The organism is Cellulomonas sp. ES6, assembly GCF_030053835.1.
In the GTDB taxonomy this organism is placed as follows: Bacteria; Actinomycetota; Actinomycetes; order Actinomycetales; family Cellulomonadaceae; genus Cellulomonas.
In genome coordinates this window covers 1934754-1991503 of record NZ_CP125655.1, presented here as the reverse complement: position 1 = coordinate 1991503, position 56750 = coordinate 1934754, and the positions used below count along the sequence as shown (strand labels likewise).

Annotated in this window: 54 protein-coding genes and 2 pseudogenes (2 of these 56 cut by a window edge); 32 read left to right on the top strand and 24 right to left on the bottom strand. The window is 75.9% G+C overall.

What is annotated here, in order from left to right; genetic code table 11:
- From P9841_RS09395 to P9841_RS09370, 7 genes are all read right to left on the bottom strand, one after another.
- Positions 1–1428, bottom strand: partial view of a dicarboxylate/amino acid:cation symporter gene (locus tag P9841_RS09395; protein ID WP_283321752.1) — the 5' portion only. It extends 6 nt beyond the left edge of the window; only the first 1428 of its 1434 coding nucleotides appear in the window; its start codon is at positions 1426–1428; its stop codon lies beyond the left edge, outside the window.
- An 84-nt stretch (positions 1429–1512) separates the two neighbouring features.
- Positions 1513–1584: a putative leader peptide gene (locus tag P9841_RS19150; RefSeq protein WP_374225953.1), complete on the bottom strand. Its 72-nt coding sequence runs from the start codon at positions 1582–1584 to the stop codon at positions 1513–1515.
- Positions 1585–1753: 169 nt separating this feature from the next.
- A complete protein-coding gene (gene acs, locus P9841_RS09390; RefSeq protein ID WP_283321908.1) occupies positions 1754–3703 on the bottom strand; it encodes an acetate--CoA ligase in 1950 nt (649 codons plus the stop codon).
- A 187-nt stretch (positions 3704–3890) separates the two neighbouring features.
- Positions 3891–5240, bottom strand: a complete 1350-nt coding sequence (locus P9841_RS09385; RefSeq protein ID WP_283321751.1) for a hypothetical protein — start codon at positions 5238–5240, stop codon at positions 3891–3893.
- Between the two features lie 146 nt (positions 5241–5386).
- Positions 5387–6271: a formate/nitrite transporter family protein gene (locus P9841_RS09380; protein ID WP_283321750.1), complete on the bottom strand. Its 885-nt coding sequence runs from the start codon at positions 6269–6271 to the stop codon at positions 5387–5389.
- 59 nt (positions 6272–6330) lie between these two features.
- Positions 6331–7452 (bottom strand): 23S rRNA (uracil(747)-C(5))-methyltransferase RlmC, encoded by a 1122-nt coding sequence (gene rlmC / locus P9841_RS09375; protein WP_283321749.1) that lies wholly within the window; start codon positions 7450–7452, stop codon positions 6331–6333.
- Positions 7453–7495: 43 nt separating this feature from the next.
- Positions 7496–8938: an NAD-dependent malic enzyme gene (locus P9841_RS09370; protein WP_283321748.1), complete on the bottom strand. Its 1443-nt coding sequence runs from the start codon at positions 8936–8938 to the stop codon at positions 7496–7498.
- A 588-nt stretch (positions 8939–9526) separates the two neighbouring features.
- On the opposite strand from P9841_RS09370, the gene P9841_RS09365 reads away from it, so the two are divergent.
- Positions 9527–10378, top strand: a complete 852-nt coding sequence (locus tag P9841_RS09365; RefSeq protein ID WP_283321747.1) for a Fic family protein — start codon at positions 9527–9529, stop codon at positions 10376–10378.
- Between the two features lie 21 nt (positions 10379–10399).
- Here the strand turns inward: P9841_RS09365 and P9841_RS09360 are convergent, their stop codons facing one another.
- Positions 10400–10783, bottom strand: a complete 384-nt coding sequence (locus P9841_RS09360; protein WP_283321746.1) for an ArsR/SmtB family transcription factor — start codon at positions 10781–10783, stop codon at positions 10400–10402.
- 106 nt (positions 10784–10889) lie between these two features.
- Between P9841_RS09360 and arsM the strand changes: the two genes are divergently transcribed.
- From arsM to P9841_RS09335, 5 genes are all read left to right on the top strand, one after another.
- Complete coding sequence (gene arsM / locus P9841_RS09355) at positions 10890–11717, top strand: arsenite methyltransferase (protein WP_283321745.1); 828 nt, start codon at positions 10890–10892, stop codon at positions 11715–11717.
- Positions 11717–11917, top strand: a complete 201-nt coding sequence (locus P9841_RS09350; RefSeq protein ID WP_283321744.1) for a hypothetical protein — start codon at positions 11717–11719, stop codon at positions 11915–11917. The genes arsM and P9841_RS09350 overlap by 1 nt, the downstream gene beginning before the upstream one ends.
- 120 nt (positions 11918–12037) lie before the next feature.
- On the top strand, positions 12038–12310 hold the full coding sequence (locus tag P9841_RS09345) for an ArsR/SmtB family transcription factor (protein WP_283321743.1): 273 nt from the start codon (positions 12038–12040) through the stop codon (positions 12308–12310).
- Positions 12307–13365 carry a permease gene (locus P9841_RS09340; RefSeq protein WP_283321742.1) on the top strand — a complete coding sequence of 353 codons (1059 nt, stop codon included), beginning with the start codon at positions 12307–12309 and terminating at the stop codon, positions 13363–13365. Before P9841_RS09345 ends, P9841_RS09340 begins: the two co-directional genes overlap by 4 nt.
- Positions 13366–13384: 19 nt before the next feature.
- On the top strand, positions 13385–13630 hold the full coding sequence (locus P9841_RS09335; protein WP_283321741.1) for a thioredoxin family protein: 246 nt from the start codon (positions 13385–13387) through the stop codon (positions 13628–13630).
- A gap of 63 nt (positions 13631–13693) precedes the next feature.
- Here P9841_RS09335 and P9841_RS09330 read toward each other — a convergent pair whose 3' ends face one another.
- Positions 13694–15115: an FAD-dependent oxidoreductase gene (locus P9841_RS09330; RefSeq protein WP_283321740.1), complete on the bottom strand. Its 1422-nt coding sequence runs from the start codon at positions 15113–15115 to the stop codon at positions 13694–13696.
- Positions 15116–15323: 208 nt separating this feature from the next.
- Between P9841_RS09330 and P9841_RS09325 the strand changes: the two genes are divergently transcribed.
- The 5 genes from P9841_RS09325 (at position 15324) to P9841_RS09305 (ending at position 19896) form a co-directional block, all read left to right on the top strand.
- Positions 15324–16301, top strand: coding sequence for a PstS family phosphate ABC transporter substrate-binding protein (locus tag P9841_RS09325; RefSeq protein WP_283321739.1), 978 nt, complete (start codon positions 15324–15326; stop codon positions 16299–16301).
- Between the two features lies 1 nt (position 16302).
- Positions 16303–17265 carry a phosphate ABC transporter permease subunit PstC gene (gene pstC / locus P9841_RS09320; protein WP_283321738.1) on the top strand — a complete coding sequence of 321 codons (963 nt, stop codon included), beginning with the start codon at positions 16303–16305 and terminating at the stop codon, positions 17263–17265.
- A complete protein-coding gene (gene pstA / locus P9841_RS09315; RefSeq protein ID WP_283321737.1) occupies positions 17265–18164 on the top strand; it encodes a phosphate ABC transporter permease PstA in 900 nt (299 codons plus the stop codon). The genes pstC and pstA overlap by 1 nt, the downstream gene beginning before the upstream one ends.
- Before the next feature lie 110 nt (positions 18165–18274).
- The gene (pstB, locus tag P9841_RS09310) at positions 18275–19066 is read left to right on the top strand and encodes a phosphate ABC transporter ATP-binding protein PstB (RefSeq protein ID WP_283321907.1); all 792 of its coding nucleotides are present in this window, start codon (positions 18275–18277) and stop codon (positions 19064–19066) included.
- A gap of 14 nt (positions 19067–19080) precedes the next feature.
- A complete protein-coding gene (locus P9841_RS09305) occupies positions 19081–19896 on the top strand; it encodes a winged helix-turn-helix transcriptional regulator (protein WP_283321736.1) in 816 nt (271 codons plus the stop codon).
- Between the two features lie 89 nt (positions 19897–19985).
- On the opposite strand, the gene P9841_RS09300 is transcribed toward P9841_RS09305, so the two are convergent.
- The 8 genes from P9841_RS09300 to P9841_RS09265 all read right to left on the bottom strand — a co-directional run bounded on the left by P9841_RS09300 (position 19986) and on the right by P9841_RS09265 (position 28605).
- Positions 19986–20888 (bottom strand): arsenate reductase/protein-tyrosine-phosphatase family protein, encoded by a 903-nt coding sequence (locus P9841_RS09300; protein ID WP_283321735.1) that lies wholly within the window; start codon positions 20886–20888, stop codon positions 19986–19988.
- A 34-nt stretch (positions 20889–20922) separates the two neighbouring features.
- On the bottom strand, positions 20923–21270 hold the full coding sequence (locus tag P9841_RS09295; protein WP_283321734.1) for an ArsR/SmtB family transcription factor: 348 nt from the start codon (positions 21268–21270) through the stop codon (positions 20923–20925).
- Between the two features lie 40 nt (positions 21271–21310).
- Positions 21311–21730, bottom strand: a complete 420-nt coding sequence (locus P9841_RS09290; protein WP_283321733.1) for an arsenate reductase ArsC — start codon at positions 21728–21730, stop codon at positions 21311–21313.
- A gap of 19 nt (positions 21731–21749) precedes the next feature.
- Complete coding sequence (locus P9841_RS09285) at positions 21750–22775, bottom strand: metalloregulator ArsR/SmtB family transcription factor (RefSeq protein WP_283321732.1); 1026 nt, start codon at positions 22773–22775, stop codon at positions 21750–21752.
- Complete coding sequence (gene arsB / locus P9841_RS09280; protein WP_283321731.1) at positions 22772–23881, bottom strand: ACR3 family arsenite efflux transporter; 1110 nt, start codon at positions 23879–23881, stop codon at positions 22772–22774. Before arsB ends, P9841_RS09285 begins: the two co-directional genes overlap by 4 nt.
- A gap of 147 nt (positions 23882–24028) precedes the next feature.
- The gene (locus P9841_RS09275; protein WP_283321730.1) at positions 24029–25621 is read right to left on the bottom strand and encodes a class I adenylate-forming enzyme family protein; all 1593 of its coding nucleotides are present in this window, start codon (positions 25619–25621) and stop codon (positions 24029–24031) included.
- A 70-nt stretch (positions 25622–25691) separates the two neighbouring features.
- Positions 25692–26966 carry an L-lactate MFS transporter gene (locus P9841_RS09270; protein ID WP_283321729.1) on the bottom strand — a complete coding sequence of 425 codons (1275 nt, stop codon included), beginning with the start codon at positions 26964–26966 and terminating at the stop codon, positions 25692–25694.
- An 82-nt stretch (positions 26967–27048) separates the two neighbouring features.
- Positions 27049–28605 (bottom strand): acyl CoA:acetate/3-ketoacid CoA transferase, encoded by a 1557-nt coding sequence (locus P9841_RS09265; RefSeq protein ID WP_283321728.1) that lies wholly within the window; start codon positions 28603–28605, stop codon positions 27049–27051.
- Between the two features lie 243 nt (positions 28606–28848).
- On the opposite strand from P9841_RS09265, the gene P9841_RS09260 reads away from it, so the two are divergent.
- The 6 genes and pseudogenes from P9841_RS09260 to P9841_RS09240 all read left to right on the top strand — a co-directional run bounded on the left by P9841_RS09260 (position 28849) and on the right by P9841_RS09240 (position 33388).
- Positions 28849–29991 (top strand): acyl-CoA dehydrogenase family protein, encoded by a 1143-nt coding sequence (locus tag P9841_RS09260; protein WP_283321727.1) that lies wholly within the window; start codon positions 28849–28851, stop codon positions 29989–29991.
- A gap of 45 nt (positions 29992–30036) precedes the next feature.
- Positions 30037–30813 (top strand): electron transfer flavoprotein subunit beta/FixA family protein, encoded by a 777-nt coding sequence (locus tag P9841_RS09255; RefSeq protein WP_283321726.1) that lies wholly within the window; start codon positions 30037–30039, stop codon positions 30811–30813.
- A 35-nt stretch (positions 30814–30848) separates the two neighbouring features.
- Positions 30849–31649: pseudogene (locus P9841_RS19145) on the top strand (electron transfer flavoprotein subunit alpha/FixB family protein); the annotation flags it as partial.
- A gap of 145 nt (positions 31650–31794) precedes the next feature.
- Positions 31795–32283: pseudogene (locus P9841_RS19140) on the top strand (FAD-dependent oxidoreductase); the annotation flags it as partial.
- Positions 32284–32456: 173 nt separating this feature from the next.
- Positions 32457–33107: a hypothetical protein gene (locus P9841_RS19135; RefSeq protein ID WP_502848881.1), complete on the top strand. Its 651-nt coding sequence runs from the start codon at positions 32457–32459 to the stop codon at positions 33105–33107.
- Positions 33104–33388, top strand: a complete 285-nt coding sequence (locus P9841_RS09240; RefSeq protein ID WP_222171143.1) for a ferredoxin family protein — start codon at positions 33104–33106, stop codon at positions 33386–33388. The genes P9841_RS19135 and P9841_RS09240 overlap by 4 nt, the downstream gene beginning before the upstream one ends.
- A 60-nt stretch (positions 33389–33448) precedes the next feature.
- Here P9841_RS09240 and P9841_RS09235 read toward each other — a convergent pair whose 3' ends face one another.
- Together P9841_RS09235 and P9841_RS09230 are read right to left on the bottom strand one after the other, a co-directional pair.
- Positions 33449–34273: a TetR/AcrR family transcriptional regulator gene (locus tag P9841_RS09235; RefSeq protein WP_283321723.1), complete on the bottom strand. Its 825-nt coding sequence runs from the start codon at positions 34271–34273 to the stop codon at positions 33449–33451.
- 306 nt (positions 34274–34579) lie between these two features.
- A complete protein-coding gene (locus tag P9841_RS09230) occupies positions 34580–35533 on the bottom strand; it encodes an HAD family hydrolase (protein WP_283321722.1) in 954 nt (317 codons plus the stop codon).
- A gap of 141 nt (positions 35534–35674) precedes the next feature.
- Here P9841_RS09230 and P9841_RS09225 point away from each other — a divergent pair, with 141 nt between their 5' ends.
- The 8 genes from P9841_RS09225 (at position 35675) to P9841_RS09190 (ending at position 41810) form a co-directional block, all read left to right on the top strand.
- Positions 35675–36505, top strand: coding sequence for a CpaE-like family protein (locus tag P9841_RS09225; protein WP_283321721.1), 831 nt, complete (start codon positions 35675–35677; stop codon positions 36503–36505).
- Positions 36502–37845 carry a TadA family conjugal transfer-associated ATPase gene (locus P9841_RS09220; RefSeq protein ID WP_283321720.1) on the top strand — a complete coding sequence of 448 codons (1344 nt, stop codon included), beginning with the start codon at positions 36502–36504 and terminating at the stop codon, positions 37843–37845. The genes P9841_RS09225 and P9841_RS09220 overlap by 4 nt, the downstream gene beginning before the upstream one ends.
- A gap of 482 nt (positions 37846–38327) precedes the next feature.
- On the top strand, positions 38328–38741 hold the full coding sequence (locus tag P9841_RS09215) for a type II secretion protein F (protein ID WP_283321719.1): 414 nt from the start codon (positions 38328–38330) through the stop codon (positions 38739–38741).
- Positions 38738–39271 carry a type II secretion system F family protein gene (locus P9841_RS09210; protein ID WP_283321718.1) on the top strand — a complete coding sequence of 178 codons (534 nt, stop codon included), beginning with the start codon at positions 38738–38740 and terminating at the stop codon, positions 39269–39271. Before P9841_RS09215 ends, P9841_RS09210 begins: the two co-directional genes overlap by 4 nt.
- Positions 39272–39449: 178 nt before the next feature.
- On the top strand, positions 39450–39788 hold the full coding sequence (locus tag P9841_RS09205; protein WP_283321717.1) for a DUF4244 domain-containing protein: 339 nt from the start codon (positions 39450–39452) through the stop codon (positions 39786–39788).
- Positions 39785–40399: a TadE family type IV pilus minor pilin gene (locus P9841_RS09200; RefSeq protein WP_349306947.1), complete on the top strand. Its 615-nt coding sequence runs from the start codon at positions 39785–39787 to the stop codon at positions 40397–40399. The genes P9841_RS09205 and P9841_RS09200 overlap by 4 nt, the downstream gene beginning before the upstream one ends.
- On the top strand, positions 40366–40863 hold the full coding sequence (locus tag P9841_RS09195) for an Rv3654c family TadE-like protein (RefSeq protein WP_283321715.1): 498 nt from the start codon (positions 40366–40368) through the stop codon (positions 40861–40863). Before P9841_RS09200 ends, P9841_RS09195 begins: the two co-directional genes overlap by 34 nt.
- A 113-nt stretch (positions 40864–40976) precedes the next feature.
- The gene (locus tag P9841_RS09190; RefSeq protein WP_283321714.1) at positions 40977–41810 is read left to right on the top strand and encodes a MerR family transcriptional regulator; all 834 of its coding nucleotides are present in this window, start codon (positions 40977–40979) and stop codon (positions 41808–41810) included.
- A 14-nt stretch (positions 41811–41824) separates the two neighbouring features.
- Here the strand turns inward: P9841_RS09190 and P9841_RS09185 are convergent, their stop codons facing one another.
- Positions 41825–44440 carry a DEAD/DEAH box helicase gene (locus tag P9841_RS09185; RefSeq protein WP_283321713.1) on the bottom strand — a complete coding sequence of 872 codons (2616 nt, stop codon included), beginning with the start codon at positions 44438–44440 and terminating at the stop codon, positions 41825–41827.
- Positions 44441–44542: 102 nt separating this feature from the next.
- On the opposite strand from P9841_RS09185, the gene P9841_RS09180 reads away from it, so the two are divergent.
- From P9841_RS09180 to P9841_RS09170, 3 genes are all read left to right on the top strand, one after another.
- Positions 44543–45310: a LamB/YcsF family protein gene (locus tag P9841_RS09180; RefSeq protein WP_283321712.1), complete on the top strand. Its 768-nt coding sequence runs from the start codon at positions 44543–44545 to the stop codon at positions 45308–45310.
- 124 nt (positions 45311–45434) lie between these two features.
- Entirely contained in the window at positions 45435–47045 is a 1611-nt protein-coding gene (locus tag P9841_RS09175; protein ID WP_283321711.1) for a 5-oxoprolinase subunit B/C family protein, read from the top strand.
- Positions 47046–47141: 96 nt separating this feature from the next.
- A complete protein-coding gene (locus P9841_RS09170) occupies positions 47142–47480 on the top strand; it encodes an STAS domain-containing protein (RefSeq protein WP_502848798.1) in 339 nt (112 codons plus the stop codon).
- A gap of 9 nt (positions 47481–47489) precedes the next feature.
- Here P9841_RS09170 and P9841_RS09165 read toward each other — a convergent pair whose 3' ends face one another.
- From P9841_RS09165 to P9841_RS09150, 4 genes are all read right to left on the bottom strand, one after another.
- Positions 47490–48701, bottom strand: a complete 1212-nt coding sequence (locus P9841_RS09165) for a hypothetical protein (protein WP_283321709.1) — start codon at positions 48699–48701, stop codon at positions 47490–47492.
- A complete protein-coding gene (locus P9841_RS09160) occupies positions 48698–49219 on the bottom strand; it encodes a sigma-70 family RNA polymerase sigma factor (RefSeq protein ID WP_283321708.1) in 522 nt (173 codons plus the stop codon). Before P9841_RS09160 ends, P9841_RS09165 begins: the two co-directional genes overlap by 4 nt.
- A gap of 255 nt (positions 49220–49474) precedes the next feature.
- The gene (locus P9841_RS09155; RefSeq protein ID WP_283321707.1) at positions 49475–50884 is read right to left on the bottom strand and encodes a hypothetical protein; all 1410 of its coding nucleotides are present in this window, start codon (positions 50882–50884) and stop codon (positions 49475–49477) included.
- Positions 50881–51411 (bottom strand): SigE family RNA polymerase sigma factor, encoded by a 531-nt coding sequence (locus P9841_RS09150; protein ID WP_283321705.1) that lies wholly within the window; start codon positions 51409–51411, stop codon positions 50881–50883. Before P9841_RS09150 ends, P9841_RS09155 begins: the two co-directional genes overlap by 4 nt.
- Before the next feature lie 244 nt (positions 51412–51655).
- Here P9841_RS09150 and P9841_RS09145 point away from each other — a divergent pair, with 244 nt between their 5' ends.
- The 4 genes from P9841_RS09145 to P9841_RS09130 all read left to right on the top strand — a co-directional run.
- Positions 51656–53953 carry a sodium-translocating pyrophosphatase gene (locus P9841_RS09145; protein WP_283321704.1) on the top strand — a complete coding sequence of 766 codons (2298 nt, stop codon included), beginning with the start codon at positions 51656–51658 and terminating at the stop codon, positions 53951–53953.
- 61 nt (positions 53954–54014) lie between these two features.
- Positions 54015–54446 (top strand): hypothetical protein, encoded by a 432-nt coding sequence (locus tag P9841_RS09140; RefSeq protein WP_283321703.1) that lies wholly within the window; start codon positions 54015–54017, stop codon positions 54444–54446.
- Positions 54446–55099: a histidine phosphatase family protein gene (locus P9841_RS09135; RefSeq protein ID WP_283321906.1), complete on the top strand. Its 654-nt coding sequence runs from the start codon at positions 54446–54448 to the stop codon at positions 55097–55099. Before P9841_RS09140 ends, P9841_RS09135 begins: the two co-directional genes overlap by 1 nt.
- 230 nt (positions 55100–55329) lie before the next feature.
- Positions 55330–56750 carry the 5' portion of an Ig-like domain-containing protein gene (locus P9841_RS09130; protein WP_283321701.1) on the top strand. It continues 781 nt past the right edge of the window, so 1421 of the gene's 2202 nt are visible here — the first part of the coding sequence; its start codon is at positions 55330–55332; its stop codon lies beyond the right edge, outside the window.

Here is a 56750-nt window from a genome sequence, read left to right as displayed (position 1 = left end):
GGCCCCGGCAGCGCCGACCGGCTCGGCCTCGCGCGCGCCGTCCGCGCCCGGGGCGGCGTCCGCGTCCTCGGTGAAGAGGTCCTCCGCCTGGGCGGAGTCGTACTGCGCCTGGTCGAGGATGCCCTCGCGCTTCGCGACGACCGTCGGCACCAGCACCTGGCCCGCGACGTTCACGGCCGTGCGGCCCATGTCGAGGATCGGGTCGATGGCCAGCAGCAGCCCGACGCCCGCGAGCGGCAGCCCGACGGTCGACAGCGTGAGGGTCAGCATGACGATCGCGCCCGTGAGGCCCGCGGTGGCCGCCGACCCGACGACCGACACGAACGCGATGAGCACGTAGTCGAGCACCGACAGGTCGATGCCGAAGATCTGCGCGACGAAGATCGCCGAGATCGCCGGGTAGATCGAGGCGCAGCCGTCCATCTTCGTGGTCGCCGCCAGCGGCACCGCGAACGACGCGTACTCCGACGGGACGCCGAGGTTGCGCTCCGTGACGCGCTGCGTGACCGGCATGGTGCCGATCGAGGACCGGGAGACGAACGCGAGCTGGATGGCCGGCCACGCGCCGCGGAACCAGCGCAGCACGCTGAGGCCGTTCAGCCGCAGGATCACCGGGTACACGACGAGCAGCACGAGCGCGAGGCCGACGTAGACCGCGACCGCGAACCGCCCGAGGGACGCCAGGGAGTCCCAGCCGTAGGCGGCGACGGCGTGCCCGACGAGGCCGAGCGTGCCGATCGGCGCGAGCCGGATGATCCACCACAGCACCTTCTGCACGACGACGAGCGCCGACCGCACGAACGTCAGGAACGGGTCGGCCTTGGGGCCGGTGCGCAGCACCGCGACGCCGATGACGATCGCGACCACGATGATCTGCAGCGCGTTGAAGCTGACGGACGTGCTGAGCGTGCCGTCGTCCGCCGCGGACGTGCTGGCGCCCAGGCCCAGCACGTTCCCCGGGATGAGGCCCTGCAGGAAGTCGGTCCACGAGCCGGTCCGGCCCGGGTCGGACGCCCGGTCGAGCGAGATGGTCGTGTGCCTGCCGGGCTGGAGCACCAGGCCGAGCACGATGCCGATCACCACCGAGACCGCGGCGGTGATCGCGAACCACAGCAGCGTCCGCCAGGCGAGCCGGGCGCCGTTCGCGACGTTCCGCAGGTTCGCGACCGAGGCGACGATCGCGGTGAAGATCAGCGGCGGGACGATCGCCCGCAGGAGCGTGACGAACGACGAGCCGATGGTGTCGAGCGTCGAGGTGAGCCAGTTCGGCGTCTCGGCGTCGGTCCCGGCGTCGACGGGGCCGATGGCGAGCGCGACGGCGCCGAGGGCGACGCCGAGCACGAGCGCGAGGACGATCTGGGTGCCGAAGCTGCCCAGCAGGGTGCGGGCGCGCGAGCGCTCGCGGACCGCGGGTGCGGTGGAGGACATGGCAGGGCCTTTCGCCGGGCGCGCCGCAGCGGCCCGGAGGGGACGGGGGAGGTGCCCGCGTGGCGGGCCGGGACCGGGGTGCGGTCAGCGACAGAGCGCGCTGGCGACCCGGCGGAGGTCGACGGCGCGACGCGCGGTGAGGTCCCACCCGGTCATGTCGACGTGCCCCCTGGTCTCGCTGCGGTCGGCGCCGGCGCGCGCCCCGTGGAACCCGGGGCCGGCGGGCCGGCACGCCCCGCCGTGGCGGGGCAACCGCGCCATCGTACGGACCGGGCGCCCGGTGCGCGCGCCGACCTCTCACGCACCGGACGTCTGCGACGTGCCGTCAGGCCCGCGGCGCCGCCAGGCCCTGCTGGATGAGGTCCATGACCGAGGAGTCGGCGAGGGTGGTCGCGTCGCCGACCTGCCGGTGCTCGGCCACGTCGCGCAGCAGCCGGCGCATGATCTTCCCGGAGCGCGTCTTCGGCAGCTCGGGCACGACGAGGATCGTGCGGGGCTTGGCGATCGGCCCGATCTGCCGGGCGACGTGGGCGCGCAGCTCGGTGGCGACGTCCTCCGGGGAGGCTGCCGCGGCGTCGCCGCGCAGGATCACGAACGCGACGACGGCCTGCCCGGTCGTGTCGTCGGCGGCGCCGACCACGGCGGCCTCCGCGACGGACGGGTGCGACACCAGCGCCGACTCGATCTCCGTGGTGGACAGGCGGTGGCCGGACACGTTCATGACGTCGTCGACGCGCCCGAGCAGCCAGATGTCGCCGTCCTCGTCCTTCTTGGCGCCGTCGCCGGCGAAGTACAGGCCGGGGAACCGCGACCAGTACGTGTCGCGGAACCGCTGCTCGTCGCCCCAGATGCCGCGCAGCATCGACGGCCAGGGCTTCGTCAGCACGAGGTAGCCGCCGGAGCCGTTCGGCACGGGGTGCGCGTCGTCGTCGAGGACGTCGGCGGCGATGCCCGGCAGCGGGGTCTGCGCCGACCCGGGCTTCGCCGTGGTGACGCCGGGCAGCGGGCTGATCATGATCGCGCCGGTCTCGGTCTGCCACCAGGTGTCGACGACCGGCGTGCGGTCCCCTCCGATCACCCGGCGGTACCAGGTCCACGCCTCCGGGTTGATGGGCTCGCCCACCGACCCGAGCACGCGCAGGCTCGACAGGTCGAACGCGCCCGGCACGTCCTCGCCCCACTTCATGCACGTGCGGATCGCCGTCGGGGCGGTGTACAGGATCGACACCCGGTACTTCTGCACGATCTCCCACCAGCGCCCGCGGTGCGGGGTGTCGGGGGTGCCCTCGTAGATCACCTGGGTCGCGCCGTTCACCAGCGGGCCGTAGACGACGTACGAGTGGCCGGTCACCCAGCCGATGTCGGCGGTGCACCAGTAGACGTCCGTCTCCGGCTTGAGGTCGAAGACGTTGCGGTGCGTCCACGCGGTCTGCGTGAGGTAGCCGCCGGTGGTGTGGAAGATGCCCTTCGGCTTCCCGGTCGTGCCCGAGGTGTAGAGGATGAACAGCGGGTGCTCGGCCTCGACGGCCACGGGCTCGTGGTGGTCGTCGGCCGTGTCGACCGCGTCGTGCCACCAGACGTCGCGCTCGGGCGTCCACGGCACGTCCTGGCCGGTCCGCCGGACGACGAGCACGTGGCGCACCAGGTCGCCGCTGCCCTTGGCGAGCGCCTCGTCGACGGTCGGCTTCAGGGGGCTCGGGGCCCCGCGCCGGTAGCCGCCGTCGGCGGTGATGACGACGGACGCCTCGGCGTCGACGATGCGGGAGTGCAGGGCCTCCGCGGAGAAGCCGCCGAACACCACCGAGTGGGGCGCGCCGATCCGGGCGCACGCGAGCATCGCGACGACGGCCTCGGGGATCATCGGCAGGTAGATCGCGACCCGGTCGCCGGTGCGCACGCCCAGCGCGGTCAGGGCGTTCGCGGCCCGCGACACCTCGCGCTGCAGGTCGGCGTACGTGAGCGTGCGGGTGTCGCCCGGCTCGCCCTCGAAGTGCAGCGCCACCCGGTCGCCGTTCCCCGCCTCGACGTGGCGGTCCACCGCGTTGTACGCCGCGTTGAGGCGCCCGTCGGCGAACCAGCGCGCGACCGGGGCGCCCGACCAGTCGAGCACCTCCTCGAACGGCTGCGACCAGTCGAGGAGCGAGCGCGCCTGCTCGGCCCAGAACTCCAGCGGCGCGGCGTTGGCCCAGGCGTACAGCTCCGCGTGCGCGTTCGCCTGCGCGGCGAACTCCGGGTCCGGCGGGAACCGGCGGTCCTCGGTGAGCAGGTTCTCCAGGCTCTCGCGCCGGGAGCCCGCGTCCCCCTCGGGCGGCGTGGGCTGCGCGGTCTGCGGAGCGGAGTTGTCGACGGCCACGGGTGCCTCCAGCGCAACGACGTCGGTGCGGTCGGGTGGCGGACCGTGCGGCCCGCGCCCACCGCACTCTAGTAGGACTTTCGTCCCGTGCGAGGGGAGGCGGCGCAGGTCAGTCGCGCGGCAGCCACCGGCGTCGGGCGGCCGCGACGGTCAGCCCCGCGGCGAGCAGCAGCGCCCCGACGACGAACACGGTCCCGGAGGTCGCGGTGACCGTCGCCCGCGTCACCGACCCCGTCGTGCTGTCCGTCGCGAACCACCGCACGGTGTCCGCGTGCGTCGTCGCCGGCACGTACAGGTACACGACGCCCACCACCGCCGCGACGAGGCCCGCGGTCACCGGCACCGCCGGCGTCCACAGGCCCAGACCGACGACGATCGCGAGCACCAGCACCCCGGCGGTGACCAGCACGACGCCGACCGGGTCGTACGACGCGTCCCAGCCCGGTGCCTGCGCCCCGAGCACCCGCGACTGACCCAGCACGGTCACCCAGACACCCACCGCGCCCAGCAGCAGGCCGACCAGGACGCCCAGCAGGTGCCGGCCGGCGCCACCGCCCGGGCGGCGGACCGGCTCCGGGCGCGGAGCCGCGGACCCGGCGCGGCGCGAGCGCACGGCGGCCGGCGCGGGGCCCGCGTCGTCGGCGCGCTCGGTGCCGCCGGCCGGCGGGGCCGCGGCGGCGGGCAGCGCCCCGGTGGCCGAGGGCGTGGCGGGGGCGGCCGCGGGGTCCCCGTACGGCACCGTCGCGTCCGACGGGCCCGTGCCCGGGAAGTCCGGCGACGCCGCGGGGGTGCCGGCGGGGGTCGCCGGGGTCGCCGGGGTCGCCGGGGTCGTCGACGCGCCGGCAGGAGCCGCGTCCGCGGTCAGCGCGGTCGCCGCGCGGGCCTCGGCGATGCTCGTGCGTCGCACCGGCTCGGCCGGCCGGGCGGGCTCGGACGCCGTCGCCGCCGGAGCCGTGCCCGCGGCGGGGGTCGTCGGCAGCGGCGCGGTCGGGGAGCCGGTGCCGTCGGAGACGGTCGCCGTCGGGCGGCCCGCCGGGGAGCCCGAGGGGAGGGCCGACGGCGCCGGGTCCTCCGGCGCGGGCGGGGTCGGCGCGGGGCGCGACGCGCGGTGCCCGGTCATCCCGCGGGACGGGGTGCTCGGCGGGGTGGTCGGCGGGGCGGCCGTGGTCGGCGCGGGGCTCGTCGTGTCCGGCGCGTCCACGGCGCTGCGGGCGGTCGTGCCCGCCGTGCCGGTCGTGCCTGCCGCGTTCGGCGTGCTGGTCGCGCTGCTCGTGCCTGTCGCGCTGGTCGTGCCGGTCGTGCCTGTCGTGCCGGCCGCGCCCTCCGCCGCGCCGCCCGTGCCGCCGTCATCGGGCACGGTCGGCTGCGCCGCGGTCGCCGGCGTCGCGTCGTCGGCGGTGCGTGCCGTCTCCGGCGCCTCGCCGTCGCCCTGCTGCTCCCGGTCGGGGGTGCTCGTCATGTCTGCTCCCTTGCCGTGCGGGGAGCGGCCGGCGCCGCCCGTCGCGCGTCTGCGCCGTCACCCGGACGGCCCTGGTGCGTACGACGGTAGAGCGCAGCGCCGCGCGCCGCCGGGTGGGCGCGCCCGGGATGTCCGGATCGGAGGCGTCAGCGGACGCCGGCGGCCTCCGGCTCGCGCGCCGCTCCGGCGTCGCCGGGGGCCTCCGCGGCGACCTCGGCCGTGGCCGCGGGTGCGGCCGACGCGGGGGCGTCCGCCGGCCGGGCCGGGCTCGCGGCCGCGACGTTCGCGGCGCCCACGAGCAGGCCGCCGCCGACGAGGTTCCCGAGCCCCACGAACAGCACGTTCCGCGCGAACTCCCCGACCGTCGCCTCCGGCAGGCCCCCCATGAGGCCGAACGAGAACGTGGTCATGTTCGCCACGACGTGCTCGAACCCGGAGGTGATGAAGACCATCACGCAGGCGAAGATCACGATGATCTTCGCGACCTCGTTCTGCAGGCGCCCGGCGCACCAGATGGCCAGGCACACCATGAGGTTGCACATGACGCCGCGGAAGAACAGCTCGGTGCCGGTCTCGTGGGCCTTGTGCTCGACCATCGTCGCGATCATGCGACCCGCGGGGGTGTCCGGGCCCAGCGCGCCCGAGAAGTGCAGGATCGCCGCGAGCACGACGGCCCCGAGCAGGTTCCCCGCGAGGCAGGCCAGGAGCGTCGCCCCGGCGCGCGCCCACGAGATCGTGCCGCGCAGCGCGCCCTGGGTGAAGACCATCATCCCGGAGGTCGCGAGCTCGCCGCCGGCCACGACGACGATGGTCAGGGCGACCCCGAACACCAGCCCCTGCACCAGCGGCGTGAACCCGGAGCCCGCGTCGGCGAGCGGGCCGCCCGCGGTCGCCATGATGACGACGCCGAGGCCGATGTACGCGCCGGCGAGCATGGTGTTCACCAGGTAGACGCCGGGGCGGCGGGCCAGGTCGGTCTTGGTCCGGGCCGCGCGCGTCTGGTAGTCGAGGGCCTCGGCCACGGTCAGCATGGGCAGAAGCGTCCCCCGCGTCCAGGCCCGAGACGTGGGACGAAAGGCACGCCGCCGCCTCAGCGGGAGAGCGCGACGACCACCTCGTAGTGGCCCGTCTGGGGGAACATGTCGAGCAGCTGCGCCCGCCGGGGCCGCAGCGACGGCATCGCGGCGAGGTCCCGGGCGAGCGAGGCGGCGTTGCAGGACGAGTAGACGACGTCCCGCACGCCCGACGCCTCCAGCCAGCCCGCGAGCGCCGGGCCGATCCCGCGCCGCGGCGGGTTCACCACCACGAGGTCCGGGGGCTCGGCGGCGGCGAGGGCGAACGCGGTCGCGTCGCCGGTCTCGAACCGCACGCCGGTCAGCCCGAGGTCGGCGCCGCTCTGCCGGGCGCTGGCGACGGCCTCCGCGCTGGTCTCGATCCCGACGACCTCGCGCCCGGGGCGTGCGACGTGCAGCGCGAAGCCCCCGACACCGCAGTACAGGTCCCACACCCGGGTCGGCGCGGCCGCGTCCACCCAGTCCCGGCCCACCCGGTACAGCGCCGCGGCGACGTCGGTGTTCGTCTGGAAGAAGCTCTGCGGGCGCAGGTGCAGGTCGACGTCGTTGACGCGCATCCGCAGCGTCGCGCGCTCCGTCAGCACGACCTCCTCGGGGCCCTCCAGGACGGCCTTGTGCTCCGGCAGCAGGTTCGCGGAGACGACGACGGCCCGCGGCAGGGCGGCCAGCAGCCACGGCAGGTGCTTGCGCAGCCGCGGGAGCGCCTCCGTGGACCGCAGCACGAACCGCAGCATCAGCTCGTCGTCGGGGGACTGGGTGACCAGCACGTACTTCAGCTCGCCGCGCCGCGCCGGCACGTCGTACGGCACCAGCCGCGCGAGGCCGATGAACTCCGCGACCACCGGCAGCGCGGCCTGCAGCGACGCCGGGTACAGGCCGCAGTCCCGCAGGTCGACGCCCGCGCCGCCGGGGTCGAGGATCCCCAGCGTCGGTGCGTCGACCGTGCCGCCGACGGCGAGCTTCGCCTTGTTGCGGAACCCGGACTCGGCGCTCGCCACCGGCGGCAGCCACTCGGGCCGCCCGGCCGGCGCGAGCAGGTCCCGGCAGCGCTCCTGCTTCGCGGCGAGCTGGTCGGCGTACGGCTGCTCGATGAGGGTGCAGGAACGGCACCGGGCGGCGTCGTAGTGGTGGCACTGCACCCCGCGATCCTACGGTCGGCCCGGGTGGCGTCCCGGGCGTCCGTCAGGCCCGGGGGACCGGGACCACGGCCACCGCCCCGGTGTCGGCCCGCGGCCCCTGCGCGGCCTCCGCGACCTGCGCGACCGCCGCGGCGACGGTGGCGGCGACGTCCGGGTGGAACACGCTCGGGATGATGTACGCGGGGTTCAGCTCCTCCGGGGACACGACCGACGCGAGCGCGCGCGCCGCCGCGAGCAGCATGGCGTCGGTGATGACGTGGGACCGCGCGTCGAGCAGCCCGCGGAACACCCCGGGGAACGCCAGGACGTTGTTGATCTGGTTCGCCACGTCGCTGCGGCCCGTCCCGACGACGGCGGCGTGGCGGGCGGCCTCCACCGGGTCGACCTCGGGCCGGGGGTTCGCCAGCGCGAACACGACGGCGCCCGGCGCCATCGTCGCGATGTCGTCCCCGGTGAGGATGTTCGGGGCGCTCACGCCGATGAACACGTCCGCGCCCGCGAGCGCGTCGCGCAGCGTGCCGGTCACCCCGCGCGGGTTGGTGTGCTCGGCGATCCACCGCAGCTCCGGCGACGCGAGCGGCCGGCCGGCGTGCACGAGCCCGTCGATGTCCGCGACCACCACGTCCCGCACGCCCGCGGCGAGCAGCAGCTTCAGCACGGCCGTGCCCGCCGCCCCGGCGCCGGACAGCACCAGCCGCACGTCCCCGATGCGCTTGCCGACCACCTGCAGGGCGTTGGTCAGCGCGGCGGTCACGACGATCGCGGTGCCGTGCTGGTCGTCGTGGAACACCGGGATGTCGAGCCGCTCCCGCAGCCGCCGCTCGACCTCGAAGCAGCGCGGCGCCGAGATGTCCTCGAGGTTGATGCCGGCGAACACCGGCGCCACCCGCACGACGGTCTCGACGATCTCGTCGACGTCCGTCGTGTCGAGCGCCAGCGGGAACGCGTCGATCCCGGCGAACCGCTTGAACAGCGCCGCCTTCCCCTCCATGACGGGCAGCGCGGCGAGCGGGCCGATGTCGCCGAGCCCGAGCACCGCCGTGCCGTCCGTGACCACCGCGATGGTGTTGCGCTTGATCGTCAGCCGGCGGGCGTCGTCGGGGCGGGCGGCGATGGCCTCGCAGACCCGGGCCACGCCGGGGGTGTACGCCATCGACAGGTCGTCGCGGTTGCGCAGCGGCACCTTCGACTCGATGGACAGCTTCCCGCCGAGGTGCATGAGGAACGTCCGGTCGCTGACCCGCTCGACGTCCACGCCCGGCAGCGCGCGCAGCGCCTCGACGATCTGCGCGGCGTGCTCCTCGCCGCTGGTCGCGCAGGTCACGTCGACGGTGATCCGCTCGTGCCCGGACGCCGTGACGTCGAGGGCGGTGACGATGCCGCCGGTCTGCTCGATCGCGGACGTCAGCTCCGACACGGCCGTGGGCCGGGCCTCGACGTGCAGGCGGGCGGTGATGGACGAGGACACGCTCGGGGTGGAGACCATGGGGTCAGTGTGGCGCGGATCACGTCCTCCCGCGCGGACCACCCTGCGGCCCCGCCGTACCCCGGCCGCGCGGCCCTCCCGCGCCCCGCGGCCTCCCTCGCGCTCTCCGCGCGCTCCCCGTGCAGTCCCTCTCGCACTCTCGTCGCGCTGAGATGCCAGGACATGCCCGGGGTCGCGCCCGGTCGCCCGGCGTGTCCTGGCATCTCGGTGGCGGAGGGTTCGCGCGGGAGCGGGCTGCGGGCCTGCGCTCCTCGCGCTCCTCGCGCTCCCCGCTCGCACTCTCGTCGCGCCGAGATGCCAGGACGCGCCCGGGGTCGCGGCCGGCCGCCCGGCGTGTCCTGGTATCTCGGTGGCGCAGCGTGTGCGTGGGAGGGGGCTGCGGGCGCGCGGGAGAGACGGTCGTCACGCGCGGGCCCTGCGTGGTGCGGGCGAGCGGGTGCGGCGTGGGTGGACGGGTGCGGCGTGGGTGGACGGGTGCGGCGCGGGTGCGGGGCGCGGCGCGGGTGGACGGGCGGTCCGCCCTGCGGTCCCCGCGCCCCGGCCCCCGGCCCGGGCCGAGGTCCCGTCCGGGGTTCGTAGGGTGGCCCCGTGACCGGCGACCCCCTCGTGCCCCTGCTGGACCTGCCCGGCGTGCGGGACGCCGTGGACCGGGCGCGGGTCGCGTGCGAGGAGCTGCGCTGGCACGAGGCGTTCCGGCGCCGGTGGCGCGAGGTGCGGGCGGAGGCGGACCTGCGGGCGGCGCGTGCGAGCGCGGCGGTGGACGGCGCCCCGGTCCCGCTCAGCGCGGTGCGCGCGCTGGCGACGGGGTCCGGGGCGGACGCCGGCGACGGGGCGCTGCGGCTCGCGGGCGGCTCGCTGCGGGTCACGGTGCTGGCGGCGACGTGGCGCCCCGACCTCGGCGGCCCGTCGGCGGCGACGCTGCCCCCGCTCGGTCACGTCCTGGCGCGCCTGCACGCCGCGGCGGGGGCCGGGTGGCTGCCCGACGAGGACCTGGGGCGGGTGCGCGGGGCCGGGGTCGCGCCGCGGGACCTGGGCGGTCTCGGACCGGCACCCGACGGGGGCGAGGTCGCCGAGCGGCTCGCCCTGCTGACGCGCACCGTCACCGCGACCCGCGCGCCCGGGCTCGTGGTCGCCGCGGTCGCGCACGGGGAGCTCCTCGCACTGCGACCGTTCGCGGCGGGCAACGGGGTGGTCGCCCGCGCGGCGGCCCGGCTGCTGCTGACGACCCGCGGCCTCGACCCGACGGGAGCCGTGGTGCCGGAGGTCGCCTGGGAGGCGGGTCTGCAGCCCTACCTGGCGGCGGCGGCGCGGTTCGCGACGGGGACGCCCGACGGGGTCGCCGCCTGGCTGGTCGGCTGCGCCGACGCGGTCGTGCGCGGGGCGGACGAGGGGCGCGCGGTCGCCGACGCGGTGCTGGCGGGGCGGCTCGGGGCGGTCTGAGCCCGGCGTCCTCGAGCCGTCTCAGGCGGCCGGCGCGCCCGCCAGGTGCGCCCCGAGGTGCCCAGTGAGGTCGGTGACCGCCTCCGGGACCAGCGTGTAGTACGCCCAGACGCCGCGCTTCTCGCGGGTGACGAAGCCCGCCTCGGTCAGCACCTTCAGGTGGTGCGACACGGTCGGCTGCGACAGCCCGACGGGCTCGGTGAGGTCGCAGACGCACGCCTCGCCGCCCTCGTGCGCGGCGATGATCGACAGCAGACGCAGGCGGGCCGGGTCGGCGAGCGCCTTGAGGGTGCGGGCGGTGCGCTCCGCGTCCTCGGCGTCCATCGGCGCGCCGGTGACCGGGGTGCAGCACGCGCCCGCGCGGGTCGTGGGGCCGGCGGCGACGGGGAGCAGGTCCAGGGCCATGCCCCGATCGTAGTTCACCGATCGACCGACGTCGATATTGACAGCGGTCGATCTCTCGCGCCACACTCCAGCCATCGACACACGTCGATGGGACGGAGGAGGAGTCATGGTGCAGGACATCCGGGAGCAGGTGCGGGCGCGGTACGCGCTCGCGGCGGTGCAGGGCAGCGGGGACGCCGGCTGCTGCGGGGGTGCGACGGGCGCGACGGGCGCGACGGGCGCTACGGCCGCGACGGCCGCGACGGACGCGGTCGGGTGCTGCGGGCCGCAGGACGTCGTCGTCGACGACAGGTTCGGCTCGGCGCTCTACGCCGCCGAGGACGCCGCGGCGGTGCCGCCGGAGGCGCTCGCGGCCTCGCTCGGCTGCGGGAACCCGCTGGTCGTGGCCGAGCTGCGCGAGGGAGAGCGGGTGCTGGACCTCGGGTCGGGCGGCGGCATCGACGTGCTGCTCTCCGCCCGGCGCGTCGGGCCCACCGGCTTCGCCTACGGGGTCGACATGACCGACGAGATGCTCGCGCTGGCCCGCGCCAACGCCGAGAGGGCCGGGGCGACCAACGTCGAGTTCCGCCGCGGCACGATCGAGGACCTGCCGCTCGACGACGCGTCGGTGGACGTCGTCATCTCCAACTGCGTGGTCAACCTGTCGCCCGACAAGCCCGCGGTGCTGGCGGAGGCGTTCCGCGTGCTCGCGCCCGGTGGGCGGGTCGGCATCTCCGACGTCGTCGCCGAGGACCACCTGACGCCCGAGCAGCGCGCGGAGCGCGGGTCGTACGTCGGCTGCATCGCCGGCGCCCTCTCCCGTGCGGAGTACCTGAGCGGCCTGGCGGCGGCGGGCTTCGTCGACGCCGAGGTCACGTTCACGCACCCGGTGGCGGACGGCATGCACGGCGCCGTGGTGCGCGCCCGCAAGCCCGAGCAGCCCGGGGAGGCGTGATGCACCCCGACCTGTCCCTGACCGCCTACCGCCAGCACGAGCGGGAGGTCGTGCGCGACGCCGAGCTGCGGCGCCGGGCGCGGGAGTGCCCGGGCTGCGTGGTGCGCGCCCGGCGGCGGCTGCTGGCCGCGGCGACCCTGCTCGGGGCGCGCCTCGGGAGGCGTGCGGCCCGGGTGGCGCCGGCCTGCTGCCCCGCGTGAGGGGCGTCCCGCCGGCGGACGAGACGTAGGTCCCTGGAGGACGGACCCGGGCGCTCCTATGTTTCGAACATGGTCGATTCAACCGCGGTTGAACTGGCACCCCGACCCGGGGGCGGCGCCGTGAGCCTGCTCTCGGCGGTCGGGGACCCGGTGCGCTGGTCCGTGCTGGAGCGGCTCGCCGACGGCCCCCGGTGCGTGTGCGACCTGCGCGCGCACGTCCCTGTGGCGCCGAACCTGCTGAGCTACCACCTCAAGGTCCTGCGGGACGCCCGTCTCGTGACCACGTCGCGGCGGGGCCGCTGGGTGGACTACTCGCTGGCGGAGGACGCGCACGAACGGCTCGTCGGTGCGCTCCCGACGGCGGGCCGGGTGCCGCTCCAGGAGGTCTCGTGACCGTCTCGCCGGTGCGCGGCCCGCGCGCCCACCCCGCGGTGCGGCGGTGGGTGCTCGGGCTCGGTGCGGCGCTGGCCTGGGTCGTCGCGTACCGGTTCAACGCCGCGCTGTGGGACTGGCTCGTGCTCGACGTCGGCGGCCTCGACCCGGCGTCCCGCTGGGGCTCGGGCGTCCACTTCTTCTTCTACGACTCGGTCAAGATCCTGCTGCTGCTGGTCGCGATCGTCTTCGTGGTGACCGTCGCGCGGTCGTTCATGTCGGTGGAACGCACCCGGGCGCTGCTCGGGGGTCGGCGGGAGGGGCTGGGCAACGTCGCCGCGGCCGGGCTCGGTGTCGTGACGCCGTTCTGCTCGTGCTCCGCGGTCCCCGCCTTCATCGGCTTCGTCTCCGCGGGCGTGCCCATCGGCGTGACGATGAGCTTCCTCATCGCGTCCCCGATGGTGAACGAGGTGGCGATCGCGCTGCTGCTCGGGCTCTTCGGCCCGGGGGCGACGTCGCTCTACATCGGCGCGGGCCTCGTGGTCGCGGTGGCCGGCGGGCTGGTCCTCGGGCGGGTGCACGCCGAGCGCTGGGTGGAGCCGTTCGTGTTCGAGGCGCGGTTGCGCGGCCAGGTGGTCACAGGGACCGCGGACCTGTCGTGGGACGACCGCCTCCGGATGGGGTGGGAGGAGGCGGTCGGCATCCTCCGGCGCATCTGGCCGTACCTGCTCGTGGGGATCGGCATCGGTGCGGTGATCCACGGCTGGGCGCCGGAGGACTTCTTCGCCCGTCACGCCGGGCCCGGCAACCCGTGGGCGGTGCCGCTCGCCGTCGTCGTGGGGATCCCGTTGTACTCCAACGCCGCCGGCATCCTGCCCCTCGTCGAGGCGCTGCACGACAAGGGTCTGCCGGTCGGCACGCTCCTGGCCTTCATGATGGCGGTCGTCGCGCTGTCGCTGCCCGAGATGATCCTGCTCCGCCGCGTGCTCCGGCCACCGTTGATCGCCGTCTTCGTCGCCGTGGTCGGCGGGGGGATCGTCCTGGTCGGGTACCTGTTCAACGCCGTCCTGGCGTGATCACGAGAGGGAGAGCACCATGCTGATCAAGATCCTCGGCCCGGGCTGCGCGAACTGCGTCGCGCTCGAGCGGGTCACCCGCGAGGCGCTCGCGGGGCTCGGGGTGGAGGCGGAGGTCGTGAAGGTGACCGACTACCCGGACATCGCCGCCTACGGGATCATGAGCACCCCGGGGCTCGTCGTCGACGAGCAGGTGCTCCTCGCCGGTCGCGTGCCGACGACGGCGCGCGTGACGGAGCTGCTCGCCGCCCACCTCGCGTCGTGAGGAGCGCGTCGGCCAGGGGGCGGCTCCGCGCGGGCAGGTCCCACGGGCGTCCCGGGCTCCCGGCTACCGCGTGACGGTCCCGCGCGCGGCCGGCTCCTGCCCGGCGCCCCGCCCGTGCTCGGCGACCCACTCCTGGGCCGCGACCTGCACCGCGTCCCAGGGTGAGCCGAGCGGGGGCGTGTAGGCGAGGTCAAGGTCGGCCAGCGCCGCGACGTCCATCTCGTGGAACAGTGCGGTGGCGACGGTGTCCACCCGCTTGGCGGTCTGCGTCGCGAGTGCCCCGACCAGCTGGGCGCCGAGCAGGCGGCCCGTGGCCACGTCGCCGGTGACCCGGATGTGCACCGGCGTGGCCCCGGGGTAGTACCTCTTGTGGTCGTCCGGGGTGCTGGCCGACGTCGCGGGCCGGAAGCCGGCGGCCACCGCCTCGTGCTCCCTCAGGCCCGTCCGGGCGGCGACCAGGTCGAACACCTTCACCACCTGCGTGCCGACCACGCCGGCGAACCGCGCCCGGCCGCCGACGGCGTTCTCCCCGGCGACCCGCCCCTGCTTGTGCGCCGTCGTGCCCAGCGGCAGGTACGTGGTGCCGAGCAGGCGGTGGTGGGTGGCCACGCAGTCGCCCGCCGCCCACACCTGCGGCAGACCCGTCGACATGTCCGGTCCGACGAGCACCGCGCCGCGGGGGCCGGTCGCGGCGCCGGCCCCGGCCAGCAGGTCGGTGTCCGGTCGCACGCCGACCACCACGAGGACCAGGTCCACCTCCCAGGCCGTGCCGCCCTGCGGCCCCGTCGCCGTCACGCGCAGCCGTGCGTCGGCGCCCGTCGCCCGCTCCACCCGGGTGACGGTGGTGGCCGTGCGGACGTCGACGCCGTTGCGGGTCAGCTCGGCCCGGACGAGGGCGCCGAGCTCGGGGTCGACCGTCGGCAGCACCTCGGGCAGCGCCTCGACCTGGGTGACGCGGATGCCGCGGGCGGTCAGGCCCTCGGCCATCTCCACACCCACGTACCCGGCGCCGACGATCAGCGCCGAACGCACCGGCGCACCGTCGAGCGCGCCGGTCAGCGCGAGCGCGTCGCCCATCGTGTGCAGCAGGTGCACCCCGTCGGCGGTGCCGAGCTCGTCGAGCCCGTCGACCGGGGGGCGGACGGGCACCGCGCCCGTCCCGACGACGAGCGCGTCGTGGTCCAGCCACCGCTCGGCGCCGGAGCCGTCGAGCACCTGCAGCCGTCGCCCGTCGACGTCGATGCGGGTGGCGACGGTGTCCAGCAGGAGGCTGATCCCGGCGTTCTCGAGCTGCTCACGCGTGCGGTGTGCGAGGTCCCGCCAGTCCGGCACGTCCCCGGACACGTAGTACGGGATCCCGCAGATCGAGTAGTTCGGGTAGGCGTCGGCCACCACGACGGTCACCTCGGCCAGCGGGTCGAGCTCGCGCGCGCGCAGTGCCGCGCTGATCCCGGCGTCCGAGCCGCCGACGACGACCACGTGCATGGACTGTCCCCCTCCTGGGTCGATGTCGCTGCGGCAAGTCAACACGAGTCCGGTGAACCGCAGGTGGTGGGTCGAGCACGGGAGATCGTTAGACAGACGTCTACTCATGGGGGTCGTTCGCCACACGTTCACCTGGAGTTCGTGTAGACGGGCTTCTATCGATCGGGTCCCGGTCCGGGACCATGCCCTCGATCAGACAGGATCCGACGTGTCCATCCCGCGCCAGCTCCCTGCCGCCGCCGCCGGTGCAGCGGCCCTCGTGCTCGTGTTGACCGCGTGCGGCGGCCAGCAGTCCGGCTCAGCCTCCGAGTCGTCCGGTTCGGGAGGCGGTGGCCTGAGCGGTGAGGTCGTCATCGACGGCTCGTCCACGGTCGAGCCGCTGAGCTCCGCTGCCGCCACGTTGTACCGGGACGAGCAGCCCGGCGTGAACGTCACGGTGGCGACGTCGGGCACCGGCGGCGGTTTCAAGCGCTTCTGCGCGGACGAGACCGACATCTCCGACGCCTCGCGCCCGATCAAGGACGAGGAGATCCAGGCGTGCGCCGATGCCGGCATCGAGTACACGGAGATCATCGTGGCCAACGACGGCCTGTCGGTCGTCGTCAACCCGGACAACGACTGGGTGGACTGCCTGACCGTGGAGCAGCTCACCACGATCTGGGGCCCGGACTCCGAGGGTGAGGTCACGTCGTGGCGGCAGGTCGACCCCGCGTTCCCTGACGAGCCGCTGGAGCTCTACGGCGCCGGAACCGACTCGGGCACGTTCGACTACTTCACCGAGGCCATCAACGGCGAAGAGGGCGCGATCCGCGCCGACTACTCCCCGTCCGAGGACGACAACCTGACGGTGCAGGGCGTCACCGGGGCGACCGGCGGCACAGGCTTCTTCGGCCTGTCCTACGCCGAGGAGTACGCCGACCAGGTCAAGCTCGTCGGCGTCGACGGCGGGGACGGCTGCGTGGTCCCGTCCACCGAGACCGTGCAGGACGGCACGTACGTCCCGCTGAGTCGTCCGCTGTTCATCTACGTGAACAACGCCAAGTACACCGAGAACGAGGCCCTGCGCGACTTCGTGGACTTCTACGTCGAGAACAGCGAGCAGGCGGCCTCGGACGCCCTGTTCGTCCCGCTGACCGACGAGCAGCGTCAGACGGCCCAGGACGAGCTGGCCGCGCTGGTCGGCTGACATGACCACCACGCAGGACCTCCGGAGCGGCCCTGCCGAACGGGGCCGCTCCGGCCTGCACACCGACCGGGACCTCAGCCGAGCGCGATCGCGTCACGGCGAGACCGCGATCCGCCTCCTGCTCCGGGCAGCGGCGGGACTGTCGGTGCTCATCACTGCCGGCATCGTCGTGTCCCTGCTGGTCCCGGCTGTCGGGTTCTTCCAGCAGGTGTCGGTGGTGGAGTTCCTGACCGGGACGCGCTGGGCGCCGCAGTTCGCGGATCCGTCGTTCGGGGTGCTGCCGCTCCTCACCGCCACGGCGTGGACCACCGTCATCGCCCTGGCCGTGGCGGTGCCGTGCGGGCTCGGTGCAGCCGCCTACCTCGCCGAGTACGCCCGACCTCGGGTGCGCAGGGTCCTCAAACCGATCCTCGAGCTCCTCGCGGGTGTCCCGACCGTCGTCTTCGGGTTCTTCGCGCTGAGCTTCGTCGGCCCGGCGCTGCGTGACTGGCTCGGCATCGACGTCGGGACGTTCTCCATCCTGGCGGCGGGACTGGTGATGGGCGTGATGATCATCCCGACGGTGGCCTCGCTGTCGGAGGATGCGATGAGCGCCGTACCGAACGCGCTGCGGGAGGGCTCAGCGGCACTCGGCTCGAACCGGATGCAGACGACGCTCCGGGTCGTCTTCCCGGCTGCCCTGTCCGGGATCGTCGCGGCGGTGGTCCTGGGCATCTCCCGAGCGATCGGCGAGACGATGATCGTGGCGATCGCCGCCGGCGCCCGACCGCAGATGGTCACGGACCCCACGATGGAGGGCGCCACGATGACCGGGTTCATCGCCCGCATGGCGCTCGGGGACTCCCGGGTCGGTTCCCTCGAGTACGACACCCTGTTCGCGGTCGGGCTGCTGCTGTTCCTGCTGACGTTCGTGGTGAACCTGATCAGCATCCGCCTCGTGCGCCGGTTCCGGCAGGAGTACTGATGACCGCCACCTCCAGACCTCTCGTCCGGACGCTGCCGACCGGGCAGCGCTCCCGGGAGCGCAGCCCTGGCGCGACGCTGTTCCTGGTCCTGCTCTGGGTGAGCCTGCTCGTCGCGTTCGCGACCCTGGTGACGCTCCTGGTCAGCACGATCGTCGAGGCGGGCGACCGCCTCGACTCGACACTGCTCACGGAGTACCCGTCGTCCCGGCCCGAGGAGGCCGGTGCTCGGCCGGCCATCCTGGGGTCCCTGTGGGTGATCGGCACCACCGCGGTGCTCGCGGTCCCGCTCGGCATCGCCGCCGCGGTGCACCTGGAGGAGTTCGCCGACCGGCACAGCCGGTTCAACCGGCTGCTGGAGCTGAACATCCAGAACCTGTCGGCGATCCCGTCGATCATCTACGGGATGCTCGCCATCGGGACCCTGTCGCTCATCGGGGTGCAGAACAAGAACATCGTCATCGGCGGAGCGCTCGCCCTGGCCCTGCTGATCCTGCCGGTCATCATCATCTCGACCCGAGAGGCGCTGCGCGCGGTCCCGCGTGAACAGCGTGAGGCGTCCCTCGCGCTCGGTGCGACCGAGCTGCAGACCACCTGGCGGGTCACGCTGCCGGCCGCGGTCCCGGGAATCTCCACCGGGACGATCCTGGCGCTGTCGCGGGCCCTGGGCGAGGCCGCACCTCTGCTGCTGCTCGGCGCCCTGGTGTTCATCTCGTTCGACCCGAACGGGCTGCTGAGCGGGTTCACCACGATGCCCATCCAGATCTTCGGGTGGACCAACAGCCCCCAGGCGGGGTTCCGCGAGCTGGCGGCCGCCGCGTCGGTGCTGCTCGTGGTGATCCTGCTCGCCATGAACGCGCTGGCGATCATCATCCGCAACCGGTCCCAGCGCCGCTGGTGACCCCGTCCCCCGAGGACTTCGACATGACGAGCACCACCACCGGGCGCGACCTGCACCCGGACGACGCCGGCTCCGTGGACGCCCGCCCCCGCACCGGCGTGCACAGGGACATCCCGGAGACCCCGTCGCCGGTCCTCGAGTGCGAGGACGTCAGCGTCTACTACGGCCCGTACCAGGCCGTGCAGGGCGTGTCCCTGACGTTCGGGCTCAACGAGATCACCGCGCTGATCGGTCCGTCCGGGTGCGGGAAGTCCACCATCCTGCGGTCCCTGAACCGGATGAACGACCTGGTGGACTCCGCACGGGTCGCCGGGTCCGTGCGCTACCACGGCCAGGACCTCTACGCGAAGGGCGTGGACCCGATCGAGGTCCGGCGCCGGATCGGCATGGTGTTCCAGAAGCCGAACCCGTTCCCCAAGTCCATCTACGACAACGTCGCGTACGGCCCCCGCGTCACCGGGATGCGGCCGTCGTCGATGGACGACCTGGTCGAGGAGGCGCTGACCCGGGCGGCGCTGTGGGACGAGGTCAAGGACAAGCTCAAGCAGAGCGCCTACGGGCTGTCCGGGGGGCAGCAGCAACGGTTGTGCATCGCGCGCACGATCGCTGTCGAGCCGGACGTGATCCTGATGGACGAGCCGTGCTCCGCGCTCGACCCGATCGCGACGCTGCGCATCGAGAACCTGATGGCCGAGCTGCGTGAGCGCTACACGATCGTCATCGTCACGCACAACATGCAGCAGGCGGCTCGCGTCGCCGACCGCACCGCCTTCTTCACCGCCGACGTCGACGCCGCGGGCGAGCGGCACGGCGTGCTGGTCGAGTTCGACACCACCGCGCGGCTGTTCGAGAAGCCCGCCGACCAGCGCACCGAGGACTACATCAGCGGCCGGTTCGGCTGAGACCCGGAGAGATCATGACTGCCACGACGACGCGGCGGATCAGCACGCCGCAGTCCCGCCGGACCGCGGAGGCGGTGCGCGGCTGGCGCCGCGAGGGCGCTGCTGGGACGCTCGGGGTGATCGACCCGGGGTCCGCGCTGTCCGACGAGCTCGCGCACGACCTGGCGGGATCGGGCCTGGCGGTGCTCCGGAGTGCCGACCCGTACGCCGCGCTCGTGAGATTCGCGACGCGCCCGGTACAGGTGGCGGTGCTGGTCGTCGAGAGCGACCGACCGGGCACCGGCCCGGTGGTGCAGGCGCTGCGCGACGAGCTCGCGCTGCCCGTCCTGCTGGCCTGGGACCCGGCACGCAGCCAGCCGCCGGCCGACGCGGTCCTGGCCGGTGCGCAGCCCGTCCTGCGTCTCCCCCTGGAGCTCGACGACCTCCTGGCCCGGCTCGGCGAAGCGTGGCCGACCCGCCCACCGGACGGGTCGGTGCTGTCGGCCGGGGATCTGGTCGTGGACACGGGCGCCTACGAGGCGACGCTCCGCGGAGCTGCGCTGGGCCTCGCCCGCAGGGAGATGGACGTCCTGCTCGCGCTGGTGCAGTCGTCCGGTCGCGTCGTCCCCCGCGAGCGGCTCTGCCGGTTGTGGCCGTCGACGTCCGACCAGGACGGCAACCTCGTGGCGACCGTCGCCCGCCTGCGCCGGCACCTCGCGCACGTCGGCGCGCGTGAGGCGATCGCCACGGTGCGGGGGATCGGCTACCGGCTGGACGTCGCGGCGGTCGAGTCCGACGTCCGTCACGACCCTGTCGCCGTGAGCGTCCGGGCGCCGGCTCGTCGGTCATGAGAGCGGGCACCACGCGCCCGGGGCGGGCCGAGGAGCTGCTCGCCCCTCTGCTCCCGGCGTGACAGGCTCGTACGCCGCGCGCCGGGACGTCAGGAGGTCGGCCGCTCCATCCGGTCGATCAGCGCGAGGACGTGACCGTCGATGACCTCGACGACGGACTCGATGTCGACGTCACGCCCCACCGGGTCGGAGACCTCCCAGTCGAGGTAGTGCCGGCCGGGGTACACGGGGCACGCGTCCCCGCAGCCGAGGCTGACCACGTAGTCCGCGGCGCGCACCACCTCGTCGGTCAGCGGCTTGGGGAACTCGAGCGCCAGGGGCCATCCGCGACGGGTGATGGCGTCGGAGACGACCGGGTCGATCCTCGCAGCGGGTGCCGACCCGGCGGTCCGCACCCCGACCGAGGTCCCCGCGTGGTGGCGCAGCGCGGCCGCGGCGATCTGCGACCGCGCAGCGTTGCGGACGCAGACGAACAGGACCTCCGGCTGCCGACGCGAGCGCGGGCCCTCGCCGGCCGCCAGCGCGGCGAGGCGGTCGGCCGCGAACCGGGCGGCCAGCACAGGGAGGTGCTGCGCCACGCGTGCGCGCCCGGCGAGCAGGTCGTAGCTGTCCTGGACGTACCGCCGGACCGTCTGCTCGCCGAACACCCCGCGGAACGACCCCGCGAGCTGGACCGACACCCGGTCCAGCACGGCGGCGTGCACCTGCCTCGTCGCCGGCCCCACCGCCGCGTGGGGCTCGACGACGGATCCGAACCGCATCAGAGCCGCGGCCGTGGGGGCGTAGAGCGGGTCGGGACCCGCGGAGTGGGCCTCGACCAGTCCCGCACCCGCCAGCTCCGCCAGGCGTGCCTTCACCCGCGGCGCAGCCATGCCCGGGCCGATCAGGTCGCGCGCAGCCGCCCCGCCGCGCGGATCGGTCATGAGCAGGGCAAGGATCTGCAGGGCGTCCGGGTCTCCCAGGACGAGCGCCTGCTCTGCGGCCCCGGTCACCGCCGCCACCGCCCAGGGGTCGGCGGTGCGGCGCTCAGCGCAGGAGGTCGCCGATCGCCGTGAGACGATCCGGGACGATCGTGTACCACGCCTCCCGCCCGGCGGGTTCCCGGACGAGCACGCCCGCGTCGACGAGCATCGACACGTGGTGGCTGATCGTGGGTGAACGCAGCTCGAGCGCCGCCGCCAGGTCCTTGACCCGGGCACGTCCGTCCGGGCTGTGGTGCACGACGCTCAGCAGCTGCAGCCGGGTCGGGTCGGACACCGCCCGCAGCACGCTCGCGGTGCGCTCGGCCTCCTCGCGGGCGAGCACCAGCCGGACGGTCCGCAGCGGCGGCGCACCGGGGTCGGTGCGCCGCTCGTCTGCTGCGGAGGTCGGCACCCATGGAGCGTACCTGCGCCTTCTGGAACGGTCCCGAGAATCAGGCGACCGGCTGCACGCCGAGCTCGTCGAGCAGCACGAGGACGCGGCGGCGGATCTCGTCGCGGATCGGGCGGACCGACTCGATGCCCTGACCGGCCGGGTCCTCCAGCGCCCAGTCCTCGTAGCGCTTGCCGGGGAAGATCGGGCAGGCGTCGCCGCAGCCCATCGTGATGACGACGTCGGACGCCTTCACCGCGTCCGTCGTGAGGACCTTGGGGCGCTCGGCGCGGATGTCGATGCCCTCCTCGAGCATCGCCTCCACGGCGACCGGGTTGATCTGCTCGGCGGGCATCGAGCCGGCGGAGCGGACCTCGACGGCGCCGCCGGACAGGTGCCGCAGGTAGCCGGCGGCCATCTGGGAGCGGCCGGCGTTGTGCACGCAGACGAACAGGGCGGAGGGCTTGGTGGCGTCGTTCACGGGGGGTCTCCTCGGAGGGTCAGGCGGGGACGGTCAGGTCGGGCAGCAGGTCGGCGAGCAGGGCGCGCACGCGGCGGTCGATCTCGTCGCGGATCGCGCGCACCCCGGTGTCGGAGGCCAGGGCCGGGTCGCCGACGACCCAGTCCTCGTAGCGCTTGCCGGGCAGGACCGGGCAGGTGTCGCCGCAGCCCATGGTGATGACGACGTCGGCGGCGCGGACGGCGTCGTCGGTCAGCGGCTTCGGGAACGCCTCCGCGTCGGCCTCGAGCTCGGCCAGCAGCGGGCGGACCCCGGGGTGCACCTCGCCGGCGGGTGCCGAGCCCGCGGACCGCACGACGACGGCGTCGCCGGCGTAGTGGTGCAGGAGCGCGGCGGCCAGCTGGGACCGTCCGGCGTTGGCGACGCACACGAAGAGGACCTGGGGGCGGTGCGGGGTCTGCGCCGCGGCCAGGGCGCGGGCGGCGTCGGTGAGGCGCTGCCGGGCGAACCGCTCGGTGTTGACCACCAGGTGCGACCGGACCGCGGAGGACCGCGCCAGGGCGGTGTAGGACTCGCGGACGACGGTCAGCACCGCCGCGGGGTCGCGGTCGGGGAACGCGGCGGCCAGCCGGTCCGCGATCCGGGTCAGGGCGGTCTCGGCGTCGGTCAGCCCGGTCAGCGGTGCGAGGCGCGCCGCCTCGGCCGCCGCGGGTGCGAACGAGTCCAGCAGGGTGGTGACGGCGCCGCGCAGCGCGGGCTGCACCCGGTAGTAGACCCAGGTCCCGCGCCGCTCGGAGGTCAGCAGCCCGACGTCCTTGAGCAGCTTCAGGTGGTGCGACACGGTCGGCTGGGAGACGTCGGCGACCGTCGCCAGGTCGCACACGCACGCCTCGCCGGTCGGGGAGGTCGCGATCAGCGACAGCATCCGCAGGCGCAGCGGGTCCCCGAGCACCTTGAGCGTGCCGGCGACCTGCGTCGCGGCGTCCAGGCCCATCGCGTGGTCGGCGGGCGAGGGCTGCGGGGCGCAGTCCTCGTCGGCGGCGGCGCGGGGTGTCGTCGTGGTCATGAGCGGACCTCCTGCGGTGCGGTGGTGGTGGCGGGACGAGCCGTTCCGGTGAACCAGCGCCGGCCGGCCCACAGGCTGACGTAGACGAGGCCGACCAGGACCGGGACCTCGATGAGCGGGCCGACGACCCCGGCCAGCGCCTGGCCGGAGGTGGCGCCGAACGTGCCGATCGCGACGGCGATCGCGAGCTCGAAGTTGTTGCCCGCCGCGGTGAAGGCCAGCGTGGTCGAGCGGGCGTACCCCAGCCCGAGGCTGCGGCCCGCGACCATGCCGACGCCCCACATCACGGCGAAGTACACGAGCAGGGGCAGCGCGATCCGCGCCACGTCCAGCGGCCGCGAGGTCACGGCGTCGCCCTGCAGCGCGAAGAGCAGCACGATCGTGAACAGCAGCCCGTAGAGCGCCCACGGCCCGATGCGCGGCACGAAGCGCTCCTCGTACCAGTCGCGCCCGCGGCTGCGCTCGCCGATCCACCGCGACGCGAACCCGGCGGCCAGCGGGACGCCGAGGAACACCAGCACGTTGACGGCGATCTGCCCGATCGAGACGTCCAGCCCGTCGGTGTCCAGGCCGAGCCAGCCCGGCAGCACGCCCAGGTAGAACCAGCCGAGCAGCGAGAACGCCACGACCTGGAACACCGAGTTGATCGCGACCAGCACCGCGGCCGCCTCGCGGTCCCCGCACGCGAGGTCGTTCCAGATGACGACCATCGCGATGCAGCGCGCCAGGCCCACGACGATCAGCCCGGTGCGGTACTCGGGCAGGTCGGGCAGGAAGACCCACGCCAGGGCGAACATCAGCGCCGGCCCGACCACCCAGTTCAGCGCGAGCGAGCTCACCAGGAGCCGCGTGTCACCGGTGACCGCGGCGACGCGGTCGTAGCGGACCTTGGCCAGCACCGGGTACATCATCACCAGCAGGCCGAGCGCGATCGGCAGGGAGATCCCGCCGACCTCCAGGTCGGCCAGCAGGTCGCCCAGCGCGGGGACGAACCGCCCGAGCGCGAGACCGCCGACCATGGCGAGGCCGATCCACGCCGGCAGCCACCGGTCGAGCGTCGACAGCCGGCCCCGCGTCGCCGTCAGGTCGGGCTGCGGCGCGCTCATCGGGTGGCCGCCGCGGCGGCGGTGAGGACGCGGACGCTCTGGTTCGACATGTCTCTATGTTGACACATGTCGATACAAGAGGGAATCGGCGGGACGCGCGCGCGGAGCAGACGTGCGCAGGCCCCGGGCGGTCAGTGCTCCGGGCGGTCAGTGCTCCCTCTGCGTGTACGCCGGCACCTGCTCGGCGTCCGCGACGGACGCCAGGGCGCGGACCTGCGCCCGGTCCACCTTGCCGGTGCCCGTCGTCGGCAGCTCCGCCACCAGCACGAGCCGCCGCGGCAGCTTGTGCCGGCCGATGACGCGCGCCGCGTGCTCCCGCAGCTCCGCCAGGTCCGGGACGGTGCCCGGCGCCGGGACGACGACGGCGGTGACCGTCTCGCCCCACACGTCGTCCGGCAGGCCGACGACCGCGCACGCCCCGACGCCCGGACCGCCCTCGAGCGCGGCCTCGACCTCGGCGGGGTGCACCTTCTCGCCGCCGGTGTTGATGACGTCGCCGATCCGGCCGCGGATGCGGTAGCTGCCGTCGGCGTCCCGGACCGCCACGTCACCGGTGCGCAGCCAGCCGGGCTCCGGGAACGCCCGCGCCGTCGCGTCGGGGTCGCGCCAGTAGCCGCTCGTGACCTGCGGCCCGGACACCCAGAGCTCCCCGGGGGCGCCGGGCTCGTCGACGTCGGCGCCCGTGGCCGGGTCGACGAGCCGCAGCCGGATGTGCGCGAGGGGCAGCCCGACGGTGGTGCCGCGGTCGCGGACCCGGTCCCGCGGCACGCACGTGCACGCCGGCGCGGTCTCGGTCATGCCCCACGACTGCTGGAGCGGGACGCCGCGGTCGAGGAACCGGCGCAGCAGCGACCCGGGGAGCGGGGCGCCGCCGACCAGCGCCGTGCGCAGGCTGGTCAGGTCGAGGGAGTCGAACCACGGCGAGCGGGCCAGCGCCGCGTACATCGCCGGGACCCCGAACAGCGACGCGACGCGGTGGCGCGCGATGTCGTGCAGCACGTCGTCGGCGTCGAAGGCCCGGCGGACGACCGCCCGGCCACCGGTGGCGAGCGTGCGGAGCGTGAGGCCGTTCAGCCCGCCGATGTGCGACATCGGGGCGACCGCGAGCGTCGTGCCGCCGCGGCCCGTCCGGAACGCGGCGTCCGCGCCGACGGCGCTCCACCACAGGTTGGCGTGCGTGAGGACGACGCCCTTGGGCCGGCCCGAGGAGCCGGAGGTGAACAGCAGCAGCGCCGCGTCGTCGGCCCGGGCGCCGCCGGTCGTGCCGGGGTCGCCGCCCGCGAGCAGCGCCGACCACCGCTGCCAGGAGCCGTCCACGGCGACCGGGGTGCCGGCGAGGGGGTCGTCGTCGACCTGCACGCGCACGACGTCCGGGCCGCCCCGCCAGGCCACCACGGCCTCGACGTGGGCCGGCTCGGCGACCACGGCGCGGGGCTCGCACCGGTCGAGCAGCACCGCGAGCTCGGCGGGTGCGCTGCGGAAGCCGAGCGGGACGGCCACCGCGCGCAGCGGTGCGCACGCCAGGACGGTCAGCAGCAGCGAGGCGCTGTTGCGGCCGACGTGCACCACCCGGTCGCCCGGCGCGACCCCGGCCCGGGCGAGCGCCGCCGCGAGCGTGCGGACCTGCCGCGCGAGGTCGCCGGCGGAGGTGGTCACCGTGCCGTAGACGAGGCTCGGCGTGGCGGGCTGGTGCGCAGCGACCTGCTCGAGCGCCGCGGCGGTGCTCAGGTCGACGTGCATCGGTCCTCCGGGTGCGGGACGGCCGGCCCGGCCCACGGGGGTGGGGGCCGGGCCGGCCGGGTCCATCAGGTCAGCGGGCCACGGCGGGGGCGGGCGCCGGGGCCGGGGTGGCCGCGGACATCCGCTCGAGGTGGCTGCGCTGGATGCGGCGGAACAGGGTGGCCAGTCCGACGCCGATCACGGCGAGGACGATGGCGATGACGAACGGGACGGTGAAGTCGCCGTCGCGCTCGGCCGCCATGCCCGACGCCAGGCGCGGCGCGAAGAACGCCGACACCGAGTAGGCGACGAAGACCATCGCGTAGTTCACGCCCTGGTACCGCGGGCCGAAGTTGGTCATCGTCAGTGCCGGGAAGACGCCCATGACACCACCGAAGCACAGACCCAGGCCGATGATGCCGATCGCGAAGCCGACGGTCGAGCCGACGGTGACGAGGACCAGCAGGCAGAGCGCCACGACGCCGTAGATGATCGTCAGCGCGGTGGTGTAGCCGAGGCGGTCGGAGACGGCGCCCCACACCACGCGGCCCAGGGCGTTGCAGGCGGAGTACACCGACACGAACACGGCGGCGGTCGCCGCGGTGAGGCCGAACATGTTCTGGCCGATCGGCGACGCGTTGGACGCGATCATGAGGCCGGAGAACGCGCCGAACGCCATCATGACGAAGATCGCCCAGAACGCCGGCGTGGCCAGCGTGCGCTTCCAGGTCACCGCGAGCGCGGGGCGCCCGGCGGGCGGCGTCCAGCCGGCGGGGGCGTAGCCGACGGGCGCGGCCCGCAGGAAGAACGACGCGATGACGACGACGACCGCGTAGACGGCGCCCATCCACACGAACGCCGAGCGCACGCCCGGGCCGGCGATGATCGCGTTGGCGACGGGCGCCGCGATCACGGACGCCGCGCCCATGCCGCCGGTGATGAGGCCGGCCGCCATGCCGCGGCGGTCCGGGAACAGCTTCATCGTGTTGCCGAGGCAGCCGGAGTACGCCAGGCCCTGGCCGAGTCCGGCGAGCACGCCGTAGGACAGGTACAGGGCGGTGAGCGAGGTGGCCGCGCCGGTCAGCGCGAAGCCGGAGGCGAACATGAGGCCGCCGACCAGCACGAGCCAGCGGGTCCAGCCGCGGTCGGTGAGGATGCCGCCCACGATCATCGGGATCGGGCCGACGGCCGCGTTGATGGTGAAGGCCATCATCACCTGCGGCATGGTCCAGCCGTGCGCCGCGCTGAGCGGGCCGGCGAGCACGGAGAACGCGTAGATCGCGCCGGTGCACATGAGCACGGCGACGGAGGACCAGAGCACGGCCCAGCGGTTGATGGTGGGGGGCGACGACGTCGTCGAGGTCATGGGGGGTGTGCCTTTCCGGCGAGAGCGGTTGACGCGGGAGAGGTGGTGCGGGTGGTGCGGGGGCGTGGTGCCCGGGGCCGGGTCAGCCGACGATGTCGGCCAGCCCGCCCCACTTCTCGGAGAACAGGCCGGCGGGCATGGTCCGCAGGTCCTCGGCGACGTCGGGGACGAAGTCCATCTGGTCGAGCACGTCGCGCTGCAGGTCGATCCCGGGGGCGACCTCGGTGACCGTCATGCGCCCGTCGCGCAGCTCGAGCACGGCGCGCTCGGTCACGTACAGCACGCGCTGCCCGGCCTTCGCGGCGACCTGCCCGGAGAACGTGATCTGCTCGACGTCGGCCAGGAACTTGCGGGCCCGGCCCTCGGTGACGATGCGCAGGGTGCCGTCGACGACCTCGGTCTCGAGGCCCCCGGCCGTGAACGTGCCGGCGAACACCAGCGTGCGGGCGGACTGCGAGATGTTGATGAACCCGCCGCAGCCCGCGACGCGGCTGCCGAACTTGGAGACGTTGACGTTGCCGTGCGCGTCGGTCTGCGCGAGGCCGAGCACCGCGACGTCGAGGCCGCCGCCGTCGTAGAAGTCGAACTGCGCGTGGTGGTCGACCAGGGCCTCGGGGTTCCAGGAGTGGCCGAAGTCCTTGAGGCCCGCGGGCACGCCGCCGACCGCGCCGGCCTCGGTGGTCCCCAGGATCAGGTCGCTGACGCCCTCCTCCGCGGTGACCGAGCCGACGTCGCAGGGGATGCCGACGCCGAGGTTGAGCACGGCGCCGCGGCGCAGCTCCATGGCCGCGCGGCGCGCGATCACCTTGCGCTCGCCGAGGGGGATCGACGCGACGCTCGACAGCGGGACGCGCAGCTGGCCCGAGAACGACGGGTTGTAGTGGGTGTTCTCGGTCTGGAAGTGGTTCTCCGGCTCCGAGACCACGAGGTAGTCGACGAGCAGGCCGGGGACCTTGACGTCGTTGGGGTCGAGCGAGCCGGCCTCGGCCACGGACTCGACCTGCGCGATGACGATGCCGCCGGAGTTGTGCACGGCCTGCGCGATGGGCAGGACCTCCATCTTGAGGCCCTCCTTGCTCATCGTGAGGTTGCCGTGGGTGTCCGCCACGGTGCCGCGGATCAGGCCGACCTGGATCGGGAAGGAGGGGTAGAACAGCCACTCCTCGCCGGCGAGCTCGACCACCTGGACGTAGTCCTCGGTGGTGCAGGCGGACATCCGCGCGCCCTCGACCCGCGGGTCGACGAACGTGCCCAGGCCGACCTTCGTGACGACGCCCGGGCGGTGCGCGGCGATCTCGCGGTAGAGCTGGGTGATGACGCCCTGCGGGAGGTTGTAGGCCTCGACGGCGTCCTCGGAGATGAGCTGCGCGAACGCGGGGGAGGCGATCGCGATGCCGCCCATCCAGCGCTTCACCAGGCCGCGGTGGCCCCAGTGGCTCATGCCCTTGTCGCGGCGGTTGCCGACCGCGCTGGCGTGCACGACGTGCAGGGCGCTCGGCGCCCCGGTCGCGAGGAAGCGCCGCTCGACGGCGGCCATCGTCTCCTCGTTCACGCACGACAGGCCGAAGCCGGACAGGGCGACGGTCGCGCCGTCCGGGATCAGGGCGGCGGCTTCCTCGGCAGTGATGATCTGGGCCACGGGCGGACTCCTTCGTCGGCAGGACGCTGCATCGCCGACTATTTCGGACCGGGGCAGTCGGTAATTGGGACCATCGTCCCCGCGACCGTCGGACAGTTTCGGACGGCAGCAGTCGGTAATTGGGACGATGGTCCCCGGACGGGGGACCGCGCCCGGCCCACGATGGATCCAGCGCGGGCCGCGAGCCCGTCCATCCCCGGTCGCGACGACGCGCCGGCGCCACCACCAGGAGGGTGCAGCACCATGGACTTCGGCCTGACGGACGAGCAGGAGCTCCTGCTCTCGAGCCTCGACGACCTGCTCGAGCGCGAGTGCCCCGAGTCGTACATCGCGGAGCTCGACGCGACGCACACGCCGCCGACGTCGTTCCGCAAGGCCCTGCACGAGGCCGGCTTCGCCTCGCTGGGCTTCCCCGAGGAGTACGGCGGCACCCCCGTCGACGCCACCACGCTCGTGCTGCTCGCCGCGCGCGTCGCCCGCCAGGGCTTCAACAACGGCTACGGCCTCGAGCTGCTCCAGGCCATGGACATCCTCGAGTTCGGCAACGAGGAGCAGAAGCAGGAGATCCTCGGCCTGCTGGCCGACGGCGACGTGCCGTTCGCGCTCGGGTTCACCGAGCCGGGGGCCGGCTCGGACAACTCCGCGATGGCGACGACCGCGGTCCACCACGACGGCATGGTGACCCTCAACGGCACCAAGACCCTCATCACCAACGCCCTGCAGTCCAAGTACCTGCTGCTCATGGCGAAGGACCCGTCCGTGCCGGACCCGCGCGCCGCGATCTCGATGTACCTGGTGCCGATGGACGCGCCGGGCGTCTCGACGAACCGGCTCGAGAAGATCGTCTGGCACATCTCCGACTCCTGCGAGATCTTCCTCGACGACGTCACGCTGCCCGAGTCCTGCCTGGTCGGCGTCAAGGGCGCCGGCTTCAAGCAGCTCATGCGCAACTTCGAGATGGAGCGCCTCGTCATCGCCTCGCAGTGCTGGGGCCTGGCGGAGTGCGCGTTCGAGGACGCCGCCACCTACGCCGCCCAGCGCGTGCAGTTCGGCAAGCCGATCGGCCAGTTCCAGCTCATCCAGCAGAAGTTGACCGACATGGCGATCAAGATCGAGAACATGCGGAACTTCGTGCTGAAGACCGCGTGGATGCTCGACCAGGACGTGCCGCTCAAGAGCCAGGGCGCGCTGTGCAAGCGCTACTGCGCGATGGCCGCGTTCGAGGTCGCCGACGAGGCGATGCAGATCTTCGGCGGCGTCGGCGTCACCGTCGGCACCCGCGTCTCGCGCCTGTGGCGGGACATCCGCGGCCACCGGTTCGGCGGCGGCACCGACGAGATCATGGTCCACATCGCCGGCCGGCAGATCGTCAAGGACCACAGCTGAGCGCCCGCTGACCCCACCGACCACCGCCTGCCGGAGGAGAACCCCATGAAGATCGTCGTCGCCTACAAGTGGGCGCCGAACCCCCAGGACGCCGAGGTGCGCCCGGACGGCACCGTCGACTGGAGCCGCGCCAAGGGCGCCGTGAGCGAGCACGACCCCGTCGCGTTCGAGGTCGCCCGCCGCCTCGCGGACGCCACCGGCGGCGAGGTCGTCGCGCTGTCCGTCGGCCCGGCGTCGTCCGACACCCCGCTGGCCCGCAAGGCCGCCCTGTCCCGCGGGCCGGAGCGCCTCGCGCTGGTCGCCGACGACGCCCTCGCCGGCGCCGGCAGCACGGCCACCGCCGCGGTGCTCGCCGCCGCCGTGCGCGCCATCGGGGACGTCGACGTCGTCGTCACCGGCCCGGAGTCCGTCGACAACGGCGACCGCCAGGTCCCGATGACGCTGGCCGGGCACCTCGGCTGGCCGGGGATCGGCAACGTCGGCGACGTGCAGGCCGCCGACGGCGGGCTCGTCGTCGAGCGCGCCACCGACCGCGGCGTGCAGGTGCTCGACGTCACCGGCCCGGCCGTGCTGGCCGTCACCGCCGACGCCGTCGTGCCGCGCGTCCCCGGGATGAAGGACATCCTCGGCGCCGCCAAGAAGCCGACCGACGTGCTCGCGCTGGCCGACCTCGACGTGCCCGCCCCGGGTGCCGTCACCGAGGTCGTCGGCTCCTCCCGGCCGGGGCCCAGCGCGCGCGGCCGGAACGTCATCACCACCGCCGACCCGGCTGCCGCGGCCGCCGAGCTGGTCGACGCGCTGCGCGCCGCCGGCGCGCTGTGACCGCCGGACGCTTGCAGCCAGAAGGAGCAGAGACGATGAACGAGAGCACGCAGGACGTCCTGGTGCTGGTGGACGGCGACGCGGCGGTCGCGGGCCCTGTCGCGGTGGCCCGTGCCGCCGTGTCGCAGACCCCGGGCGCCACGGTCACCGCCGTGGTGGTCGGTGCGCGGCCGGTGGCCGACGCGGTCGCCGCGTCCGGCGTCGACCGGGTGCTGTGGCTGGGCGACGCCGAGGGCGCGCCCGCCGAGGCGTGGGCCGGCGCGGTGGCCGACGCGGTCGCGCAGGCCGCGCCGCGGCTGGTCGTGGCCCCGGCCCGTGACGGCGGGCGCGCGCTCGCCGGCGCGGTCGCCGCCCGCTGCGGCGCGCCGGTCCTCACCGGCGTCACCGAGGTGACGCTCGAGGACGGCGCGGTCGTCGTGCAGCGCGACGTGCACGGCGGCATCGCGGTGCGCACCGAGCGCGTCACGGGCGGCCCGGCCGTCCTGACCGTCGCGCCCGGCGGGTCCTCCGAGCCGGTCGCACCCGTCGCCGTCGAGGAGGCCGGTGCGGCCCCGTCGGCCGCCGTGCGGGTCCGCGAGGAGCGCGCCTCCGGGCGCGAGGCCGTCGACCTGGGCGGCGCCCGCGTGGTCGTCGGCATCGGCCGCGGCCTCAAGGCCCGCGAGGACCTCGCGATCGTGGAGCGGCTCGCCGCGGCGCTCGGCGGCGAGGTCGCGTGCTCGCGGCCGCTGGCCGAGGGCCACGACTGGCTGACGAAGGACCGTTACATCGGCATCTCCGGGCAGCACGTCGCCCCCGACCTGTACGTGGCCGCGGGCATCTCCGGCCAGGTGCAGCACATGGTCGGCGTCGCCGGCGCCAAGGTCGTCGTCGCGATCAACTCCGACCCGGACGCCCCGGTGTTCGCCCAGTGCGACCACGGCGTCGTCGGCGACCTCTACGCCGTCCTGCCCGCGCCGCCGCGGCGCTGGAGGCCTGAGCACCATGGCCGACGAGCCCGACTTCGACGTCGTGGTGGTGGGGGCCGGCCCGGCCGGCTCCGTCACCGCGCACCAGCTGGCGTCCGAGGGGCTGTCCGTCGCGCTCATCGAGCGCGGCGAGGCCCCCGGGGCCAAGAACCTGTCCGGCGGCGTGCTCTACGGGCGCGTCCTCGACCAGGTGTTCCCCGGGTTCGCCGACCAGGCGCCCGTGGAGCGCCGGATCACCCGGCACGTCACGACGTTCCTCACCCCGGACTCCGCGGTGTCGCTCGACTACTCGTCGCAGCGGCTGTCCGAGCCCGTGAACGCCGTCACCGTGCTCCGCGCGAAGTTCGACCCGTGGCTCGCCGAGCGCGCCGAGGAGGCCGGGGCCTACGTCATGCCCGGCGTCCGGGTCGACGAGCTGCTCACCGAGCCCGGCACCGGGCCCGGTGGCAAGCGCGTCGTCGGCGTCCGCGCCGGCGAGGACGAGCTGCGCGCCCGCGTGGTCGTGGCGGCGGACGGGGTCAACTCGTTCCTCGCCCGCGAGGCCGGCCTGCGGGACAAGGAGCCGCTCAACCACCTCGCGGTCGGCGTCAAGGCGGTCGTCCGGCTGCCGCGCACCGTCATCGAGGACCGGTTCGGCCTCACCGGCGACGAGGGCGCCGCCCACGCGCTGGTCGGCGACTGCACCCGCGGCGTCGGCGGCGGGGCGTTCCTCTACACGAACGCCGAGTCGCTGTCCGTCGGCGTCGTGCTCCGGCTCGACGACCTCGTGGCGTCCGGCCACACGGCGGCCGGGATCTTCGACCACCTCGTGGAGCACCCCGGTCTCGCGCCCTACCTGCGGGACGGGGAGATCGTGGAGTACGGCTCCCACCTGGTGGCCGAGGGCGGGCTCGACATGCTCGGCACGCTCGCGGCCGACGGCCTCGTCGTCGTCGGCGACGCCGCGGGGCTGACGATCAACTCCGGGCTCACCGTCCGCGGCATGGACCTGGCCATCGGCTCCGGCATCGCCGCGGGCGCGGCCGTCGCGGAGGCGATCCGGTCGGGCGACGTCAGCGCCGGGGGCTGGCCGGCTACCGGCGGCGCCTCGACGAGGGCTTCGTCGGCAAGGACCTGCGGACCTACGCGAAGGCGCCGAAGTTCCTCGAGCGCCCCCGCATGTACGGGGCGTACGGCGAGCTCGCCGCCGACCTGTTCCACGACGTGTTCAGCCTCGACACCACGCCGCGCAAGCACCTCGCGGCCGTCGCCCGGACCGCCCTCGGGCGCTCCGGGATCGGGCTCAAGGCGGTGCTCAGCGACGGATGGGCGGGGGTGCGTGCCCTGTGAAGGCGCAGACGATCCCGGAGCGGCTCGGAGCCAACCGGTACGAGGTCGACGAGGAGGAGTCCCACATCGTCGTCGACCAGGAGCTCTGCCGGACCACCGGCACGGGCAAGCGGATCATCGCGGTCTGCCCCGCCGGGGTGTACTCCGAGCGGGACGGGCAGATCGACGTCGAGTACGCCGCCTGCCTGGAGTGCGGCACCTGCCTGGCCGTCGCGGCCCCCGGCGCGCTCACCTGGCGCTACCCGCGCGGTGGGTTCGGGGTGTCCTTCCGGGAGGGCTGACGGTCCGCCGCCTCCCGGGGCGGCGGCAGGGGTGCCGCCCCGGAGGGCGGTGCCGGACGATCACGCAGCCGGCGCGGGTCCTGGTCCAGGGCCCGCGCCCGCTGCTGCGAGCTGCAGGTCCACCATGCGCTCCAGGTACGCCGGCAGCGTCGACCGGACCCGGTCGATGAGGTGCGGCGGCGTGACCAGCACGTGCATGAGCACCGACCCCTCGATGGCGTCCAGCAGGTGCACGACGGAGGTGCCCGGCGGCAGCTCCTCCTCGTCGATGGCCTGCTCGACGCGCTGCCGCTCGCTCAGCACGAACCGGGTGATCGCCTCGTGGCGCACCTCCGCCAGCGGCACCGGGAACGCGCGCGCCTCGACGTAGAGGCGCAGCATCGCCAGGCCGTCCTTGCCGAGGTACAGGTCCGCGCGGCGCTGGGCGTGCGCGACGAGGTAGTCGCGCAGGGAGCCCGGGACGGCGTCGGGCGCGGCGGCACCGGGGGGCGTCGTCGCGGGGGACGTGGCGGCGCGGTCGTCGGGGGTCGCGTCGGGTGCCGGGTCGGGGGTTGCGTCGGGCGCGGGGGTCGCGTGGCCCGCCGGCGGGTCCGCGAGCGGCGCGGCGTCGGGGGCGGTCGTCCCGGCGGCGCCCGGGGCGTCGGCACCCGGGGCGTGCGGGGTGTCCTGGACCTGGCGGAGCGCGTCCGCGAGCAGGGCGGTCTTGTTCGGCCAGCGCAGGTACAGCGAGGACTTGCCCACGCGGGCGCGCGCCGCGACCTCGGCGATCGAGAGCCCGGTCCAGCCCTTCTCGGCGAACACGTCGAGCACGGCAGCGAGCGCGCGCTGCTCGAGGTCGGGCGACCGGGGGCGCCCCGGCGGGCGCTGGTCGTCCTGGTCGGTCACCCCAGGAGGGTAGTCCTCCCGTGACGCCGGATGGCGCGGGGGTCCACGTGCTCGACGGGGGCCGGACCGGACAACGGCGCCCCGGAGGACGCCGTTGCCGAACGAGCGACCGCGAGGGGTATCAGGCGTGCAGGGTGTCAGTCGAGGCGGGTCCAGCCCGTTCGACGCGTCCTATGCGTGGACGGATCGCGCGTGGGTTCCCTCGGGTCGTTCAGTTGTGGCGCCATCACACCTCACGGTGCGGTCCGGGGGAAGGCCCGGCGGCGAAGTCCCAGGTCGGAGCGCCAGGGCGCCCGCATCGCGAGATCAGCGTCCGGGAGCCGGACGCCGGGCGCGTCGGAGGACCCACTGCCCCGCCACGGCGGCGACCAGGAGCACCCCGGCCAGGAGGACCCCGACGAGCTCCGCACGCGGGCCGGCGGCCCCCGTGAGCTGGCGCAGCACCACCGGCCGGCGCCGGGCCCCCACCGGCACGTGGCGCCGGAAGCGCAGCGCCGTCCAGCCCTCGGCGGCCGCCAGGCGCGCCAGCGCCCGGTCGGGGTTCACCACGGCGCCGTGGCCCACGGCGGCGAGCATCGGGGCGTCCGTCGCGGAGTCCGTGTAGGCGGACGACCGCCCGAGGTCGTACCCCCGGCGGGCCGCCAGGTCGCGCATCGCGTCCGCCTTCGCCGCCCCGTAGGCGTAGAAGGCGATCTCACCGGTGTACCGCCCGTCCCGCACGGCCATCCGGCTGGCGATCACCTCGTCGGCGCCCACGAGCGCGGCGACCGGGCGCACCAGCTCCTCGCTCGAGGCGGACACCACCACGACGTCGTGGCCCGCCGCGTGGTGCTGCTCGATCAGCTCCAGCGCCTCGGCGTAGAGCACCGGGTCGATCGCGTCGTGCACGGACGCGGCGACGATCGCCGACACCTGCGCCACGTCCCAGCCGGCCACCATCGCGGAGAGCTGCGCGCGGACCTTCTCCGTGCGGCCCTCCGTGGCGCTGCCCAGCAGGAACGCGATCTGCGCGCCGGCGGACCGGAGCATCGCGCCGCGGCTGAGCAGCCCACCGGCCAGGAACGGCCGGGCGAACGCGGTGGCCGCCGACGTCGCGATGATCGTCTTGTCCAGGTCGAAGAACGCGGCGGGGCGCAGGCCCGGGGCGGTCCCGCGCTCCGTCGTCCGGGCCGCGGGTCCGTCGGGCAGGGGCGTGTCGTCCGGTGGGGCACCGCCCGGCGCGGGGGCGTCGGGCTCCGGTGCCGCGTGGTCCTCGCTCATCGGGTGGGGCCTCCTCGCCCGAGCCTAACCAGGCGCCGGGCCCTCCACAGGACTGCGCGGGCTGCGCCGTCCCCAGCGCGTCGGCTCGACCCCGCCGGGCCGCGCCTCCCCGACGCCACCCTGGCCCCGAGGAGGTGGCAGGTGACGGTCGTGCAGGAGGTCGGGCCACGGGGAGCGCCGCCGGGCGGGCGCGCCCGGGTGCTGTCGCGCCGGCGGGGTGAGGCGGTGCCGGCCGGCCGGGCGGGGCCACCGCCGGGCGGGCCGCGCGGGGCCGGGGTGGTGGGCGTGCTCGGTGCCCGGGGCGGCGCCGGGGCGACCGTGCTCGCCGCGGCCCTCGCGCGGCGCCTGGCCCGGCGCGCACCGGCCGTCCTGGTCCAGGCGGGGCCGGGGCCGTCGGTCGACACGGTGCTCGGCGTCGAGGCCGCCCCCGGGCTGCGGTGGCCCGACCTGGCCGGCGCCCGCGGGGCCGTCGACCCGGGACCGCTGGCCGCCGGCCTCGTCCGGTGGGGCCGGTGCGCCGTGCTGGCCGCCGACGACGCGCGCCCCGGCGCCCCGGCGCCCGGTGTGCTGCTCGACGTGCTCGACGCGCTGGCGCGCGCGTTCCCGTCGGTGGTGCTGGACCTCGACAGGGCGGCGCTCCTCGGCGCGCGACCGGGGGGCGAGCCGGCCGGCGCCCTCGACGTGTGCGACCGCGTGCTGCTCGCCGTCCCGCGCGACGTGCCCGGAGCCGCCGGCGCCCGCCTGCTGCACCTGGTGCTGCGGGACCGCGTCCCGCGCGTCGGGCTCGTCGCGTGCGGCCGGGCCCCCGGGGGTCTCGGCGCCACGGAGCTCGCCGCAGCCGTCGGGCTGCCGCTGGTCGGGGCGCTGCCGCACGTCAGGAGCCTGGCCGCCGCGGTCGACCACGGTGCCGGCCCGGTGCTCGGCCGGTCCGCGGAGCGGGCGGTCGCCCGGGTGCTGGCGCGACTCCCGTGACCGGACCCGCGGCGCCCGCAGCCGTCGACCTCACCGGCCTGGTGGCCGCCGTGCGGCGACGGCTCGCCGAGACCGGCGCACCGGTGGACCCCGCCGCGGTGGACCGCGCGCTGCGGGACTGCGGGCGCGTCCTCGGCAGCGCCGCGCTCGCGGAGCTGGGGCCCGTGGTGCGCGCCGAGATCCTCGGGGCCGGCGCCCTGCAGCCGCTGCTCGACGACCCCGACGTGACCGACGTGCTCGTCAACGGACCCGAGGAGGTCTGGGTCGAGCGCCGAGGGCAGCTCGTGCGCGTCCCGCTGTCGCTGGGCGACCCCGGCCGGGTGCGGGAGCTCGCCGTGCGCCTCGCGGCGGCGGGCGGGCAGCGCCTCGACGACGCGCGCCCAGCGGTGGACGCGCGGCTGCCCGACGGGACGCGGCTCCACGCGGTGCTGCCCCCGGTCGCGGACGGCTGCACGCTGCTGTCCCTGCGCACGGTGCGTCCGCGGGCGTTCACCCTGCCGGAGCTGGTGGCGTCCGGCACGGTGGCCGCGCCCGTGGGCGAGCTGCTCCACCGCCTCGTGCGGGTGCGGGCCAACCTGCTCGTGTCCGGCGCGACGGGCACGGGCAAGACGACCCTGCTGTCGACGCTGCTCTCTCTGGCCGACCACGGCGAGCGGATCGTGTGCGTCGAGGAGGCCGGCGAGCTCGCCCCCCGACACCCGCACGTGGTCCGCCTGCTCGCCCGCCGTCCGAACGTCGAGCACGCCGGTGGGGTCGACCTCGCCGACCTGGTCCGCGAGTCGCTGCGCATGCGGCCGGACCGCGTCGTGCTGGGGGAGTGCCGGGGCGTCGAGATCCGCGAGGTGCTCAGCGCCCTCAACACCGGGCACGACGGCGGCTGCACCACCGTGCACGCCAACACGGCGGCGGATGTGCCCGCCCGGCTCGAGGCGCTCGGTGCGTCCGCCGGGCTCGGGCGCGCCGCGCTCGCGGCCCAGGCCGTCAGCGCGTTCCACGCCGTGGTGCACCTGCGGCGCGACGCCGGCCGGCGCCGGGTCGCGGAGATCGGGGTGGTCGAGAGGGAGGGCGCCGAGGGGCTGGTGGTGCGGACCGCGGTCCTCGTCGACCCGGACGGGGCCGTGAGCGCCGGTCCCGGGTGGGAGGCGCTCGCGGCACGCGTGGCCGCCCGGTCGTCGGCACCCGGCGCGGGTCGGGCGCCCGTGCCGTCGCCGCCCGTGCCGTCCGCGCCTGTGCCGGCAGTGCCCGTGCCGGCGCTCGTGCCGTCACCGCCCGCGCCGGCACCGTCCCCGGCGCACCTCGGCCCCGAGGGGACCCTGCGCGCGCGCCGGCGGCCGTCGTGATCTCGCGGGCGGCGGCACCCGCGCTCCTCGTGCTCCTCGCGGTGATCCTCGTGACGCCGCCCGCGGGACGGACGCGCCGCCGTGCACTGCCGCGCGCAGCGGCGGCACCGCGGCGACCCGTGGGGCGGCCGGCGTGGTGGCGGGTGGGCGGTGCCGGTGACCGCGACCCGTCGGAGGCGCTGGCGGCGACCGTCGTCGCGGTCGCCGCGGAGCTGCGTGCAGGACGCTCGCCGGCCGAGGCGTGGCGCCTGGGCGCGCACGTCCCCGTCGCGGCGGACGGAGTGCCGACGCAGCGGGACCTCCTGGCCGCTGTCGGGGCGCCGGGTGCGGGTCGCGGCCGGGACGGCTCCGCGGGTCTGGGTCTGGGTCCGGGTCCTCCGGGTCCTCTGGGAGCGTCGGGCACAGCGGGCGCACCGGGCGTGCCTGGCGCACAGAGAGCACCGGGCGTACCAGGCGCACCGGGTCCACCGGGCGCGGGCAGCGTGCGGCGGCCGCGGGGGCGCCCGCTCCCGGCGGCGCGGCGTCGAGCGGTCCTGCGTCGGGTCCACGCGGTCCTCGCCGCCACCCGGCTCGCGGGCGACCTGGGCGCGCCGCTCGCCGGCGTCCTCGAGGAGTGCGCCCGGTCGATGCAGGCGGACGCGGACGCCGAGACCGAGGTCCGGGCAGCGCTCGCGGGGCCGGAGCACACCACCCGGTTGCTGACGTGGCTCCCGGTGCTCGGCCTCCTGACCGGGGTCCTGCTCGGCGCCCGACCGCACGCCGTGCTGCTCGACGGCGGCGCCGGCTCGCTCGCGGCCGGGACGGGGGTGCTCCTGACATTCGCGGGGCGGGTGTGGGTGGCCCGGATCGTCGCGGCTGCGCGGGAGCCCGGTCCCGGTCCCGAGGGAGCGCGGTGACCGAGGTGCTGCTCGTCGCGCTGGTCGCGGCGGCCTGGCTGCTGGCACGGCCGGGCGCGCGACGCGTCTCCCCGCCCCGCACGAGCGCCCCGGCCGTCGTCGAGGTCGAGGTGGATCTCGCGACGGCGGTGGACCTCGTCGCGGTCGCCGTCGAGGCCGGCGCCAGCGTCCCGCACGCGCTCCGGTCCGTCGGGGCCGCGATCGGCGGCAGGCGCGGCGACGACCTGGCGCGCGCTGGTGCGGCCGTCCTGCTGGGCGCGTCGTGGCCGACGGCCTGGGCCCACGCCCCGGTCCTCGGCGCGACGCTGGACGGGCTCGGCGCCGCGTGGGCGGGCGGGACAGCACCAGGACCGGCGCTGCGGACGGCCGCGGACGAGCTGCGCCGGCGTCGGGCGCGGGCGGCGCGCGACGCGGCCGGACGCCTCGGGGTGCGGCTGGTGCTGCCGCTCGGGCTGTGCTTCCTGCCGGCGTTCGTGCTCCTGGGGCTGGTCCCGGTGCTGGCGTCCTTCCTGTCACGGCTGCTCGGCTGACGCGGCCACGGCGTGCGGTCGTCGACCGCCGCGGGCGGGACGCGAGTCCTCCACAGGTCTCGCGGGATCCGGCGGTCCCCAGGCCGGGCGCGAGGGGCGGGCGGGGACGCGGGAGGGCGGACCAGAGTCGGGGACACCCCGCAGGCACCGGGTCGGCGGGGAGGACGGGAGGTACGTCATGGTGCAGAGCGGCAGGGGCTCCGGGTCGGGCGCGGAGGGCCCGGCGGGCGTGACGGGCGGGCCGCAGCAGGTCGCCGTTGCCGGGGGGCGGTGGGCGCGCGGGCGGTGGGCGCGCGGGCAGGGGGCGTCGGCCGCGGGCCAGGGCCGAGGGGCGGCGCGGGTCCTTGCCCGCCTGCGGCCGGACGGGCGCCCCGGAGACGCCGGGATGGCGACGGCCGAGTACGCGGTCGTGATGATCGCCGCAGTGGGGTTCGCCGGTCTGCTGGTGCTCATCCTCAGCAGCGCCGAGGTGCGGGAGGCGCTGCTCGGGCTCGTGCGCGACGCGCTGTCGGTGTGACCGTGCCCCGCCTCCGCCCCCGGCTCCCACTTCGGCTCCGGCTTCGGCTCCCACTTCGGCTCCCGCTCCCGCACCGGCTTCGGCTTCCACGTCAGCTCCGGTTCCCGCTCCGGTACCGGTACCGGTACCGACACCGACACCGACTCCCTTCCCGGCTCCCGATCCGGCCCGGGCTCGGGGCGAGACCGTGGCCGTGGAGGGTGGCCGCATGCACCGCCGGCCTCTCGCGGCCCAGGGGCGGCCCGCCTGTCCCCGGTGGCCCAGCGCGGCGCGCCACCGCCGAGCGCGGGTCCGTCACGGCGGAGTTCGCGGTCCTGCTGCCCGTCGTGGTGCTGCTGCTCGGCGGTGTCGTCGCCGTGACGTCCACGGCCGCCACACACCTCCGGTGCGCCGACGCCGCCCGCGCCGCCGCCCGGGCCGCGGCGCTCGGCCAGTCGGACGGGGAGGTCGCCGCCGTGGCCCGACGCGTCGCGGGGCCCGGCACCGTGGTCGCCGTCCGGCACGACGGCGGGTGGGTCGAGGTCGTCGTCGAGTCGGGGGTCGGACCGGCCCTGCCGCTCGTCGGAGGCCTGACGGTATGGGGCGCCGCGACCTCGAGGGCCGAGCCGTGACGGCTCGCCGGGCGACGCCCCGGGGAGCGGTGGTCGCCGTCGGCGGCGTGTCGGCGCTCCTCGGTGGACGTCGTGGAGCGCCGCGGGGCGGACCGCACACCGACCGCGAACGGGTCCGTGGGCTTGGTCGCGACCGGGAACGCGGGTCCGCGTCGGTCCTCGTCCTCGCCCTCGTGGCCGTCACGGTGGCGCTCGCGACCCTGCTCGGTCTGCTGGCGTCCGCGCACGCGGCGCGCGGACGTGCGCAGGCTGCGGCCGACCTCGCCGCGCTCGCGGGCGCGCAGCGCGCCCTGACGGGAGGTGCCGCGTGCGGGCTCGCGCGCGAGGTCGCCGCACGGAACGGGGCCGTCCTCGACCGGTGCCACGAGCTCCCCGGCGCGGTGGTCGAGGTCGCAGCCAGCGTGCCCGGGGTCGGGGGCGTCGCCACGGCTGCGGCACGCGCCGGGCCTCGGACCACGACCTGACGGGCCCTGACCGGGGGCCGGAGCGGTGCGGGCCCGGACGAGGACCCTCGTCGCCGACCCGCGGACACGCGGCCCTGGACCCTCCCACGGTGTCAGGGTGTGGAGTCGTGGACATGACCCGATCCGAGCCCCGGCTGTTCAGCATCGGGGAGTTCTCCCGGCTGGCGCGCATCAGCGTGCGGATGCTCCGGCACTACGACGACCGCGGGCTGCTCGCCCCGGCCGCCGTCGACCCGTTCACGGGATACCGCTGGTATGCACCCGACCAGCTGCGGACCGCGGCGCGCATCTGCGCGCTCCGGGACGCCGGGCTCCCCGTCGCGCAGATCGCCCGGCTCCTGCCGGTGCACGACCAGCCCGAGGTCGTGCGGCAGGTGCTCAGCGAGCAGCGGGACCGGCTGCTGTCGGACGCCGAGGACGTCCGACGGCGGATCGATCGGGTCGACCACCTCCTCGCCACCCTGAAGGAGACAGCCATGTCCATCGACGTCCGACGCACCACCGTCCCGGCCGCCACGGTCGCGGCCCTGCGGGACGTGATCCCCACCTACGCCGACGAGGGCCGGCTGTGGGAGCGCCTCATGCCCGCCCTCGGCGCGTCCGGCGCCGTCCCCGCCCCGGACGGAGCCGCGGGCGCGACCTTCCACGACGAGGGCTTCCAGGAGCACGACGTCGACGTGGAGATCTGGGTGGAGGTCGCGGCCCCCTTCGCCGGCGCCGACGGCGTCCGCTGCGTCGACCTGCCCGCGCGTGACGTGGTCGCGGCCACGTTCACCGGCCCCTACGACCAGGTCACCGCGGTCACGACCGCGCTCGGCGACTGGATCGCGGAGCACGACCTCGAGCTCGCGGGGCCGATGTTCGACATCTACCGCGTCGGGCCGGGGAAGGAACCCGATCCCGCCCGGTGGGTCACCGAGGTGTGCCAGCCGGTGCGCGACCGCTGACGGAGGCGCCGCGGTCAGTCCGCCGGCGCGTGCGCCAGGACGGCGTCGAGCAGGCGGACGGCCGCGGCCTTCTCCAGCGGGTTGTTGCCGTTCCCGCACTTCGGGGACTGCACGCACGCCGGGCAGCCGCTGCGGCACGGGCAGGTGGCGATCGCCTCGCGCGTCGCGCGCAACCACGTCGCGCCCAGGGCGTAGCCACGCTCGGCGAACCCTGCGCCTCCGGGGTACGCGTCGTGGACGAAGACGGTGGCCTGCTCCGTGTCGGCGTGCAGGGCGGTCGACACCCCGCCGAGATCCCAGCGGTCGCAGGTGGCGAGCAGCGGGAGCAGGCCGATCGACGCGTGCTCGGCGGCGTGCAGGGCCCCGGGCGCCGTCTCGACGGTGATGCCGGCCCGCTCGAGGACCTCCACCGGCGCCGTCCACCACACGGCGGTCGTCGGCAGCGTGCGGGCGGGGAGGTCGAGCGTCTCGGACCCCAGCACCTCCATGCCCGGGATGCGCTTGCGCTGGAAGCCCAGCACCTGGGTGGTGACGTCGACGGCCCCGAACCCCCACGTCACGGGCCCCCAGCGGCGTTCCGCGGTGGTCGACCGGATCTCGGTGCTGGTCACCCACCGGGCCCACGTCCCGAAGTCGACGTCCCTCCGGTCGACCAGCGCCACACCGTCGTCCAGGTGCAGCTCCCCGACGACGTAGGTCGCGCCCTGGTGGACGTACACGGCCCCCTCGTGGACGGTCGAGTCCGCTGCCGCCGCGTCGACCGTCCCCAGCAGGCGGCCGGTCACCGACTCGACGACGCGGACCGGGTCGCCCCCGGTACCCCGCAGGTCGGTCAGGCGGGCAGCCTGCTCGGCGTGCGTCCAGTACCAGCCGGACGGCCGGCGGCGCAGCGCCCCGCGGGCCACCAGCACGTCGAGCAGCTCGCGCGTCGCCGGCCCGAACAGGTCGAGCTCCTCCGCCCGGATCGGGGTCTCCGCCGCCGCGGCGCACAGGTGGGGCGCGAGCACGTACGGGTTCCCCGGGTCGAACACCGTGGCCTCGACCGGGGCGTCCAGCGCCGCCTCGGGGTGGTGCACGAGGAACGTGTCGAGCGGGTCCTCGCGGGCCACCAGGACGACGAGCCCGTCGGCCCCCGCGCGCCCTGCCCGCCCGGCCTGCTGCCACAGGGACACGCGCGTGCCCGGCCAGCCCGCGATGACGACGGCGTCGAGCCCCGAGATGTCCACCCCGAGCTCCAGGGCGTTCGTGGTCGCGAGCGCGCGCAGCCGACCGGTCCGGATCGCCTCCTCCAGCGCCCGGCGCTCCTCCGGCAGGTAGCCCCCGCGGTACGCGGCCACGGCGCCCGCGAGGCCGGGGTCGACCTCCCGCAGGTGCTCCCGCGTGACGGTCGCGACCGACTCGGCGGCCCGGCGCGAGCGCGTGAACGCCAGGGTCCGGGCGCCGGCGGCGGTGAGGTCGGCGAGCAGGTCCGCGACCTCCGCGGTCGCCGAGCGACGCGGCCGGTCGGGGTCCTCCGCGACGAGGTCCTCCCCGGTGCCGAGAGGACCCGATCCCTCCCGGGTGGGTCCGACCGACCCGGCGTCCGGACCCGGCGCGGGGGCCACGTCGTGCGTCGGTGCGCCGTCCGGCCGTCCGTCGGGCGCGGGTCCGTCCTGCCCGACGCCGCCGTCCTGCCCGACGCCGCCGTCCCGGTCGACGTCGACGGGGGGCTCGTCCAGCGGCAGCGCCCACGGGTCGTCCTCGGGGAGGAGCCCGCTCCACGGGCCCTCGGCCGGGGGCACCTCGGCCGGCTGCCACAGGGCCACGGTCTTGCGCCCGGCGGGGGAGGCGTCGTCCGCGACGGACACGACCTCCTCGGCGGGCACGCCGATGAGCCGCCCGGCGCTCGCGGCGGGTTCGGCGGTCGTGGCGGACGCGAGCAGGAAGACGGGCTCGGCTCCGTAGACCGCCGCGACCCGGCGCAGGCGCCGGAGGACGGCCGCCACGTGGGCCCCGAACACCCCGCGGAAGGCGTGGCACTCGTCGAGCACGACGTACCGCAGCGACCCGAGCAGCCGGGCCCACCGCCGGTGCTGGGGCAGCAGGGCGAAGTGCAGGAAGTCGGGGTTGCTGAGGACGACGTCCGCGTGCTCCTGGACCCAGCGGCGTTCCTCCAGGGCGGTGTCGCCGTCGCAGGTCGACACCCGCACGTCCCGCAGGTGCGCCGCGTCCAGCAGGCGGTCGAGCGCATGCCGCTGATCGGCCGCGAGGGCCTTCGTCGGGCACAGGTACAGCACGGAGCCGCGCCGGGTGACGGACTCGATGCGCCCGGGGTCAAGGCTGCGTGCGGCAGCCTGGGCGCGGACCGCGGACAGCGACGGCAGCCAGAACGCGAGCGACTTGCCCGACCCGGTGGACGTGGACAGCACGGTGTGCCGGCCGGACCACGCCGCCTCGGCCGCCTCCGCCTGGTGCACCCAGGGCCGGTCCACGCCGAGCGCCCGGTAGCCGACCACCAGGTCGGGGTCGGACCAGGCCGGCCAGTCGGCGGTGCGGCCCTGGCGTGCCGGGAGGTGGCGGACGTGCGTGAGGCGGTCCGCGCGCCGCCCTCCGGCGAGCAGCACGTCGAGCAGCCCGCCGGTGTCCGTCACGCCTCCATCCTCGCCCTTCCGCCGGCAGGACGCGGCCACGCGACGGGGCCGGGTGGTCGGGTCGCCCGGTGGCGCGGGTGGCTCGCGCGGCAGGATGGGTCCGTGCACATCGACCTGAACTGCGACCTCGGCGAAGGGCTGGGGGTCTGGACGCTCGGCGAGCCGGGGACGGACGACGCCCTGCTCGAGGTCGTCACGAGCGCGAACGTCGCGTGCGGGTTCCACGCGGGAGACCCGGCGATCATGGCGGCGCGCTGCTCGACGGCGGTGGCGCGGGGGGTCGCCGTCGGGGCGCACGTGGGGTACCGCGACCTCGTGGGCTTCGGCCGGCGGGCGCTGGACGTCCCGCCGGACGTGCTGCTGCAGGAGGTCGCGTACCAGGTGGGCGCCCTGCAGGCCGTCGCGCGGACGGTGGGCGCGCGCGTCGGGTACGTGAAGCCGCACGGCGCGCTGTACAACCGCGTCGTCGGCGACGGCGTGCAGGCGCTCGCGGTCGCGGCGGCGGTGGCGCAGGTCGACCCGGGGCTGGCCGTCGTGGGGCTGCCCGGGTCGGCGGTGCTGGTGCGGGCGCGCGAGCTGGGGCTGCGGACGGTCGAGGAGGCCTTCGTCGACCGCGGCTACCGGGCGGACGGGACGCTCGTGCCGCGCGGGCGGCCGGGGGCGCTCGTGACCGACCCGCAGGAGGCCGCCGCCCGGGCGGTGCGCATGGTCCGGGAGCGACGGGTCGCGAGCGTCGACGGCGGGGACGTCGAGGTCACGGCCGCGTCGCTGTGCGTGCACTCGGACACCCCGGGCGCGGTCCCGGTCGCGCGGGCGGTGCGCGCGGCCCTGGAGGCGGCGGGGGTCGAGCTGCGGCCGGTCGCGCCGTGAGGCACGGCGCGCGCCGGGGCCGGGACGGGGCCGCGCTCCCGCGACGGAGGACGTGGTGACCGGGACGCCGAGCCCTGCGGGAGGCCCGTCGCGCACCGGCGGAGCGGGGCCCGGCGGAGGAGAGGTGCCCGGGGACGGCGCCGTCCGCGTGGTGCGGTACGGACCGGACGCGCTGCTCGTCGACCTGGCGGGCGCCGGTCAGGTCCGGGCGCTGGACGACGCGCTGCGGTCCGCGCCGCCCGCGGGGGCGGTGGACGTGGTCCCCGCGGCGCGGACCGTGCTGCTCCGGTTCGGGTCGTCGTCCGCGGCGGACGCGGCGGTCGACGCCGTGGCGGCGGCCGCGCGGGCCGCGGCGCGGGCGACCGGGGGAGCCGGGCCGGCGGACCGGCGGCCGGCCGACGCGGTGGAGCTGCCGGTGCGGTACGACGGCCCCGACCTCGCCGAGGTCGCGCGGCTGACCGGCCTGACCCCCGAGGAGGTCGTGCGCCGGCACGCCGCGTCGACGTACACGGTGGCCTTCGGCGGCTTCATGCCCGGCTTCGCCTACCTCACGGGCCTCGACCCCGCGCTGCACGTCCCGCGCCGCGCCACCCCGCGCGAGCGGGTCCCGGCCGGTGCGGTGGCGGTCGCCGGCGAGTACGCGGCCGTCTACCCGGCGGCGACACCGGGCGGCTGGCGGCTGCTCGGCACCTGCGACGTGCCGCTCTTCGACGTGGACCGCGACCCGCCCGCGTTGCTGCGGCCGGGCACGCGCGTGCGGTTCGTCCCCGTCGACGACGCCCCGCCCAGCACCCCTGTCGCAGCTCCCGCCCCGGTCGCAGCCCCCGCCCCGGTCGCACCCTCCAGCCCCGCCCCGGCCGGCGTCGAGGTCCTCGCCACCGGCCCTCTCGCCCTCGTCGAGGACGCCGGCCGCCCGGGGCTCGCGGCGGTGGGCGTGGGCCGCTCGGGCGCCGCGGACGCCGGGGCCAGGCGGCTCGCGAACCGCCTGGTCGGCAACCGCGCGGACGCGGCGGTGCTGGAGGTGCTGCTGGGCGGCCTCGAGCTCGCGTTCCCGGGCGGCGGTGTGGTCGCGCTCGCGGGCGCGGAGGTGCCGGCGACGGTCGACGGTGTGCCGGTCGCCCCGCACACCGCGACGCGGGTCCCGGCGGGGGCGGTGCTGCGCACGGGGTCCGCCACGCACGGTCTGCGGCTCACGGTCGCGGTGCGCGGGGGTGTCGACGTCGCGCCGGTGCTGGGCTCCCGCGCGGCGGACCGGCTCGCCGGCATCGGGCCCGCGCCGCTGCGGCCGGGGGACGTGCTGGCCGTGGGCTCCGCGGTCGCGGCCGCCGCGCAGCCGTGGCCGGACCCGCCACGCGCGTGGCCGTCGGCGTCGTCGCCGGCCGTGCTGCGCGTGCTGCCGGGGCCGCGGGCCGACTGGTTCCCGGCCGGTGCGCTCGACGCCCTGGTGGCGGCGGCGTGGACGGTCGCCCCGGCGAGCGACCGGGTCGCCGTGCGGCTCGCCGGTCCGGCACTGCCGCGCCTGGACCGGGGCGAGCTCCCGTCCGAGGGGCTCGTGCCGGGCGCGGTGCAGGTGCCGCCCGACGGGCTGCCGGTGGTGTTCGGACCCGACCACCCGGTGACCGGCGGCTACCCGGTGCTCGCGGTGCTCGACGCGCCGTCCCGCGACGTCGCCGCGCAGCTCCGTCCCGGCGACGCCGTCCGATTCGTCCCGGTCCCGGGCCGGACGGGTCGGTGACAGCCCCGGACACGCCTGCGGGGGGACGCCCCGCCCGGTGAGCGGCGTCTGTTTGAATGGCCGCGACAGCCGAGGGGAGCCCTAGTGGACGTGAGCGTGGCCAGCAGGACCGTCGACGGCCGCACGGTCGTCGACGTCACGGGTGAGATCGACGTGTACACCGCTCCTGCGCTGCGGGAACGGCTGACGTCCCTCGTGGACGCCGGGCACACCGACCTCGTCGTGAACCTCACCGAGGTGCGGTTCATGGACTCCACAGGCCTCGGCCTGCTCGTGGGCGTGCTCAAGCGGGTGCGGGGGCTCGACGGCCGGCTGCAGCTCGTCATCGACTCGGAGCGGCTGCTCAAGGTCTTCCGGATCACCGCCCTGACCCAGGTGTTCACGATCCGCGAGACCGTGGCCGAGGCGCTCGCGGACGCCCCGGCCACGGACTGAGGGACTCCCTCAGGACATGAACTGCCCCACGACCTGGACGACCTGACCGCCCCGGACGTCCACCCAGAACCAGCTCTGCTGCTCGACGGTGATGTCGCTGGGGTACGCGTCCTCGCCGACGCACGCCGTGGACGTGCGCGGCCCGGCGACCTGCTCGAGCGTCAGGGTCTCCCGCCACGGAGCGCTGCCGCACGCGCCGGTCACGACCACGTCGGCCGCCACCGGCAGGGTGCGCAGGCGCGTCGACTCGTTCAGCCACTCGACCGCGGGCGCCTCGTGCTCGGCCTCCTCGCGGGTCATGCCGAGCGTCGCCATCCGGTGCTCGACCGTCTCCTGCGGCGTCAGCACCTGCGCGACGTCGACGGTGATCGTCCGGGCGGCGGGGTCGACCGCCGTGAGCATCGCGAGGTAGTCGCCGTCGGCGAGCGTCTCGGAGCCGTCGGCCTCGTCCGGGTCGTACCCCTCGACCTCGACCATCTCCATGCGGTTGCGGTTCGGGTCGATCAGGGGGCGCCCGCTGCCCGAGCCGCCGCCGGAGGGCGCGTCGTCCGCCGCTCCCGTCGGCGCCTCGCCGGGGTCGAGGCGGACCTCGACCGGGTCCGAGACGGCGGTGCCACCGGCGGTCCGCACGGCCACCGCACCGGTGTAGGTGCCGGCGGCCAGCGGGGCACCGCAGTCGTCGAGCGCGCCGCTCAGCGCGAGCTGCACCCCGTCGGCGGTCACGGTCCACGCGGGCTCGCCGGTGGTCGGCAGCAGCGCGGCGACCCGGCCGTCGCGCAGCACGGCGAGCGCGGCACCGCCGCCCGCCAGGTCCGGCAGCTCGGCGGCTCCCGGCCCGTCGACGGCGACCTGCACGCTGACGGGCCCGGCGGCCGTGCCCTGCGCGGGGGAGAGCGCGGTCACCGCGAGGTCGCCGGCGCCCGCGGGCAGCGGCTCGCCGCACACGGGCCACGCCGCGGTGCCGGGTGCGGCCGAGGTCGTGGGGGTGGGGTCGGGCAGTGCCGGTGCGCCGCGGTCGGGGAACCAGCCCGCCACGCTCGTGCCGGCGAGGGCGACCGCCGCGACGCCGGCGACGAGGCCCCCGGCCGACGCACCGCGGATCGCGGCACGGCGCCGGCGACGCCGGTGCACGATCGCCTCGACCGGGAGGGCACGTGCGCCGTGGTGCTGGGCGTCCGCGACGATGTCGGCGAGCGCCTCGGACAGGTCGTGGTCGTTCACAGCAGGTGCTCCATCTCGTCTCGGTCCTCGCGGGTCGACCCGTCCGGGGCGTTCCCCAGCGACAGGCCGAGCCGGCCGCGGGCGTCGGCCAGGTAGCGCTTCACCGCCCCGGTGCTCAGGTCGAGCACGTCGGCGATGTCGGCGACGGGGAGGTCGTCGAGGTAGCGCAGCACGGTGCAGGCGCGCTGGCGTGCGGGGAGCTCGGCGAGCGCGGCACGGACCTCCTGCCGCACCGTGACCCCGTCGGCGAGGTCGGGCAGCGTCTCCTCGGGGCCCGCGAGCCGCGGCAGCAGGTCCCGCCACCGCCGGGCCCGGCGCCGTCCGTCCACGAACGTCGTGAGGATCGTGCGGCGCACGTACCCCTCGACGGTCTGCAGGTCGACGCCCGTGCGCGTGCGCACGACCGTCTTGACCAGCGCGTCCTGCACCAGGTCCTCCGCGTCGCGGAGGTCGCCTGTGAGCAGGTACGCGTAGGCCACCAGCGCCCGCCCGCGGTCGCGGGCCAGTGCTGCGATCATCTCGTCCCCGTGCGGCACGGTCGTCCTCTCCTCGTCTTGCCCCTCACCTGCTGAGACGACCCGCGGGCCCCGGAGGTTGTGCGCCGCCGCCGGGCAGATCCGGCACGTCCGGGACGGACGGGCGCGACCTCCCGACATCGCACCGCCGCGCCGTGCGTGGCGTCCGGGACGAGTGTCCTGCCCGGTGGACGGTCCGCGTGCCCCGTCGACGGTCCCCGTGCGCGCCCGACGCCGACCCGGCGGCGCGGCGCGGGCTCACCGGATGACGATCTCGAACGGCTCCCCGGCGACGACGACCACGGGCCCCTCGGGGACGGCGAGCGGGGTGACGCCCTCCGGCGTCCGCAGCTCGGCGGCGGTCACCGGCACGACGGGGTGGACGGTGTAGGTGCCCGGGGGCAGCGCCTCCTCCGTGGCGGAGCCCGTCGCGTCGCACCGCTCCAGGTCGGTGCGGTCGGGGACCGGGAGCACCGACCCGGTGTCGAGGTCGACCGAGGCCCACAGGTCCGCGGAGGCGGGGCGGCTGGTCCCGACGACCACCCCGTCCTGCTCGAGCCAGTACTGGACACCGGTCCGCAGGTAGGCGCGCAGGCGTGACGGCCCTCGGTAGGTCAGGGTCGCGGGGGCGTCGAGCTCCTGACCCGCGACGACCGAGGCCACGGGGGCGGCGTCGAGGTCGAAGGCGCCGCCGGTCGTGAGATCCGGGACGGCGGCACCGCACGCGGGCTCGGCGGCCAGGCGCACGTCCTCCGAGGGAGGAGCCGGCGTCGTGACGGCCCCGTCCGCCGCGATCGTCACCGTGGCGGGCTCGCTCAGGACGCGTCGCCAGTCCTGTGGGTGCTCGGCGGCGAGGGCCGCCGCGGCAGCGGTCGTCCCGTCCCCGATCGCCGACGGGTCGGGACCCAGGGGCATCACGCGCGCGGCGGCGACCACCTGGTACTCCCCGGCGGGGAGGTCACCGCCGTCGAGGCAGGAGGTCAGGGGGACGTGGGTCCGGTAGACGGACGAGGTCGTCGACGCCTCGACGTCGTACGCCGTGATCACGGGCCACGTGCCGCCGTAGGAGTCCGTCGCTGCGACGACGATCCCGTCGTGGACGACCAGCAGGTCCGGTCCGCGGTCCTCGTAGAGCCCGAAGTGCGCGCTGCGCGGTTCCCAGTCCGGTGTCAGGGCGAGCGAGGTGCGGGTCACGACCGGCACCGGTCCCCCGGGCCGGACGACCTCGGCGAGCACGGCGAGCACCGTGTCCCACCGGTCGTCGACGGGGTCGGCGGGCGGGGTGGTGACCAGGGAGCCGCAGGCCCCGAACGGCAGGCCGGGGTCGCCGGTCGGCAGCGTGGTCGTGGGTGCGGCCGGGTCGTCCGCCGTGGGCGCCGTCGAGGGGCGGGGTGCGGGCGTCGTCGAGGGCCGGGGTGCGGGCGTGGTCGTGTGCGCGGGCGGTGCGGGGGCGGGCGCCTGGTCGGGCAGCAGCGCGAGGGTGCCGCCGGTCAGGGCGAGGACGGCGCAGGTCGCCGCGGCCGTGGTCAGGGCTGCTCGGCGGGTACGCCCCCGGCGGGTGCGGGCGATGAGGTCGGCGAGGGGAAGGCCTGCGTCGGGGAGGTCGCGGTGCGCGGTCGCGACACCGTCGACCAGGTCGTCGAGCGCGCGGTGCAGGTGGTCGCTCATCGTCCGCCTCCGTTCGTGGTGGACAGGTCCTCGGTGTCGAGGTCGGGCATGCCGAGCAGGGTGCTGAGACGGGAGGCGGCGTCGGAGAGGTAGCGCTTGACGGCGCCCTCGGACAGGTCGAGCCTGCGGGCGATCTCGGGGACGGTGAGGTCGTCGTAGTGCCGCAGGACGGTGCAGGCGCGTTGCCGTGGCGACAGGGTCTCGAGGGCGGCGGCGACGCTGACCTGGTCGACCACGGTGCTCTCGGCGGAGGGGCTGGTGGCGGCGGGCGCGACGAGGTGGGCGTTGTCGCGCGAGACGCGGTCGTGGCGGTGCTGGTCGATCCAGCCGGTGAGGACGGCACGGCGGACGTAGGCCTCGGTCCAGGTGATGTCGTGGCCGGCGCGGCGGCGGGTCCAGGCGCGCACGACGGCGTCCTGGACGAGGTCCTCGGCGCTCGCGGTGTCGCCGGTCAGCAGCCTCGCGTAGCCGATGAGGGCCGGTCCGCGGTCGCGGACGAACGCCGCGAGGTCGTCCTGCCAGCTCACCGTGCCGCTCCGTCCCGGTCGGGCAGCCGTCCGCCGACCCGTCCTCCGAGTGTCATGGCTGGTCGACGGTCCGCGGGGGGCGTTCCGTTGGGGGGCGGGTCCGGATGTCACCCGGACGGAGCAACGCCGCTCCACCCCGCCGGCCGGGGGTTTGGTGGCTACAGTGGCGTCCTCCACGCGGCAACGGGGCGGCGTGAGGTCGGGGGCGGTCGGGGGAGGCCGTGCCCGTGTCCGAGGAGGATGCATGGTCGATCTCGGTCCGGCGAGTCTCGTGGTGGTCTGGGTCATCGCCGCCGTCGCGGTCGCGGCGCTGGTCGTGGCGGTGGTGCTGCGGCGTCAGGTGCTCGCGGCGGACGAGGGGTCCGCGGCCATGCGGTCCATCGCCGCGGCGGTGCAGGAGGGTGCGGCGGCGTACCTGTCGCGGCAGCTCAGGACGCTGGTGCTGTTCGCGGTGGTGGTGTTCGCGCTGCTGTTCCTGCTGCCGGGCGACGCGGGGGTGAAGATCGGCCGGTCGGTGTTCTTCCTGGTCGGCGCGGGTTTCTCCGCCTCGATCGGCTACCTGGGCATGTGGTTGGCGACGCGCGCGAACGTGCGCGTCGCGGCGGCCGCGTCGCTGCCGGGGGGCCGGGCGGAGGGCGCGCGGATCGCGCTGCGCACGGGCGGCGTGGTCGGCATGTCGGTGGTGGGCCTGGGCCTGCTCGGCGCGGCGGTCGTGGTGCTGCTCTACCGGGGCGACGCGCCGGCGGTGCTCGAGGGCTTCGGGTTCGGCGCCGCGCTGCTCGCGATGTTCATGCGGGTCGGCGGCGGCATCTTCACCAAGGCGGCGGACGTGGGCGCGGACCTCGTCGGCAAGGTCGAGCAGGGCATCCCCGAGGACGACCCGCGCAACGCCGCGACGATCGCGGACAACGTGGGCGACAACGTCGGGGACTGCGCGGGCATGGCGGCGGACCTGTTCGAGTCGTACGCGGTGACGCTGGTCGCGGCGCTGATCCTCGGCCGGGCGGCGTTCGGCGAGGAGGGCCTGGTGTTCCCGCTGATCGTCACCGCGATCGGCGCGCTGGTGGCGGCGCTCGGCGTGCTCGTCACCCGGGTCCGGGGCGAGGAGAGCGGGCTGACGGCCATCAACCGCGGGTTCGCGGTGGCGGCGGTCGCCGGCGCGGTGCTCGCGGCCGTGGCGGCGTTCGCGTACCTGCCGTCGTCGTTCTCGGCGCTCGCGGGCACCGCGGGCCTGGGGGACCACGGCGGCGACCCGCGGCTGGTGGCTGCCGGCGCGGTGGCGATCGGCGTCGTGCTGGCCGGCCTGATCCTGTGGGTCACCGGCTACTTCACGGGCACGACGTCCAAGCCGACCATCCACGTGGCGCGGACCTCCCAGACGGGGGCGGCGACGGTCGTGCTGTCGGGCATCGGGGTGGGCTTCGAGTCGGCCGTGTACACGGCGGGCATCATCGCGGCGGCGATCTGCGGCGTGTTCCTGCTGGCGGGCGGGTCCATCGCGCTCTCGCTGTTCCTGGTGGCGCTCGCGGGCTGCGGCCTGCTGACGACGGTCGGCGTGATCGTCGCGATGGACACCTTCGGACCGGTGAGCGACAACGCCCAGGGCATCGCGGAGATGTCCGGCGACGTCACCGAGGAGGGCGCGCAGATCCTCACGGACCTCGACGCCGTCGGGAACACGACGAAGGCCGTGACCAAGGGCATCGCGATCGCGACGGCCGTGCTCGCGGCGACCGCCCTGTTCGGCTCGTACGCCGACGCGGTGGCCGGGGCGGTCGCGGACCTGCGGATGTCGCAGGCGCCGGGCGACATCGTCCTGGCGATGACGGACTACCAGGTGATCAGCCCCGTGACCCTGGTCGGGGTGATCCTGGGCGGGGCGACGGTGTTCCTGTTCTCCGGCCTGGCGATCGACGCGGTGACCCGCGCGGCCGGTGCGATCGTGTTCGAGGTGCGCCGCCAGTTCCGCGAGCACCCCGGGATCATGACCGGCGCGGAGCGCCCCGAGTACGGCAAGGTCGTCGACATCTGCACCCGGGACTCGCTGCGTGAGCTCGCGACGCCCGGCCTGCTCGCGGCGTCCGCACCGGTCGCGGTCGGGTTCGGCCTGGGCATCGGGCCGCTCGCGGGGTTCCTGGCCGGGGCGATCGGCTCGGGCGTGCTGATGGCCGTCTTCCTGGCGAACTCCGGCGGCACGTGGGACAACGCCAAGAAGCTGGTCGAGGACGGCCGGTACGGCGGCAAGGGGTCGGACGCGCACGCCGCCGTCGTCATCGGGGACACCGTCGGCGACCCGTTCAAGGACACGGCGGGCCCGGCCATCAACCCCCTGATCAAGGTGATGAACCTCGTCGCGCTGCTCGTCGCGCCGGCGGTCGTCGCCGTGTCGCTGGGGGACGACGCGAACCCCGTGCTGCGGCTGACGATCGCGGTGCTGGCCGCCGGCGTCGCGTTCGGCGCGGTCATCGCCTCGCGGCTGCGCGCCGCCCGCGTGGACGAGGAGGCGCGCCTGGAGCGGGAGGTCCGGCTGCCGGCGTCGTGACGGCGCCCGGGGCGTGCGCTCCCGCCTCGACCGCCCGGCGGACGTCGGGCAGGCTGTCGGTATGACCCGGACCCGCCGCCCCGGCCGCCGCCTGCCCCGCACCGCCTCCCTGCTCGTGCTGCTCCCGCTGGCCCTGGCCGCCTGCTCGGGCGGCGACGACGCCGAGCGGTTCTGCTCGGAGGCCGAGGACGCCCTCGCGGGCATCGACGCCTCGGGTGCGCTCGGCGACGACCCGCAGGCGTTCGCCGACGCGATCGCGCAGCAGCGCGAGGGGTTCGAGTCGATCGACCCACCCTCGGAGATCGCCGACGACTGGCGGACGTTCGCGACGGCGTTCGCGGAGCTGGACGACGCGCTGCAGTCGGTGGACACCACGGACCAGGCGGCCCTGGACCAGGCGCTCACCGAGTTCTCCGGCTCGGCGGACGCCGAGGGGCTCGCGGACGCGTCCGACCGCATCGGCACCTACCTGACCGAGAACTGCGAGGCGTGATGCGGCTGCACCTCGTCCGCCACGGCCAGACCGGCTCGAACCTGCGGCACGCGCTCGACACGGGGGCGCCCGGCGCCGCGCTGACCCCCGAGGGCGAGCGGCAGGCCCGCGCCGTCGGGGAGGTGCTCGCGGCCGAGCGGCTCGACGCGGTGTACGCCTCCCACCTGGACCGTGCCCGGGCGACGGCCGCGGAGGTCGCGCGCCCCCACGGGCTGGACGTCACCGTCCGCGAGGGACTGCGCGAGGTGCTCGCCGGTGACCTGGAGATGCGGACGGACGCCGACGCGGTGGAGCGGTACCTCGGCACGATGCTCGCGTGGGCGGGCGGGGACCTCGACGCGCGGATGCCGGGCGGCGAGACGGGCCGCGCCACGCTCGAGCGGTTCGACGCGGTCGTCGAGGAGATGCTCGCGACCGGGGCGGGCACCGTCGCGGCCGTCAGCCACGGCGCGGTGATCCGGCTGTGGGCGATCACGCGGGCCGCCAACCTCCACACGCGGTCGGACGTCGTGCAGGTGCTGGACAACACCGGCGTCGTGACGCTCGAGACCGGCGGCCCGACCGGCTGGTACGCGACGCGCTGGCAGGACGAGACCGTGCCGCACGACGCCCCGGCGGGCGACGGCCCGGGCGGGGAGCCGCTGCCGGTCTGACACGGGCGTCGCACCCCGGCGCCGCACACTACTGAGTAGCGGCCACTCAGGTCCGCGCGACGGCCACCTCAATCCGCACCCGCTCCCGCGACGGCACGGGTCGGTACCGCGGCCGGCACCACTCAGTGGCACGGGAGGTACCGGGGCCGCGTCGACGCTGGAGGCGTCCGTCGAGCCCGTCGAACCCGGTGCGTCGCCGTGCGGACCGGTGCGCTCCGTAGGACCCTCCCGTGATCCCGACCCGTCTGGTCGCCACCGCCGTCGTGGCCGCGCTCGCCGCGCCCGTCGGCGTGCTGCTCGCCCCCGCCGCCGTCGCCGCCCCGCCCTCGCTCGAGGAGACCCGGACGTTCACCGTCCCCGACCCCCGTGCGACCGGGTACGGGCTCGACCTCGACGGCGACCTCGCCGTCTACACCGGGCGCTACGACTCGCGCGGCGCGGCCGGGACCGGCCTGGTCCAGGTCGCGCGCCGGACCGGCCCCGCCGCCACCGACTGGACGACCACCGACCTGCCCGTCCCCGCGGACGTGCGGGGCTACGGCGTCTCCGTGGCGGTCGACGCCGACGCGGGACGGGTCGTCGTCGGGGCGATCACCTCGCAGCACGTCGTGGTCTACACCCGGACCGGTCCGGACGAGTGGGCGGTCGACCGCGTGCTCGAGGCCCCGGCGGACCCCCGGGTGGGCCTGGTCCGCACGTTCGGGGAGACCGTCGCGCTGGACGGCGGCACGCTCGTCGTCGGCGCGCCCAACTCGACGGTCGACGGGCGGGCGAACGCCGGCCTCGCGTACCTGTTCGACCTCGACGCGGGCACGTCGCGGCCGCTGCTGCCGGCGCCGGAGCTCGTCGTCGGCGACTCGATCGCGGGCCAGGCGGTCGACGTCGCGGACGGGCGGGTCGCCGTCGGGGCCCCCCAGCTGCGGCGCACGCTGGACTTCTACGGCGGCCAGTTCCGGGTCGGCGGGGTGTACCTGTGGGACACGGCGGCGCTCGACGCGGGGCCGTCCCTGACCTCCCAGCCGGTCGGGGAGGAGATGCGCTCCGTGCCGCCCGGCAACGGCGGCGGGCCGGCGTTCGGCTACGCGCTCGCCCTGGCGGGCGGCCGGCTCTACGTCGGCTCGCCGCTCGAGGTGAACTACACCGCCGAGGACCCGGCCGACCCGGTCGGCGGCTACAACGTCTCCTCGATCGACTCGGGCACCACGACCCAGGGCGCGGTGTACGTGTACGACCCGTCCGACGCGGCGGCCCCCGCCCGGGTGGGCGGCAAGCTCATGCCGCCGGCCCACTCGTACGGGTTCGGGTACCGCGTCGACGCGACCACGGACGCGCTGCTCGCCTCGGCCTACAGCGCCGCGGACGGGCTGCGGGGCGAGGTGCACGTCCTGGACCCGGCGGCGGTCGACCCGACGATCCCGGACGACGGCGGGCTGCTGCGGCAGACGGTGGAGCCGGTGCAGACGCTGCGCGGTTCCGACATGGAGCCGGGCGCGCGGTTCGGGAGCAGCGACATCGGCGGCGGGGTGGCCGTCTCCGGGGGCCGGGCCCTCGTGGCCGCCTTCGCGACCGGGGCGAGCGCCAGCGGCAAGGTCTACCTGTTCGACGCGGTGGTGCCGGAGCCCGTCGAGGTGGCCGTGCCGGACGTCACCGT

Excerpts from the sequence above, each read along its gene's own strand:
- P9841_RS09385 (WP_283321751.1), bottom strand. The coding sequence starts at position 5,240 with ATGACGAGCACCCCCGACCGGGAGCAGCAGGGCGACGGCGAGGCGCCG.
- P9841_RS09380 (WP_283321750.1), bottom strand. The coding sequence starts at position 6,271 with ATGCTGACCGTGGCCGAGGCCCTCGACTACCAGACGCGCGCGGCCCGG.
- P9841_RS09370 (WP_283321748.1), bottom strand. The coding sequence starts at position 8,938 with ATGGTCTCCACCCCGAGCGTGTCCTCGTCCATCACCGCCCGCCTGCAC.
- P9841_RS09360 (WP_283321746.1), bottom strand. The coding sequence starts at position 10,783 with ATGGCCCTGGACCTGCTCCCCGTCGCCGCCGGCCCCACGACCCGCGCG.
- arsM (WP_283321745.1), top strand. The coding sequence starts at position 10,890 with ATGGTGCAGGACATCCGGGAGCAGGTGCGGGCGCGGTACGCGCTCGCG.
- P9841_RS09350 (WP_283321744.1), top strand. The coding sequence starts at position 11,717 with ATGCACCCCGACCTGTCCCTGACCGCCTACCGCCAGCACGAGCGGGAG.
- P9841_RS09335 (WP_283321741.1), top strand. The coding sequence starts at position 13,385 with ATGCTGATCAAGATCCTCGGCCCGGGCTGCGCGAACTGCGTCGCGCTC.
- P9841_RS09330 (WP_283321740.1), bottom strand. The coding sequence starts at position 15,115 with ATGCACGTGGTCGTCGTCGGCGGCTCGGACGCCGGGATCAGCGCGGCA.
- pstC (WP_283321738.1), top strand. The coding sequence starts at position 16,303 with ATGACCACCACGCAGGACCTCCGGAGCGGCCCTGCCGAACGGGGCCGC.
- pstA (WP_283321737.1), top strand. The coding sequence starts at position 17,265 with ATGACCGCCACCTCCAGACCTCTCGTCCGGACGCTGCCGACCGGGCAG.
- P9841_RS09305 (WP_283321736.1), top strand. The coding sequence starts at position 19,081 with ATGACTGCCACGACGACGCGGCGGATCAGCACGCCGCAGTCCCGCCGG.
- P9841_RS09285 (WP_283321732.1), bottom strand. The coding sequence starts at position 22,775 with ATGACCACGACGACACCCCGCGCCGCCGCCGACGAGGACTGCGCCCCG.
- arsB (WP_283321731.1), bottom strand. The coding sequence starts at position 23,881 with ATGAGCGCGCCGCAGCCCGACCTGACGGCGACGCGGGGCCGGCTGTCG.
- P9841_RS09275 (WP_283321730.1), bottom strand. The coding sequence starts at position 25,621 with ATGCACGTCGACCTGAGCACCGCCGCGGCGCTCGAGCAGGTCGCTGCG.
- P9841_RS09270 (WP_283321729.1), bottom strand. The coding sequence starts at position 26,966 with ATGACCTCGACGACGTCGTCGCCCCCCACCATCAACCGCTGGGCCGTG.
- P9841_RS09260 (WP_283321727.1), top strand. The coding sequence starts at position 28,849 with ATGGACTTCGGCCTGACGGACGAGCAGGAGCTCCTGCTCTCGAGCCTC.
- P9841_RS09255 (WP_283321726.1), top strand. The coding sequence starts at position 30,037 with ATGAAGATCGTCGTCGCCTACAAGTGGGCGCCGAACCCCCAGGACGCC.
- P9841_RS09230 (WP_283321722.1), bottom strand. The coding sequence starts at position 35,533 with ATGAGCGAGGACCACGCGGCACCGGAGCCCGACGCCCCCGCGCCGGGC.
- P9841_RS09205 (WP_283321717.1), top strand. The coding sequence starts at position 39,450 with ATGGTGCAGAGCGGCAGGGGCTCCGGGTCGGGCGCGGAGGGCCCGGCG.
- P9841_RS09195 (WP_283321715.1), top strand. The coding sequence starts at position 40,366 with ATGGGGCGCCGCGACCTCGAGGGCCGAGCCGTGACGGCTCGCCGGGCG.
- P9841_RS09190 (WP_283321714.1), top strand. The coding sequence starts at position 40,977 with ATGACCCGATCCGAGCCCCGGCTGTTCAGCATCGGGGAGTTCTCCCGG.
- P9841_RS09160 (WP_283321708.1), bottom strand. The coding sequence starts at position 49,219 with ATGATCGCAGCACTGGCCCGCGACCGCGGGCGGGCGCTGGTGGCCTAC.
- P9841_RS09155 (WP_283321707.1), bottom strand. The coding sequence starts at position 50,884 with ATGAGCGACCACCTGCACCGCGCGCTCGACGACCTGGTCGACGGTGTC.
- P9841_RS09145 (WP_283321704.1), top strand. The coding sequence starts at position 51,656 with ATGGTCGATCTCGGTCCGGCGAGTCTCGTGGTGGTCTGGGTCATCGCC.
- P9841_RS09140 (WP_283321703.1), top strand. The coding sequence starts at position 54,015 with ATGACCCGGACCCGCCGCCCCGGCCGCCGCCTGCCCCGCACCGCCTCC.
- P9841_RS09135 (WP_283321906.1), top strand. The coding sequence starts at position 54,446 with ATGCGGCTGCACCTCGTCCGCCACGGCCAGACCGGCTCGAACCTGCGG.